General features: G+C 72.8%; 39 protein-coding genes, 1 tRNA gene and 1 rRNA gene. 11 read left to right on the top strand and 30 right to left on the bottom strand.

Annotated features, from left to right (window positions below; translation table 11 throughout):
- Positions 1–83: 83 nt before the first annotated feature.
- A complete protein-coding gene (gene nrdR / locus CRP51_RS19880) occupies positions 84–593 on the bottom strand; it encodes a transcriptional regulator NrdR (RefSeq protein ID WP_097232628.1) in 510 nt (169 codons plus the stop codon).
- 478 nt (positions 594–1071) lie between these two features.
- On the opposite strand from nrdR, the gene lexA reads away from it, so the two are divergent.
- Positions 1072–1815 (top strand): transcriptional repressor LexA, encoded by a 744-nt coding sequence (lexA, locus tag CRP51_RS19875; protein WP_097232627.1) that lies wholly within the window; start codon positions 1072–1074, stop codon positions 1813–1815.
- A gap of 100 nt (positions 1816–1915) precedes the next feature.
- Here lexA and CRP51_RS19870 read toward each other — a convergent pair whose 3' ends face one another.
- From CRP51_RS19870 to CRP51_RS19855, 4 genes are all read right to left on the bottom strand, one after another.
- Positions 1916–3925 carry an ATP-dependent DNA helicase gene (locus CRP51_RS19870; protein ID WP_097232626.1) on the bottom strand — a complete coding sequence of 670 codons (2010 nt, stop codon included), beginning with the start codon at positions 3923–3925 and terminating at the stop codon, positions 1916–1918.
- A 55-nt stretch (positions 3926–3980) separates the two neighbouring features.
- On the bottom strand, positions 3981–5825 hold the full coding sequence (locus CRP51_RS19865; protein WP_439333197.1) for an IucA/IucC family protein: 1845 nt from the start codon (positions 5823–5825) through the stop codon (positions 3981–3983).
- A 121-nt stretch (positions 5826–5946) separates the two neighbouring features.
- Positions 5947–6549, bottom strand: a complete 603-nt coding sequence (locus CRP51_RS19860; RefSeq protein ID WP_245880692.1) for a GNAT family N-acetyltransferase — start codon at positions 6547–6549, stop codon at positions 5947–5949.
- 137 nt (positions 6550–6686) lie between these two features.
- Positions 6687–8684 (bottom strand): IucA/IucC family protein, encoded by a 1998-nt coding sequence (locus tag CRP51_RS19855; RefSeq protein ID WP_097232711.1) that lies wholly within the window; start codon positions 8682–8684, stop codon positions 6687–6689.
- A gap of 310 nt (positions 8685–8994) precedes the next feature.
- On the opposite strand from CRP51_RS19855, the gene CRP51_RS19850 reads away from it, so the two are divergent.
- Complete coding sequence (locus tag CRP51_RS19850) at positions 8995–10209, top strand: trypsin-like serine peptidase (protein ID WP_097232625.1); 1215 nt, start codon at positions 8995–8997, stop codon at positions 10207–10209.
- Between the two features lie 91 nt (positions 10210–10300).
- Here the strand turns inward: CRP51_RS19850 and panD are convergent, their stop codons facing one another.
- The 8 genes from panD to miaB all read right to left on the bottom strand — a co-directional run bounded on the left by panD (position 10301) and on the right by miaB (position 20215).
- A complete protein-coding gene (gene panD, locus CRP51_RS19845) occupies positions 10301–10723 on the bottom strand; it encodes an aspartate 1-decarboxylase (RefSeq protein ID WP_097232624.1) in 423 nt (140 codons plus the stop codon).
- 259 nt (positions 10724–10982) lie between these two features.
- Entirely contained in the window at positions 10983–12461 is a 1479-nt protein-coding gene (gene hflX / locus CRP51_RS19840) for a GTPase HflX (RefSeq protein ID WP_170970616.1), read from the bottom strand.
- 248 nt (positions 12462–12709) lie between these two features.
- Complete coding sequence (locus tag CRP51_RS19835) at positions 12710–14824, bottom strand: RelA/SpoT family protein (protein WP_097232623.1); 2115 nt, start codon at positions 14822–14824, stop codon at positions 12710–12712.
- Between the two features lie 277 nt (positions 14825–15101).
- Positions 15102–15998, bottom strand: coding sequence for a diaminopimelate epimerase (gene dapF, locus CRP51_RS19830; RefSeq protein WP_097232622.1), 897 nt, complete (start codon positions 15996–15998; stop codon positions 15102–15104).
- A 25-nt stretch (positions 15999–16023) separates the two neighbouring features.
- The gene (locus CRP51_RS19825) at positions 16024–16620 is read right to left on the bottom strand and encodes a hypothetical protein (RefSeq protein WP_245880691.1); all 597 of its coding nucleotides are present in this window, start codon (positions 16618–16620) and stop codon (positions 16024–16026) included.
- A gap of 284 nt (positions 16621–16904) precedes the next feature.
- Positions 16905–17852, bottom strand: coding sequence for a tRNA (adenosine(37)-N6)-dimethylallyltransferase MiaA (gene miaA / locus CRP51_RS19820; RefSeq protein ID WP_097232621.1), 948 nt, complete (start codon positions 17850–17852; stop codon positions 16905–16907).
- A 53-nt stretch (positions 17853–17905) separates the two neighbouring features.
- Positions 17906–18613, bottom strand: coding sequence for a class III extradiol dioxygenase subunit B-like domain-containing protein (locus CRP51_RS19815; protein ID WP_097232620.1), 708 nt, complete (start codon positions 18611–18613; stop codon positions 17906–17908).
- 93 nt (positions 18614–18706) lie between these two features.
- Complete coding sequence (gene miaB, locus CRP51_RS19810) at positions 18707–20215, bottom strand: tRNA (N6-isopentenyl adenosine(37)-C2)-methylthiotransferase MiaB (RefSeq protein ID WP_097232619.1); 1509 nt, start codon at positions 20213–20215, stop codon at positions 18707–18709.
- Between the two features lie 80 nt (positions 20216–20295).
- On the opposite strand from miaB, the gene CRP51_RS19805 reads away from it, so the two are divergent.
- Both CRP51_RS19805 and CRP51_RS19800 read left to right on the top strand, forming a co-directional pair.
- On the top strand, positions 20296–21327 hold the full coding sequence (locus tag CRP51_RS19805; protein ID WP_245880690.1) for a TAXI family TRAP transporter solute-binding subunit: 1032 nt from the start codon (positions 20296–20298) through the stop codon (positions 21325–21327).
- 174 nt (positions 21328–21501) lie between these two features.
- Positions 21502–24552: an alpha-mannosidase gene (locus CRP51_RS19800; protein WP_097232617.1), complete on the top strand. Its 3051-nt coding sequence runs from the start codon at positions 21502–21504 to the stop codon at positions 24550–24552.
- Here CRP51_RS19800 and CRP51_RS19795 read toward each other — a convergent pair.
- Both CRP51_RS19795 and CRP51_RS19790 read right to left on the bottom strand, forming a co-directional pair.
- Positions 24524–25975, bottom strand: a complete 1452-nt coding sequence (locus CRP51_RS19795; protein ID WP_097232616.1) for a sensor histidine kinase — start codon at positions 25973–25975, stop codon at positions 24524–24526. The genes CRP51_RS19800 and CRP51_RS19795 overlap by 29 nt on opposite strands.
- Positions 25976–26065: 90 nt before the next feature.
- On the bottom strand, positions 26066–26752 hold the full coding sequence (locus tag CRP51_RS19790; RefSeq protein WP_097232615.1) for a response regulator transcription factor: 687 nt from the start codon (positions 26750–26752) through the stop codon (positions 26066–26068).
- Between the two features lie 300 nt (positions 26753–27052).
- Here CRP51_RS19790 and CRP51_RS19785 point away from each other — a divergent pair, with 300 nt between their 5' ends.
- The 5 genes from CRP51_RS19785 to CRP51_RS19765 all read left to right on the top strand — a co-directional run bounded on the left by CRP51_RS19785 (position 27053) and on the right by CRP51_RS19765 (position 32196).
- On the top strand, positions 27053–27838 hold the full coding sequence (locus CRP51_RS19785) for an amino acid ABC transporter ATP-binding protein (protein ID WP_097232614.1): 786 nt from the start codon (positions 27053–27055) through the stop codon (positions 27836–27838).
- Positions 27839–27907: 69 nt separating this feature from the next.
- On the top strand, positions 27908–28717 hold the full coding sequence (locus CRP51_RS19780; protein ID WP_097232613.1) for a glutamate ABC transporter substrate-binding protein: 810 nt from the start codon (positions 27908–27910) through the stop codon (positions 28715–28717).
- A gap of 83 nt (positions 28718–28800) precedes the next feature.
- A complete protein-coding gene (locus tag CRP51_RS19775) occupies positions 28801–29472 on the top strand; it encodes an amino acid ABC transporter permease (protein WP_097232612.1) in 672 nt (223 codons plus the stop codon).
- Positions 29469–30518 carry an amino acid ABC transporter permease gene (locus CRP51_RS19770; protein WP_097232611.1) on the top strand — a complete coding sequence of 350 codons (1050 nt, stop codon included), beginning with the start codon at positions 29469–29471 and terminating at the stop codon, positions 30516–30518. Before CRP51_RS19775 ends, CRP51_RS19770 begins: the two co-directional genes overlap by 4 nt.
- A 67-nt stretch (positions 30519–30585) precedes the next feature.
- Positions 30586–32196: an FAD-dependent monooxygenase gene (locus tag CRP51_RS19765; RefSeq protein WP_097232610.1), complete on the top strand. Its 1611-nt coding sequence runs from the start codon at positions 30586–30588 to the stop codon at positions 32194–32196.
- 247 nt (positions 32197–32443) lie between these two features.
- On the opposite strand, the gene recX is transcribed toward CRP51_RS19765, so the two are convergent.
- The 5 genes from recX to CRP51_RS19740 form a co-directional block, all read right to left on the bottom strand.
- Positions 32444–33064, bottom strand: a complete 621-nt coding sequence (recX, locus tag CRP51_RS19760) for a recombination regulator RecX (protein ID WP_097232609.1) — start codon at positions 33062–33064, stop codon at positions 32444–32446.
- Positions 33065–33067: 3 nt separating this feature from the next.
- The gene (gene recA, locus CRP51_RS19755) at positions 33068–34222 is read right to left on the bottom strand and encodes a recombinase RecA (RefSeq protein WP_097232608.1); all 1155 of its coding nucleotides are present in this window, start codon (positions 34220–34222) and stop codon (positions 33068–33070) included.
- 195 nt (positions 34223–34417) lie between these two features.
- Positions 34418–34612, bottom strand: coding sequence for a DUF3046 domain-containing protein (locus tag CRP51_RS19750; RefSeq protein WP_097232607.1), 195 nt, complete (start codon positions 34610–34612; stop codon positions 34418–34420).
- A gap of 51 nt (positions 34613–34663) precedes the next feature.
- The gene (locus CRP51_RS19745) at positions 34664–34975 is read right to left on the bottom strand and encodes an AzlD domain-containing protein (protein ID WP_097232606.1); all 312 of its coding nucleotides are present in this window, start codon (positions 34973–34975) and stop codon (positions 34664–34666) included.
- On the bottom strand, positions 34972–35739 hold the full coding sequence (locus CRP51_RS19740; RefSeq protein WP_245880701.1) for an AzlC family ABC transporter permease: 768 nt from the start codon (positions 35737–35739) through the stop codon (positions 34972–34974). Before CRP51_RS19740 ends, CRP51_RS19745 begins: the two co-directional genes overlap by 4 nt.
- Before the next feature lie 162 nt (positions 35740–35901).
- Between CRP51_RS19740 and CRP51_RS19735 the strand changes: the two genes are divergently transcribed.
- The gene (locus CRP51_RS19735) at positions 35902–40608 is read left to right on the top strand and encodes an ATP-dependent helicase (RefSeq protein ID WP_097232604.1); all 4707 of its coding nucleotides are present in this window, start codon (positions 35902–35904) and stop codon (positions 40606–40608) included.
- 101 nt (positions 40609–40709) lie between these two features.
- On the opposite strand, the gene CRP51_RS19730 is transcribed toward CRP51_RS19735, so the two are convergent.
- The 8 genes from CRP51_RS19730 to CRP51_RS19695 all read right to left on the bottom strand — a co-directional run bounded on the left by CRP51_RS19730 (position 40710) and on the right by CRP51_RS19695 (position 54247).
- A complete protein-coding gene (locus CRP51_RS19730; protein ID WP_097232603.1) occupies positions 40710–41087 on the bottom strand; it encodes a helix-turn-helix domain-containing protein in 378 nt (125 codons plus the stop codon).
- Between the two features lie 95 nt (positions 41088–41182).
- Entirely contained in the window at positions 41183–41761 is a 579-nt protein-coding gene (locus CRP51_RS19725) for a CinA family protein (RefSeq protein WP_097232602.1), read from the bottom strand.
- The gene (gene pgsA, locus CRP51_RS19720) at positions 41751–42389 is read right to left on the bottom strand and encodes a CDP-diacylglycerol--glycerol-3-phosphate 3-phosphatidyltransferase (protein ID WP_097232601.1); all 639 of its coding nucleotides are present in this window, start codon (positions 42387–42389) and stop codon (positions 41751–41753) included. The genes CRP51_RS19725 and pgsA overlap by 11 nt, the downstream gene beginning before the upstream one ends.
- On the bottom strand, positions 42386–43897 hold the full coding sequence (gene rimO / locus CRP51_RS19715) for a 30S ribosomal protein S12 methylthiotransferase RimO (protein WP_097232600.1): 1512 nt from the start codon (positions 43895–43897) through the stop codon (positions 42386–42388). The genes pgsA and rimO overlap by 4 nt, the downstream gene beginning before the upstream one ends.
- A gap of 51 nt (positions 43898–43948) precedes the next feature.
- A complete protein-coding gene (locus CRP51_RS19710) occupies positions 43949–44764 on the bottom strand; it encodes a helix-turn-helix domain-containing protein (protein WP_245880689.1) in 816 nt (271 codons plus the stop codon).
- 177 nt (positions 44765–44941) lie between these two features.
- Positions 44942–47641 (bottom strand): DNA translocase FtsK, encoded by a 2700-nt coding sequence (locus CRP51_RS19705; protein WP_097232598.1) that lies wholly within the window; start codon positions 47639–47641, stop codon positions 44942–44944.
- Between the two features lie 101 nt (positions 47642–47742).
- The gene (locus tag CRP51_RS19700; RefSeq protein WP_097232597.1) at positions 47743–48420 is read right to left on the bottom strand and encodes a response regulator; all 678 of its coding nucleotides are present in this window, start codon (positions 48418–48420) and stop codon (positions 47743–47745) included.
- Between the two features lie 385 nt (positions 48421–48805).
- Positions 48806–54247: a hybrid sensor histidine kinase/response regulator gene (locus tag CRP51_RS19695; RefSeq protein ID WP_245880700.1), complete on the bottom strand. Its 5442-nt coding sequence runs from the start codon at positions 54245–54247 to the stop codon at positions 48806–48808.
- 360 nt (positions 54248–54607) lie between these two features.
- On the opposite strand from CRP51_RS19695, the gene CRP51_RS19690 reads away from it, so the two are divergent.
- Positions 54608–57217 carry a SpoIIE family protein phosphatase gene (locus tag CRP51_RS19690; protein ID WP_170970615.1) on the top strand — a complete coding sequence of 870 codons (2610 nt, stop codon included), beginning with the start codon at positions 54608–54610 and terminating at the stop codon, positions 57215–57217.
- A 123-nt stretch (positions 57218–57340) separates the two neighbouring features.
- Here the strand turns inward: CRP51_RS19690 and CRP51_RS19685 are convergent.
- Positions 57341–57413 (bottom strand) — tRNA-Thr (locus tag CRP51_RS19685).
- Between the two features lie 5 nt (positions 57414–57418).
- Positions 57419–57535: ribosomal RNA gene (rrf, locus tag CRP51_RS19680) — 5S ribosomal RNA — on the bottom strand.
- Between the last annotated feature and the right edge of the window lie 136 nt (positions 57536–57671).

The following is a 57671-nucleotide window of genomic DNA, read 5'->3' as shown; positions in this document are numbered from 1 at the left end:
CATGACGCCCTGCTGTGCCCGGCCTGAACCGGAACACCCGTGCTGTTGTGAACTGTTGGCCGACGCGCGGCGATGCGCTCCGGTCAGGTCTTGTCCGCGACGCCGCCCTCGGCGTCCTCGGGTTGCCGCTGGGGCGAGGGCCCTCCGGGGGCCATGTCGCGCAGCTCGGCGATGGCGGACTCGAAGTCCTCCAGCGACTCGAACGCCCGGTAGACGGACGCGAATCGGAGATAGGCGACCAGGTCGAGCTCGCGGAGCGGCCCGAGTATCGCCAGGCCCACGTCGTGGGTGGACAGCTCCGCGCTGCCGGTGGCGCGCACGGCCTCCTCGACCCGCTGGCCGAGCAGCGCCAGCGCGTCCTCGGTGACGGGGCGCCCCTGACACGCCTTGCGCACGCCGGAGATCACCTTGTTCCGACTGAACGGCTCGGTGACGCCGCTGCGCTTGATCACCATCAGTGAGGCGGTCTCGACCGTCGTGAAGCGACGGGAGCAGCTCGGACACTGGCGACGGCGACGGATCAGCGTCCCGTCGTCGGCGGTGCGACTGTCCACGACACGGCTGTCGGAGTGGCGGCAGAAGGGGCAGTGCATGGCCTTCTCCCCTCTCCCTAGTGGTGACTCACAGTAGCCAGGCGCGGTGTCCCGGCATGACGGCAGCACTCGGCCTGACCGCCGGAGCAGGCCCGTCGAGGCACTGCCAAGCATAAGCGATTCCTTCGGACAGCGAAGACTCGGGACCACAATTTGTGGGACGGCGGGACACACTTCACCACTAGATCTGGTGGTGAGCTGTCAACATCATCCGTGCGCGTGTCGCGCCGGGAGCGCCGTCGGGGCACCGCGGCAGAGGACCGCGGGGGCAGGGCGGGGCCGACCGCCGCAGGGGAGGTTATCGCACGACCCGGTTACCGTTCGCACCCGGGACCGGATAGCGTGGGGGATCAATACACCCCGGACATGGCCCCAGGTATTCAATCGCGAAATTTTCACTCGAACGTGTGTTTGGCGCAACCTTTCGATACCAACTACCGTTGTCTGACTAGGGAGTACCACCTGAGAAGGGGCCTGCATGACCACCGCAGCAGACGACGCCATCACCGCCGCTGAGCGCCGCCAGGACCGGATGGGCACCCCGGGTGCCGGCCGGGCGATGCCCGGCCGCCCGCCGGGGATCAGGGCCGACAGCTCGGGGCTGACCGACCGCCAGCGCCGCGTGATCGAGGTGATCCGCGACTCGGTGCAGCGCCGCGGCTACCCGCCGTCGATGCGGGAGATCGGCCAGGCCGTGGGCCTCTCCAGCACCTCCTCCGTGGCCCACCAGCTGATGGCCCTGGAGCGCAAGGGCTTCCTGCGCCGCGACCCGCACCGCCCCCGCGCCTACGAGGTGCGCGGTGCCGAGGCGCCCGCGCCCCCCGCCACGGACACCGCGGGCAAGCCCGCCGCCTCCTATGTGCCCCTCGTCGGCCGCATCGCCGCCGGTGGCCCGATCCTGGCCGAGGAGTCGGTGGAGGACGTCTTCCCCCTCCCCCGCCAACTGGTCGGCGACGGTGAGTTGTTCGTCCTCAAGGTGGTCGGTGACTCCATGATCGAGGCCGCCATCTGCGACGGCGACTGGGTCACGGTCCGCCGCCAGCCGGTCGCGGAGAACGGCGACATCGTCGCCGCCATGCTGGACGGCGAGGCCACGGTCAAACGCTTCAAGCGGGAGGACGGCCAGATCTGGCTGCTTCCGCACAACGCCGCCTACCAGCCGATTCCCGGGGACGAGGCCACCATCCTGGGCAAGGTGGTCGCGGTGATGCGGCGGGTCTGACGCCCCTCGCCCCCACCCGCCCCCTCCCATCGAGGGGGCACTCCGCGGCAGGCTCCCCTGAGCCGGCCGCTCACGCCAGGCTTCCCTGAGAGGCCCACCCTCAGGTGCCGTTCGCCGACGCGGCGGCGTCCCGCGCTGCCGCGTCGATCGCCGCCAGGGAGCGGCGCACCTGGTTCCGGTCCGTCGTGTACCAGAAGTCGGGCATCGAGGCCCGCAGAAAGCTCCCGTACCTGGCCTTCTCCAACCGGGGATCCAGGACGGCGACGACCCCCTTGTCCCCGCTGGAGCGCACCAGCCGCCCGGCCCCCTGCGCCATCAGCAGCGCGGCGTGCGTCGCGGCCACCGCCATGAAGCCGTTCCCCCCCTTCTCCTCCACCGCCTTCTGACGGGCGCTGACCAGCGGATCGTCCGGCCGGGGGAAGGGCACCCTGTCCATCACGACCAACTGACAGCTCGGCCCCGGCACGTCGACGCCCTGCCAGAGCGAGAGCGTCCCGAAAAGACACGTCCGCGGGTCCTCGGCGAAAGCCTTGATCAGCTCGCCCAGGGTCTCCTCCCCCTGGAGCAGAATCGGCAGGTCCAGCCGGCCGCGCAGCTCCTGGGCGGCGGCCTGCGCGCCGCGCATCGAGGAGAAGAGCCCGAGCGTCCTCCCGCCCGCGGCCTCCACCAGCTCGGCCAGCTCGTCGAGCATGTCGCTCCTGCTGCCCTCACGTCCCGGCGGCGAGAGGTGCTTGGCGACGTAGAGGATGCCCTGCTTGCGGTAGTCGAACGGCGAGCCCACGTCGAGGCCCTGCCAGACCGGCAGCTCCTCGCCGCGCTCCCCCTCGGGCGCCAGTCCCAGGGAGGCGCCCACCCCGTTGAAGTCGCCGCCGAGCTTGAGCGTGGCCGAGGTCAGCACCACCGAGCGGTCGGTGAAGAGCTTCTCCCGCAGCAGCCCCGAGACCGACAGCGGCGCCACCCGCAGCGAGGCGCCGAAGCGGTCGTGTCGTTCGCACCAGATGACGTCGAACTCCGAGCCCTGACAGAGCCGTTCGGCGACCGACTGCACGCTCTCCGCCGAGGCGAGCGCCTGCTTGCGCACCGCGTCCTCGTCCGCCACCGAGGAGTCCTTGGTGGCCCCGAGCGCCGTGATCACCGCGCGCGACGCGTCCCGCAGCGCCGCCACCGCGTAGCCCAGGTCCTCGGGCAGCGACTCCAGGCGCCCGGGCAGGGCCAGCTCCATCAGCCGCTCGAAGCTCTCCGCCGCCGTCTGGAGCTGGTCGGCCACCTTCTCGTCCACCAGCTTGGCCGCCCGGCGGACCGCGCGGTTCACCCCGCCGGGGGTCAGCTCTCCGGTGGCGACCCCCGTCACCCGCGAGACCAACTCGTGCGCCTCGTCCACGATCAGCACCTCGTGCCCCGGGAGCACCGGGGCGCCCTCGATCGCGTCGATGGCCAGCAGCGCGTGGTTGGTGACGATCACCTCGGCGACCTTGGCCCGCTCCCTGGCCGCCTCGGCGAAGCACTCCATGCCGTAGACGCACCTGCTCGCACCCAGGCACTCTCGGGAGGAGACCGAGACCTGCGACCAGGCACGGTCCGAGACGCCGGGAGAGAGGTCGTCCCGGTCCCCCGACTCCGTCTCGTCCGCCCAGTCCCGCAGCCTCAGCAGGTCCTTGCCGAGCCGGCTGGTCGGGCCGCCCATCGCCTGGGCGGCCTCCAGCGGGTCGAAGAGGCCCTGCTCGTCGTCGCTGGGCACGCCCTCGTGCAGCCTGTGCAGACACAGGTAGTTGGACCGGCCCTTGAGCGTGGCGTACTCGGGCCGCCGCCGCAGCAGCGGCCGCAGGGCCTCGACCGTGCGCGGCAGGTCCCGCTCGATCAGCTGCCGCTGGAGCGCCAGGGTGGCCGTGGCGACGACCACCCGGTCGCCGCCCGCGATGGCCGGCACCAGGTACCCCAGCGACTTGCCGGTGCCGGTGCCGGCCTGGATCAGCAGGTGCGAACCGTCCTCGACCGCGCCGGCCACGGCCTGGGCCATGGCCACCTGACCAGGCCGTTCTGAGCCGCCCACGGCGACGACGGCGGCGTGCAACAGCTCGGTGAGGGAGGGCTTCCCCGATGTGCCAGTCATAGGGCCCCACACCCTACGCGGGCCCACTGACAACGCGCCGGCCACGGGTCGTCCCTCAGCCAGGATTGAGCGGGTTGGCGACGGTGCCCAGCACGGCGGCGTGCGGCCGGCTCGACCTGTCGCGGTAGCCGTCGAGCTGGAGGCGGTTGCGGTTGAGGCAGAGGCGCTGGATCCTCGGGACCAGCAGGTCGAAGGTCTCGAACCGGTGTTTGAGCTCGGGGAAACGGTGCTGGTAGGCGAGGATCTCGGCCCGCACGAGCGCCCAGAAGTCGACCTCCGGCACCCGCAGCCGCTCCTCGCACAGGGGCGCCAGGAAGCGGAAGACGCCGACGAACAGCCCCGAGTGGATGAACTGGGTGAGGAACGAGGGCTGCTCGGTCAGCAGCACCTCCCGCACCTCGATCGGCATTCCCTCGAACTCGGGCAGCGGCTCCGCGCTCAGGTTGACGTCGTCGACGAAGTCCTTGACCGCCAGCCGCACCGGGATGTCCCGCTCGTCGAAGACCACCAGCGCGTTCTCCCCGTGCGGCGAGAAGACCGTGCCGTAGCGGTACAGGAAGTGCAGCAGCGGCGGGAGCAGCACGGCGAAGAGGCGACGCAGCCACTCCCGCGGCTCGAGGCCGGAGCGGCGCACCAGCTCGGCCGTGAACGAGTGCCCCCGCCCGTCGGTGCTGAGCAGGGAGGCGAGGGTCCGGGCGCGTTCGTGCGGTTCCAGAAAGGAGTCGATCGGCTCCCGCCAGATACAGCCAAGAAGCTCCCGGTACTGATAGGGAACGCCGGCCAGCCGATCGTAGAGCGGATGCTCCACGGTCACCGAGGCGGTCTCCCCCAGCAGGATCACCCGGGTCTCCTCGGCGAGGAACGGGTCCGCGTCCCGCAGCCCGAGCACCCAGGCGGTGACGGCCGGGGCGGCCAGGGTGCGCTCGGTGGGCAGCCCGCGCCACACCAAGGTGTTCAGGATGGACAGCGGCAGCTTGACCGAACGCGCGTGCGGGCGGCTGACGTTGAGGAACGTGCGGATCGACTGCTGCGGCAGCCGCAGGTCGCCGTCGCTCGGCAGCGGGACGAGCAGCCCGGCAGCGATCTGCGGCGCGTAGAGCGTGGCTATGCTCTCGTCCCACTGCCAGGGGTGGATCGGCAGCCACAGGTACTCCTCGGGCCGCAGCCCCCGCTCGGTCAGGACGCGGGCGAAGCTCTCGCGGGTGGTCTCGGAGAGCTCCTGGGCGTAGAGCGCGTCCTCGTCGGCCACCACCCCCGTCCCCCGGTAGGTGGCCAGCGAACGGTGCACGGCCAGCCAGGGCAGGGCGCTCGGGGTACGCGCCTCGGGGGCCCAGCGGCGGGTGTCGCTGGCGGAGAAGCCCAGCCGCCCCTTGTTGGCGACCAGCCAGGGGTGCCCGGTCTGCCGTCCCTCCAGGCCCGCGTGGTCCAGCTCCACCAACCGCTCGACGGGCAGTTGCTCGGCGGCGAGGGCGGCGTCGGCGCCGAGGGTGGCGGTCAGTTCACGGATCAGATGGCCGGTGGTGTCGCCGGAGAGCCCCAGCACCCGGTCGTGCGCCGCGGCGACGAACTCCAGGGGGTCGGCGTCCGGGGTGATCGAGGAAGGATCGATTCGCCAGTGGCCGTAGGCCCCGCGCCGGGCGCGGAACCGGTAGGTCAACTCCTCATTGACGGGCAGCTCGTAGCCGCCCGGCTGTCCGTGCTCGGCGTACGGGGTGATGATGCCCTCGTAGGCGAACTCGGCCAGCATCTTGGCGAACAGCTCGCGCGACGCGCGGCGCCAGCGTCCGCTCTCGGACCGCTCGGGGTCGGAGGGCGGCCCGGCGGGGTCGGCGGCGGAGCCCGGGGGGAATCCGGAACTCGGGCCGGTATCCGGTCCGGGGATCGGGGCTGTGCTCGGTATGGACAACGGTCGCTCCCTTGGTGAGGCCGGCGAGGCCGGTGATCGAGTGGTGCGGTGGTGCGGGCGAGGTGGGGCCGGTCGGGCCCGTGCCGGGGAGGCGACGCGGGCTGCCGACCGGCCCTCAGCGCCGCCTGACCAGCAGGGCGGCACGCTTGTCCGGCAGTCGCAGCTCCGCCGTCTTGCGGAAGCCGGCCGCGCGGAAGGCGGCCAGGGAGGCCACGTTCCGCACGTCGGGCTCGGCGACCACCCGGGGGGCGCGGGGGGCGTGCTCCAGCACCGCGTCCGCCACCGCGCGCAGCAGCACCGAGCCGAGGCCCCGCCCCCGGTCCTCCGGGGGGCCGATCGCGAGATGGACGCCCATGTCGTGGAGCAGGGCCGGATAGTGGGCGGCGAGCGGGTCGAGATCGGCGCGGTAGATCTCCCAGTAGCTCATCGCCCGGCCGTCCAGCAGCCCCAGGCAGGGCAGGCTGTGGCCGCCGGGCACCAACTGCCGGCGCACCTGCTCGGCGGTCCGCTCGGCCGGCCCGGCCAGCTGCCAGAAGGCGTCCACGGCCGGGTCGTTCATCCAGCCGGTGAGCAGCGGGAGATCGCGTTCCGGGTCCACGGGCCGCAGTCGGAAGGAGCCGGCGACCGTCGGGCGCGGTGGCCAGTCGGCGAGCCCCGCCAACGGCTCGACCGGCGCCGTCGGCGACCCCTCGGGGGGCGACGTCGAAGGGGTGGTCACGCTCCGTCTCCTCTCCGTTGCTACGCGGTTCTCGGTCCGCTGTGCTCCGCGTCGGTCGTGCTCGTTCTCGTTCTCGCTCGGTCGTGCTCGGTCGTTCTCGGTCGTTCTCGTTCTCGGTCGCTGCGGCGGTGTGGGGCTCAGCGGGGGGCCAGGGGGTTGGCCAGCGCGACGTAGACCGACTGGCCGTCGACCGGGCCGGTCAGCTCGTCCATGCCGCGCAGGCGGGTCAGCAGGTTGGCCTTGCAGCGCAGGGTGCCGGCCGTCAACAGGTGGGAGACCAGCGGCGAGACCGGGCCGTCCGCACGCCCCGCCTCCTCGGCGAGGAAGGCCCGGACGACCGCGAGCAGCGCCGTCTCCTCGGCGAGCCCCTGCGCGCCCAGGGCGCCGACCAGGCCCAGGATGTTGTTGATCCCCAGGTAGTAGGCGAAGCGCTCGTCGGTCACGGCGTCCGGCACGAAGGTGTCGGAGCGCTCCCCCAGCCCCGGCGACCTCCGCCGGAGCGCGGCCCGGTGGGAGTCACGGAAGTAGTAGCCCTGGTTGTCCCGGTACCGGCCGCCGACCGGCCACCCCTCGGCGTCGAGCAGGACCAGCGTGTTCTGCTGGTGGGCCTCCAGCGCGACGCCGGCGTGCGCGTCGAGCCAGAGCACCGGACGCACCACCGCGCGCAGATACCGCCCCAGCCACTCCTCGGCGACCGCCGCCCGGCCGGCGCCCGTGCTCTCGGCCAACCGACGCACCACCTCGGCGAGGCGCGAGGAGAACGCGCCCGACCGGCCCGGCCAGGGGCGCTGCGCGGTGAGCGCGGCCAGGCAGAGCACGTCGTCCTCGGGGCCGAACGGGCTCTGCCGCAGCAGCGTGTCCATCCCCGGGATCGGCCGCCCCGCCAGGTCGTCGACGGCGAGCCAGGCCGGGTCCCTGACGATGTCGAAGCCGGGACCGCAGGCGGCGCGCAGCTCGGCGGCGAGGCCGCCCTCCAGGAGGCGGTGCGCCTCGACGCCCCGGTGCAGCTCCTTGCGGAGGTTCTCCCGGCGGGAGTTGGTGATCCACAGGCCGAGGGAGAGCTTCAGCATCACCTCTGCGCCGGGGCGCAGCACCGTGCGGACCGAGGAGGTCGGGTGCCACGGGGGGCCGTGCTCGCCCAGATCGTGGAGGAGCCCTTCGGCGAACAGCTCGGCGACGGCGGGGCGGTGCGCCACGTCCCTGGCCTGCCAGGGGTGGAGCGGCAGCGGGACCGTGCCGGGCGGCAGGGGCAGGGGCGCGCCGGCCGCCCTGGCGGCCAGGGTCTCGGCGGGGACCTCGCCTCCCTCCTCGCGCCAGGCGGAGTCGGTGGCGAGCACCGCGCGGTCGACGGCCAGCCAGTGCAGCCGGAAAGAACCGCGCAGCTCGGGCGAGCAACGGGCGGCCTCCCGGCCGGCGATGCCCTCCAGGCTCTTGGGGTTGGGGTGGAGCGGGTGCCCGAGGAGCACCGACTGCTCGGCGTCGAGGAAGGCGTGCCCGTGCCGCGCCGGGCCGGGCTCGGCCCTGCGGTGCGCGAGGAAGAGCGCCGTCCTGCGCTGGGAGTCGGCGACCCGCCCGACGAGCGCCGCGGTCTCCCCGTCCACCCGTCCGCCGGCCGCGCTCGCCGCCTCGCGGCCGAGCAGCGCGGCCAGCGTCACCGCGTCCAGCGGCGGGGCGCCGACCGGAGCCGTCGCCAACTCGGGCACCCCGAAACGGTGCCACCCCGTCGCCGACCAGTGGCGCACCGGGACGCGCAGCGCGGCGCCCGAGGCCGGCAGCGGCAGGGCGAGCACGCCGCCCGCCGGCCGGGCCACCCCCGTCTCCCTGATCCAGCAGCGCAACAGCCCCTCGCACGCGGCGGCGTCGGCCGCGACCTCCGGGTCCGGGTGCGTGAGCGGATCGACGTCGTCCGGCCGTTCGCCCGGCGCTCCGGCGTGCTCGACGGGGAAGCCGTGGGAGGTGGAGGAGCGACGGGGGAGGTCGTCCGGCGCGTGGCGGGTCTGGCGGGGCACGGAGTGCTCGACGAGCCCGGCGGAGGACGCGGGGCCCTGCGGAACGGAGGAGATCGGGGGGACGGGGGAAACCGAGGAGGCCGCCTCCTGCTGTGCGCCATGGTCGGGGCGGGGGCGTGCGTTCATCGGGGTGCGGCGCGGCGACACCCGGGTCAACCGAGCGGACGCGCCTCCCTCCTTCGTGTGAATTCTTGAGCCCCGTCGGGCAGTTGGTCGGAGTGCGGTGACGTACCACCATTCGTAGTAACGACCGAGTGCCTCCCGGATCACGGGCGGTCATCGGATTTCTTGTCCGAAAGTCCCCTGGCGACCGTGGGGAACCGGGGACCCGGTCATCGCCGTCAAGATGGACACCGGCATAGTTGGGGGGCGCCTGACCCGTCAGGCGAGTCTGCCTAGCCCATGCGAAGAACCACTGCTTCAGGGGGATTGACCCATGTCACCGATACGCCGACGGGCATCGCGTCGCCGCATCGCGCTGGCGACGACGGGAATGGCCGTGTGCCTCGCGTTGACCGCCACCGCGTGCAATGACGACGACTCGGGCGACAACGCGCAGCCCAGTGAGGAGACGCCGTCCGAGGGGGGAGACGAGCTCCAGGACGTGCTCGACAACCTGCCCTTCGAGTTCGACGTGGACCGCTGGGTCGAGGGTGGCTGGGAGGACTGGGACCAGGACACCTGGCTGCGCGAGATCGGCGACTTCGTCAACCCGATCATCGAGGGTCTGTGGGACACCGACCGGATGGGCGAGGCGGAGGACCCCGACCAGTCGATCGACGACGGTCAGATCGACGAGGACGCCAACGCGCCCGACGCGGACGACCCGATGGACGACCGCGGCGTCACCGACCTGGAGCCGACGCCCATCGAGGCGGAGGCCGTGCCGACGCCCTACACGGAGAACGGCGCGCCGATAGGCAAGGTCTTCTTCGACAGCCCCGAGGGCCCGATGGTCTGCTCCGGCACCGTGGTCAAGGACCCGGCCCGCCCGGGCCAGTCCAACCTGGTGGCCACCGCCGGCCACTGCGTCCACGCGGGCGTGGGCGGCGGCTGGTACCGGAACCTGAGCTTCGTCCCGGCCTACAACAACGACGGCCTGTCGGCGATGGAGGCGGAGAACGAGGCCAACGCGGGCTCCGTCCACCCGTACGGCATCTACTGGGCCACCTACGTCTCGACCACCCAGTACTGGCTGGAGAACGGCACCACCACCGGCGGCGAGGGCGCGCACGGCGACTTCGCGATCATGTCGGTGGAGCCCGAGGACGGCAGCGGCCGTTCGCTGGAGGAGACGGTCGGCTCCGCCGTCGACATCAACTTCGACGCCCCCGCCGTCTCGGGCCTCGGTGACACCACGCTCTACGGCTTCCCGGCCGCCGAGCCCTACGACGGCGCGCTGATGTACCGGTGCACCGACACCCCGGGCCGGCTGACGATCGACCCGACGATGCCCGTTCTGTACTGGGCGGGCTGCACCATGACCGGTGGCTCGTCCGGCGGCCCGTGGCTGCGCGCGGGCGACGACGGCGAGGCCGAGCTGGTCTCGGTCAACTCGATCGGCCCGCTGGAGAGCACCTGGCTCGCGGGACCGCGCCTCGACGTGGAGGCCCAGGAGGTCTTCGACAGCGTCAGCGGTTACGAGGGCTGATCACGCGGGACACCGCGGGAGGGGCCGGCGACGCGATGGCGCCGCCGGCCCCTCGGCGTTCCGGGTGCGGGGCGACCGCCCCGCACCCGGCTCAGGCGCGGGCGGTGGAGAGCGGGCCGCGGCGGGTGTCACCGCCGGGAACCGGCTCGGAGGGGTCGGCGCCGAGGGCGACCACGCGGTTGTCGGCGTCGACATGGACGACGGAGGGACGCAGCGCGCGGGCCTCGGCGTCGTCGACCTGGGCGTAGCTGATCAGGATCACCAGGTCACCGGGCTTGACCAGGTGCGCGGCCGCGCCGTTGATCCCGATGACGCCGGAGCCGCGACGGCCCTCGATGACATAGGTCTCCAGGCGGTTGCCGTTGTCGATGTCGACGATGTGCACCTGCTCGCCGGGGAGCAGGTCGGCGGCGTCCATCAGGTCGGCGTCTATGGTCACCGAACCCACGTAGTGCAGGTCGGCCTCCGTCACCGTGGCTCGGTGGATCTTCGACTTGAACATGGTTCGCAGCATCGCGGTACTCCAGGAGCTCGGCTCCCTGCCTGCGTTTTCGCAGGTCAAGGGCAGTTTCCATACCATACAACAAGCACTGTGCGCGGAGGTGTTCCCGGACAGGGCCCACCGTTCCGTGGACCACGTCAGCCTACGCGCGGCCTCGCGACGGCCCGCCGGGGGTGTCGGGCCCCGCACGCGCGAAGCCGGAGGGCCCCGACCCGCGAGGCGTCTCGCGGGTCGGGGCCCTCCGGCCGGTCGCGCTGGGAGGTCCCGCTGGTCAGGACCTGGTGGCGAGGGTGAACCGCTCCAGCAGGGCGCCCAGCTCCGGGTGCACCCTCGCCTTCAGCAGGGTGCCCTCGCCGGTGTGCTCCTCGGAGAGCACCTCGCCCTCCTCGTGCACCCGGGAGACCAGGGCGCCCTCGGTGTAGGGCACCAGCGCCTCCAACTCCACCGAGGGATGCGGCAGCCGCTCCTCGATGAGGGCGAGCAGCTCCTCCATCCCCAGGCCGCTGTGGGCGGAGACGGCGATCGCCTGGCGCTCGGTGCGCAGCAGCCGCTGGAGGATCACCTCATCGGCGATGTCCGCCTTGTTGACCACGACGATCTCCGGCACGTCCCGCGCGCCGACATCGTTGATCACCTCTCGGACGGCGGCCAACTGCTCCTCCGGCGCCGGGTGCGAACCGTCCACGACGTGCAGGATCAGGTCCGCGTCGCCGACCTCCTCCATCGTCGACCGGAACGCCTCGACCAGGTGGTGCGGCAGATGGCGCACGAAGCCCACCGTGTCGGCCAGGGTGTAGGAACGCCCGCCCGGCGTCTCGGCCTTGCGGACCGTCGGGTCGAGCGTGGCGAACAGCGCGTTCTCCACCAGGACACCGGCCCCCGTGAGGCGGTTGAGCAGGGAGGACTTCCCCGCGTTGGTGTAGCCGGCGATGGCGACCGAGGGGACCTCGCGGCGGTTGCGCTCGCGCCGCTTGACGTCACGCCCGACCTTCATCTGGGCGATCTCCCGACGCATCTTCGCCATCTTCTCGCGGATGCGCCGCCGGTCCGTCTCGATCTTGGTCTCACCGGGGCCGCGGGTCGCCATCCCGCCGCCACCGCCGCCGCCCATCTGCCGGGAGAGCGACTGACCCCAGCCGCGCAGCCGGGGCAGCATGTACTGCATCTGGGCCAGGGCCACCTGCGCCTTGCCCTCACGGGACTTGGCGTGCTGGGCGAAGATGTCGAGGATCAGGGCGGTGCGGTCGACCACCTTGACCTTGACGACGTCCTCCAGGTGGATCAACTGCCCCGGACTCAGCTCGCCGTCGCAGACCACGGTGTCGGCCGCCGTCTCGACGACCAGGTCGCGCAGCTCCTGGGCCTTGCCCGAGCCGATGTAGGTGGCCGGGTCCGGCCGGTCGCGGCGCTGGATCACGCCGTCGAGCACCATGGCGCCCGCCGTCTCGGCGAGCGCGGCCAGCTCGGCCAGCGAGTTGTCCGCGTCCTGGGCGGTACCCGAGGTCCAGACACCGACCAGCACCACGCGCTCCAGGCGCAGTTGGCGGTACTCGACCTCGGTGACGTCCTCCAGCTCGGTCGAGAGGCCGGCGACCCGCCGCAGCGCGGCGCGCTCCTCCCGCTCGAACTGCTCGCCGTCCCGGTCATCGGAGATTTCGTTCCAGGCGACGTCCTCATCCATCAGGGCGTCGGCCCGGCGGTTCGCCGTGGAGTGGCGCTGGGTGTCCTGAGGAAGGGAAGAGAAGGTCAATGCGATCCTTAGGTTCGACTGGGTCAGCCGCCCGGTGGGGCCGCCACGAGGAGGGCCGCCGCAGGGGCTGGGGAACTGGGCCTGCTCGGGGAACGCCCGGGCCGCCGGGATGATTCCCGGCCGCCGCCCCGGGCGCGCCGGGGCTCCTCCGCCATGGTGGCACGGCGGTGGCCCCGGGGCACCGGATTAACGGCCCGACGCCCGGCCCGCGCCCGGCCAGGGGCCCCGGCCGTGGCCGGAGCCCCGGCTCACGGGTGCAGCCGGACCGCGCGCGAGACGTCATACACGCCGGGTACCCGGCGCATGGCCCGCATCAACCTCGGCAGCCCCGACGCGTCGGGGAGCCGCAGCGTGTAGGTGTGGCGGACCCGCTGCTGTCGCGGCGGCTCCACCTCGGCGTGCACCACGGCCGCGCCGTGCAGCGCCAGGGCCTCGGTGAGGTCGGCCAGCAGCTCGGGCCGCCCCAGCGCCTCCGCCTGGAGGGTGACCCGGCAGCCGCCCGAGGCGGACCGCCAGCGGACCGCCAGCGCCGCGCGCCCGCCGTCGACCATCTCCACGGCCGTCGGGCACTCCTGCCGATGCACGGTCACGGCGCCGCCCCGCACCGCGAAGCCGCAGGCGGCGTCCGGCGGAACGGGCGTGCAGCAGCGCGCCAAGCGCACCTGCGCGCGGGGCGCGCCCGGCACGAGCGCCGCCTCCTCCTCGCCCGCCGGCGCGCCGTCGTGCGCCGGCGGCTCCGGCTCGGGCGCGGGGGGCCTGGCCTCCTCGCCACGCTCGCTCTCCGGTCGCGCGCCCCCGGTCTTCAGCCAGGAACGGATCGCGACCCGGGCCGCGGGGGTCGTCGCGTGCTCCAGCCACTCGGGCGAGGGGCCCGAGCCCCCGTCGCCGGCGAGCAGCAGCTGAACGGTGTCGCCGTCGCGCAGCACGGTGCGCAGGTTCGCCAGCCGGCCGTTGACCCGGGCCCCCATGCAGGAGTGGGCCGCCGCGCCGTGCCGGGCATAGGCCGCGTCCACGCAGGTCGCGCCGACCGGCAGTTGGAGCGGACCGTCCTCGGGGGCGCCGGCGAAGACGGTGATCTCCCGGTCCCTGGCCAGCTCCTCGCGCAGCTCGGTCCAGAAGGTGTCGGAGTCGGTCGCCTGCTCCTGCCACTTCAGCAGCCGGGAGAGCCAGCCGGGGCGCGTCGGGTCGCCCGCGCGCTCCGGCTCCTCGGGGCCCGCCTCCGCCTCGGCGGAGCGGTGCGGGTCGCCGAGGGCGATCACGCCGTTCTCCGCGACGCGGTGCATGGCGTGGGTGCGGACCAGCACCTCGGCGACGTCGCCCGCCGGGGTGGCGAAGGCGGTGTGCAGGGACTGGTACAGGTTGAACTTGGGGGCGGCGACGAAGTCCTTGAACTCGGAGACCACCGGGGTGAGACAGGTGTGCAGCTCCCCGAGGACCGCGTAGCAGTCGGCGTTCTCCCCGACGAGGATCAGCAGCCGCCCGTAGTCCCAGGCGCCCAGCTCCCCGCGTTTGAGCCGGGCGCGGTGCACGGAGAAGAGGTGGCGCGGCCGGATCTGGACCTCGGCGGCGATGCCGGCCTCCCGCAGGACGCCGCGCACCAGCGAGGCGGCCTCGGTCAGCGGGTCCGGCCGCCCGTGGTGGGCGAGCACCAGCTCCCTGGCCTCGCGGTGCTCCTCGGGGTGGAGGACGGCGAAGACCAGGTCCTCCAGCTCCGTCTTGACCGTGTGCACGCCGAGCCGCTCGGCCAGCGGGATCAGCACGTCCCTGGTCACCCGCGCGATCCGCGCCTGCTTCTCGGGCCGCATCACGCCGAGGGTGCGCATGTTGTGCAGCCGGTCGGCGAGCTTGATGGACATCACCCGGACGTCGCTGCCGGTGGCCACCAGCATCTTGCGGAACGTCTCGGACTCGGCGGCGGCGCCGTACTCGACCTTCTCCAGCTTGGTGACCCCGTCCACCAGATGGCCGACCTCGTCCCCGAAGTCGGCCCGCACCTGCTCCAGCGTCACCTCGGTGTCCTCGACGGTGTCGTGCAGCAGGGAGGCCGTCAACGTGGTGGTCTCCGCGCCCAGTTCGGCGAGGATCAGGGTGACGGCCAGGGGGTGGGTGATGTAGGGCTCGCCGCTCTTGCGGGTCTGGCCGCGGTGGGCCTCCTCGGCGATCTGGTAGGCGCGGCGCAGCAGACCGACGTCGGCGCCGGGGTGGTGGCCCCGGTGCGCCTTGGCCAGATGCTCGATGGCGTCGGGGAGCGAGTGGCGGTCCGAGCCGAAGACCGCCGCGCGGCCGAGCTGACGGAGCTTCACGCGGCGGTGACCCCGGCGTGTGGGCGTCGTGCCGCTCGGGGTGGTCGCCTCTGCCGTCATGTGGGGGCACCTCCGCGGTCGGGTGGACCGGACCGCGGCTCATGTCCGGTGGTCCCGTGACCCGGGACAGTCCCGCAGCGGCGCCGGTGCTTGATGCTACCGAGCCCACCACGCGTGGCGGACCGCGGGAGGTCCCGATCGCCGGGGATCACCCATTCAGGTGACGTATGTTCTGGCGAAGCTGTCCGAAAGAGGCCGCTCAGAGGCTGAGGAATGACGTTTCGTCGCCTGGAGGCGCGCCCCGGGGCGCCTCGAACGCGCCCCGGGCAGGCGAACATCAGTCCTCGCTCGTCAACAGCCCCGGGGCAAGCGTGCCCTCGGCCACGATCACGGCTGGCCCGGTCATGCTCACGGTGCCGTCGACGGCCTCCGTGATCTCCAGCCGACCGCCCGGCACGTCCACCGCGTAGGTCACCGGCCGACCGTCCACGGCCGGGTCGCGGCCGTCCCTGCGGGCGGCGGCCACCATCACGGCGCAGGCCCCGGTGCCGCAGGAGCGGGTCTCCCCCGAGCCGCGCTCGTGGACGCGCAGCGCCACATGACGCTCCCCCCGGTCCACCACGAACTCCACGTTGGTGCCCTGCGGGTAGGCCGCGGCCGGGCGCACCACCGGCGCTTCGCGCAGGGGCCCGGCGTGGGCGAGGTCGTCGACGAAGGCGACCGCGTGCGGGTTGCCCATGTCCACGTGGTGGGCCGGCCAGTCGCGGGCCCCGACGGCGACGGTCACCGAGGCCGCCGCACCGTCCGGGAGGTGGGCGGCGCCCATCGTCACGGTGACCGGCCCGCGCTCGGGGTCCCGCTCGTCGAACCGCGCCCGGCGCAGGCCGGCCCGGGTGACGACGGTGACCTCGGGGCCCCGCACCAGCCCGGCGTGGCGCAGATAGCGGGCGAAGACGCGCAGCCCGTTGCCGCACATCTCGGCGACGCTGCCGTCGGCGTTGCGGTAGTCCATGAACCACTGGGCCCCGTCGGCCTCCTGGGCCGCCTCGGGGTGAACGGCCGCGCGCACCGCGCGCAGCACGCCGTCGGCGCCGACGCCCGCGCGGCGGTCGCAGAGCCGGGCGACGTCGCCGGCCGTCAGGTCGAGCCGGCCGTCGTGGTCGGGGATGATGACGAAGTCGTTCTCGGTGCCGTGTCCCTTGAGGAACGGCACGCGCCGCGCTGGGGTACCCACCCGTCGATCGTAGTCGCGGGGCGGATCACCGCAGGCCGGCCACCCGCCAGAAGGCCAGGGCGAGGGCGGCGGAGAGCGCCAGGGCGTAGAGCACCAGCAGCCGCCAGTCCGGGCGGCGGCCCGAACCGCGCGGCGGGACGCCGGGCCAGGTGTAGCCGACGCGGCGGGCGGCCATCATGCCCCAGCCGGCCGCCGAGGAGCCGATCAGCAGACCGAGCATCGCGACCACGGCTCCGGCCTCGTCGAAGGCGAAGGCGAGCGGGAAGGCGAACATCAGCGAGCCGAGCAGGCTCAGCAGCACGATGGGCGCGATCAGCGTGAGGCGCAGCCTGCGCGGCGGCCGCAGCTCGCCGTAGGACTCGGCCCGCTCGGCCTCGTCCTCGGGGCCCAGGGAGTCGTCGTCGTGGGGCAGCGCCTCGTCGGGGAGCGGGGCGTTGCCGCGCAGTCCCTCGTCGTCGTCCGAGCCGTCGAACTCCGGCCCGAGCGCCTCGGCCGGTCGCGGCACCGAGGGGGTGACGGACGGCGCGGAATCGTTTGCCCGTTCGGTGGTGCCGCTGGTCTCGCGAGGGCTGGCCTCCATCGCCACGCGCCCTCCCAACTCCACGGTTCCCGGTCGTAGCATCGCGCTCGATGATGGCACGCTCGACGTCCGCTCCCGGGCCCTGGGAGCGTCCCGATGCCATCACGTGATCAGGATGTGACCGCCCGTTCGACGGGGCGCGGGAGAGGCCGCTCGGGCCCGCATGATCATCGCGTCGCACGGGTGCCGCACACTCCGTCGCACAGGTGCCGCACACCCCGGCCGCCGCCGCGGGGCGCCGTTGCCCGACCACGAACGCACGTGGCGCGGCGGGTCGTCTCCCGAGGTGGCCACGGCCCCTCAGCTCCGGTCGGGCGGAGGGGTCTTCAGCCGGTGACCGTCCGCTCGACCCACTCCCACGCGCGGTCCTCCAGCGTCTCCCCCGCCCCGGCGCCCGCGTCCAGCCAGTGGATCCTGGGGTCCCTGCGGAACCACCGGTCCTGCCTGCGGGCGAAGCGGCGGGTGGCCCGCGTCGTCTCCTCCCGGGCGGTGGTCTCGTCGTAGGTACCGTCGAGGGCGGCCAGCACCTGCTGGTAGCCGAGGGCGCGGGAGGCGGTGCGCCCCGCGCGGAGCCCGACGGCTTCCAGGCGGCACACCTCGTCGACGAGGCCGGCGGCCCACATCCGGTCGACGCGCGTCGCGATCCGCTCGTCCAGCTCGGACCTCGGCACCCTGACCCCGAGGTACAGCGTCGGGTAGTGGGCGCGGTCCTCGTCGGGGGCGGGCAGCTGGGCGGTGAACGGGCGGCCGGTGATCTCGATGATCTCCAGGGCGCGCACGACGCGGCGGCCGTTGCTGGGCAGGATCGCCTCGGCGGCCGGCGGGTCCAGCTCGGCGAGTCTGGCGTGCAGGGCACCGCTGCCGACCCGCGCCAGCTCCTCCTCCAGCACGGCGCGGGCACCGGGGTCGGTGCCGGGGAAGGACAGCTCGTCCAGCGCGCCCCGCACGTAGAGGCCCGAGCCGCCGACCACCACGGGGGTGCGGCCGAGCGGCAGCAGCCGGTCGATCTCCGCCCTGGCCAGGCGCTGGTACTCGGCGACGCTCGCGGTGACCGTGACGTCCCAGACGTCGAGGAGGTGGTGCGGCACGCCGCCGCGCTCGGCCGGGGTGAGCTTGGCCGTTCCGATGTCCATGCCCCGGTAGAGCTGCATGGAGTCGGCGTTGATCACCTCGCCCCCGAGCCGTCCGGCCAGCGCCACGGCGAGGTCGGACTTGCCGGCCGCGGTGGGTCCGACGACGGCGATGACGCGGGGCGAGGGAGGGGTGGCGTGCACGCGCCCAGTCTCCCAGAACGCCGACGGGCGCCCGCCGGGTGGGAGCGGCCCGCTCAGGTCCAGGTGGCGACGAGGTAGGCCACCCCGTAGGGCGCCTCGTCGTGCAGGAGCCGGCCGTCGAGGTCGGCGCCCTCGGCGGCGCCGGCGAGCAGCTGCCAGGCGGGGCGGCCGGCGACGTGCAGTTGGCGGGCCAGGACCGGGTCCAGATCGGCCAGGGCCGCGGTGTCCGCGCGGGCGAGGGCGTCGGCCACGGCGCGGTCGAACGGTTCGGCGCGGTCGTCGAAGGCGCCGGGCGCCTTCGCGGTCCGGCAGGCGCTGCCGTCGCCCAGCACCAGCAGGGCCAACCGCCCCTCTTCCGCGCCCAGTCGGCGGCCGGCCTCCAGGCAGTCGGCGGCCTTGGCGTCCTCGGGCAGGGCGCGGGCGGCGACGGGCGCCGCGTCCCAGCGGGTGCGTTCCAGCAGCCAGGCGCCGACGGTGAGCGAGGGCGGCAGGGGGCGCGCGCCGGGCTCGCCCGCGCCCAGGGTCACGTCGAGCGCGACCCCGAAGCCGCGCAGCGACCCCCGGCTGCCGGCGGCGAACTCCCCGCTCTCAGCGGGGGCGGCCGGCCCGACCACCAGCAACCGGTCGGGGCGCGCGGCGGCCAGCACCGCGACGGCGTCGTAGCAGGCGGCACGGGCGCCGTCCAGCTCCCCGGCGGCGCCGGAGGCGATCTCGGGGACGAGCAGGGGCGGGCAGGGGCAGACCGCGGCGGCGACGAGCATGATCGGAAGCCTACGGCCTGCCGGCGCTTCCCGCCGGTGCGGAGCCGGCCTGGGCGGCGGGCCCGGTGGCCTAGTGGCCGGTGGCCCGGTGGCCTAGTGGCCGATGCCGCAGCCGCCGACCGGCTCCGCCGGCTGGGGCGGCGCTCCGACCGTCGGCAGACCGAGCAGCACGCCGCCGGAACCGGCCGGCTCGGGCTGGGCGTTGCGCCGTTCCCAGGCGTCGCCGGCCCGGCTGCGCCGGACCTGGAGGGCGGCTCCCTCGGCCAGCAGGTGGTGCGGGGCCGCGTAGGTGACCTCGACGGTGACCAGGTCGCCGGGGCGCACGGGCTGTTCCGGGCGGGTGAAGTGGACCAGCCGGTTGTCCGGGGCGCGGCCGGAGAGCCGGTGGGTCGCGCCGTCCTTGCGGCCCTCGCCCTCCGCGACCAGTACCTCGACGGTCCTGCCCACCTGGCGCTTGTTCTCCGCCCAGGAGATCTCCTCCTGGAGGGCGACCAGCCGCTCGTACCGCTCCTGGACGACCTCCTTGGGGATCTGCCCGGGCATCTCGGCGGCCGGGGTGCCGGGCCGCTTCGAGTACTGGAAGGTGAACGCCTGGGCGAAGCGCGCCTCCCGCACCACGTGCAGGGTCTCCTGGAAGTCCTCCTCGGTCTCGCCGGGGAAGCCCACGATGATGTCCGTGGTGAGGGCGGCCTCCGGGATGGACCGCCTGACCTTCTCGACGATGCTCAGGTACCGGTCCTGGCGGTAGGAGCGGCGCATCGCCTTCAGCACCCGGGAGGAGCCGGACTGGAGCGGCATGTGCAGCTGCGGCATCACGTGGGGCGTGGTCGCCATCGCCTCGATCACGTCGTCGGTGAAGTCCCTGGGGTGCGGCGAGGTGAAGCGGACCCGCTCCAGCCCCTCGACCGAGCCACAGGCGCGCAGCAGCTTGGAGAACGCCTGGCGGTCGCCGATGTCGGAGCCGTAGGCGTTGACGTTCTGGCCGAGCAGGGTGATCTCGATGACGCCCTCGGCGACCAGCGCCTCCACCTCGGCGAGGATGTCCCCCGGGCGCCGGTCCTTCTCCTTGCCGCGCAGCGCGGGCACGATGCAGAAGGTGCAGGTGTTGTTGCAGCCGACGGAGATCGCGACCCAGGCCGCGTAGGCGCTGTCCCGGCGGGTGGGGAGGGTGGAGGGGAACGCCTCGAGCGACTCGGCGATCTCCACCTGGGCCTCGCGCTCGACTCTGGCGCGCTCCAGCAGCACGGGCAGGCTGCCGACGTTGTGCGTGCCGAAGACGACGTCGACCCAGGGGGCGCGGCGGGTGATGGTGTCCCGGTCCTTCTGGGCCAGGCAGCCGCCGACGGCGATCTGCATCCCGGGGCGGGCGGCCTTCTTCGGCGCGAGCTGGCCCAGGTTGCCGTAGAGGCGGTTGTCCGCGTTCTCCCGGACGGCGCAGGTGTTGAAGACCACGATGTCGGCGACGTCGTCGTGCTCCCCCGCCGGCACGTAGCCGGCGTCCTCCAGGAGCCCGGCCATGCGTTCCGAGTCATGGACGTTCATCTGGCAACCGAACGTCCGGACCTGGTAGGTGCGCGTCTGGGCCGTGGCGGGAGTTGGCATGGGAAGGACTCAATCCACATCGATCAGAGGGCGGCAAGCTGGCCGCTGCCAAGTCTACGGTCCGCTGATAGTTTGCTCGGGTGGCTTCCGGAGGACCCGTAGGGCGGCGGACGGTGCCGCGCTGGGCGCGCGGCCGGCGGCTGCTGGTCGCGGCGGGTGTGGGCCTGACGCTGGCGCTGCTCGCCGTGTGGGCGGGCCCGCTGGTCGAGGGGGACGGGAAGCCCTCCGGCACGGTGACGTTGAGCACCGGCGTGGCCAAGGGCGTCTACTCGCGGTACGGGGACCTGCTGCACGGTCAGTTGGCGAACGACGTGCCGGGACTCGACGTGGAGCTGCGGAGCAGCGAGGGCTCGGTGGAGAACATCGAACGCCTGCTGGCCGGGGAGGCGGACTTCGCCATCGCCACCGCCGACTCGATCGCGGACTACCAGCAGCGGGGCGGCGAGGGCGCCGAGCGGCTGCGGGCCTGCGCGCGGCTTTACGACGACTACATGCACCTGGTGGTGCCGGAGGACTCCCCGGTGGAGCGGACTTCGGACCTCGCGGGGCTGCGGGTAGGCGTCGGCGAGGACCAGTCGGGCGTGCAGTTGGTGACCAGGGAGCTGCTGGCGGCGGCCGGTCTCGACATGGAGCGCGACCTGACGGCGGTCAGGAAGGGCATCGACAACATGCCGACGATGCTGGAGGCGGGGCGTCTGGACGCCTTCTTCTGGTCGGGCGGGCTGCCGACCTCCGCCGTCGAGCAGTTGTCCGGGCGCACGGCCATCCGGATCGTGCCGCTGGGCGACCTGCTGCCGGAGCTGACCGGGCGCGAGGAGGCGGGCGGCGCGACGGCCCACTACCGGGCGGCGGTGATGCCGCCGGACGCGTACGAGAAGATCCCGGGCTCCGAGGGCATCGACACGTTGGCGGTGGCCAACCTGCTGGTCACCACGGAGGACGCGGACGACCGGCTGGTCGAGGAGATCACCCGCTCGGTGATCAACGGGCGGGACAGCATCGCGGACGTGGTGCACGCGGCGCAGCGCGTGGACCTGCGGACGGCGATCTACACGCAGCCGCTCGACCTCCACCCGGGGGCGCGGGAGTACTACCGTTCCGTCAAGTCCTGAGCTCGTTCCGTCAAGTCCTGGGCTGTCGCCCCGGCTTGCGGTGCGGGGCCGATCGGCGCCGGTTCCGGCCCCTTTCTTTCCGCTCTTTTCCGTTTGATTCTGTTCTTGCTGGTTCAGCACTTACCGGGGAACCGCACTTCAGAACGGCTTCAGAACGGCGAAGGAGTCACCTTCATGCACGACGACCGTGATCTTGTCGAGCAGCGGCTGCGCCGGGTGCTCGACGAGCGGATCAGGCCGGCGGTGTACGGCGCCGCGGTGCCGTTGGAACTGGAACGCTGGGACGCCCCCGGAGAGCCCGTCCCGGTGGCCGAGGCGCTGGCCGCCGCCTACCGGCCGGCGCGGGTCGGCGAGCGGTGGGGGCCGGCGTGGGGCACCAGCTGGTTCCGGCTGACCGGCCGGGTGCCGGCTGAGTGGGCGGGGCTGCGGGTCGAGGCCAGGGTCGACCTGGGATTCGACCGGCAGCTTCCCGGTTTCCAGTGCGAGGGCCTGGTGCATCTCCCGGACGGCACCGCGGTCAAGGGGCTGCACCCGCACAACGACTGGGTGGCGGTGGCGCGCGCGGCGGAGGGTGGCGAGGAGGTCTCGCTGCTGGTCGAGGCCGCGGCCAACCCGATCCTGGTCGAGGCCCGCCCGACCGGGCTGGGCGACCGGCTGACCGTCGACGACGAGCCGCTGTACCGGATCGTCCGCGCCGAGCTGGCCGTCTTCGAGGCCGAGGTGTGGGAGCTGGTGCGGGACCTGGAGGTCATCGGCTCGCTGATGACCGAGCTGGCCGGGGACGACGCCCGCCGTTACGGACTGGTGCGCGCGGTGGAGAACGCGCTGGACGCCGTGGACCTCGCCGATGTCGCGGGCAGCGCGCCGGAGGCGCGCGCCCAGCTCGCGGAGGTGCTCTCCGCGCCGGCGCACGCTTCCGCGCACCGGCTGAGCGCCGTGGGGCACGCGCACATCGACTCCGCCTGGCTGTGGCCGCTGCGCGAGACCGTGCGGAAGGTCTCCCGCACCACCGCCAACGTGGTGGCGCTGCTGGAGGACTCCGACGAGCTGGTCTTCGCGATGTCCCAGGCGCAGCAGCTCGCCTGGGTCAAGGAGCACCGCCCCGAGCTGTTCGAGCGGGTGCGGCGGCGGATCGCCGAGGGCGGCTTCGTGCCGGTCGGCGGCATGTGGGTGGAGTCCGACACCAACATGGTCGGCGGCGAGGCCATGGCGCGGCAGTTCGTCCACGGGAAGCGCTTCTTCCTGGACGAGTTCGGGATCGAGACCGAGGAGGTCTGGCTGCCCGACTCCTTCGGCTACACCGCCGCCCTTCCGCAGCTGGTCAGGCTCTCGGGCTCGAAGTGGTTCCTGACCCAGAAGATCTCCTGGAGCCGGACCAACCCGTTCCCGCACCACACCTTCTGGTGGGAGGGCATCGACGGGACCCGGGTCTTCACCCACTTCCCGCCGGTGGACACCTACAACTCCGACCTCTCGGGCGGCGAGCTCGCGCACGCCGCGCGCAACTACCGGGAGAAGGGGCGCGGCAGCCGTTCCCTGGTGCCGTTCGGCTTCGGCGACGGCGGGGGCGGGCCCACCCGCGAGATGCTGGGCCGGGCGCGGCGGGTGCGCGACCTGGAGGGTTCGCCCCGGGTCGAGATCGAGCCGCCGGCCGCGTTCTTCGCCAAGGCGCGTGAGGAGTACCCGGACGCGCCGGTCTGGGTCGGCGAGCTGTACCTGGAGCTGCACCGGGGCACCTACACCTCGCAGGCCAAGACCAAGCAGGGCAACCGGCACAGCGAGTCGCTGCTGCGGGAGGCCGAGCTGTGGGCGACCACGGCGGCGGTGCGGGTGCCCGGGTACGCCTATCCCTACGAGGAGTTGGACCGGATCTGGAAGACGGTGCTGCTGCACCAGTTCCACGACATCCTGCCGGGTTCCTCGATCGCCTGGGTGCACCGGGAGGCGAGGGAGACCTACGCGCGGCTGCGCGAGGAGCTGCTGGCGCTGGTGGACACGGCCCAGCGGGCGCTTGCCGGCGGGGGCGCGGGGACCGTGGTCTTCAACGCGGCGCCGCACGAGCGCGCCGGGGTGCCGGGCGGCGGCGCGCGCCCGAGGCCGGTGGGCGGCGCCTCGGCCGTCGAGGTCGGGGAGCGGTCCGACGGCGGTTTCACGCTGGACAACGGGCTGCTGCGGGTCGAGGTCGACGGCCGGGGTCTCGTGGTCTCCGCGGTGGACCGGGACAGCGGCCGGGAAGCGGTGGCCCCCGGCCGGGCGGGCAACCTGCTCCAGTTGCACCCCGACTTCCCGAACGCCTGGGACGCCTGGGACCTGGACGAGTTCTACCGCAACCGGGTGCGTGACCTGGTGGAGGTCGAGTCGCTGGAACGCGTCGACGCCGCCGACGGCGCGGACGAGGGGGCGGCGACGGTGCGCGTCACCCGCGCGTTCGGCGCGTCCCGGGTGGTGCAGCTGATCGTGTTGCGCCCCGGCGCGCGCTCGGTGGAGTTCGACACCACCGTGGACTGGCGGGAGAGCGAGAAGGTGTTGAAGGCGGCCTTCCCCCTGGATGTGAAGGCCGACCAGTCGGCGTCCGAGACGCAGTTCGGGCACGTCTTCCGCCCCACCCACACCAACACCTCGTGGGAGGCGGCCAAGTTCGAGATCTGCGCGCACCGCTGGGTGCACGTGGGCGAGCCGGGATACGGGGTCGCCGTGGTCAACGACTCGACCTACGGGCACGACGTGACCAGGGACGTGCGCGAGGACGGCGGGCAGACGACCACGGTGCGGCTGTCGCTGCTGCGCGCCCCGCGCTACCCGGACCCGGAGACCGACCAGGGCGAGCACCGGCTGCGCTTCGGTCTTGTGCCGGGCGCCGGGCTGGGCGACGCGGTGCGCGAGGGCCACCGGATCAACCTGCCGGAGCGCGCGGTGCCGGGCGACGCCGAGGTGGCGCCGCTGGTCGGGATGGTCGAGTCGGCGGGCGCCGGGAGCATCGTGGTCTCGGCGGTGAAGCTGGCCGACGACCGCGGTGGCGACCTGGTGGTGCGGCTCTACGAGTCCGGCGGCCGGCGGGCCGCCGGCGAGCTGCGCGTCGACACCCCGGTGACCGGCGTCGAGATCACCGACCTGCTGGAACGTCCGCTGGCGGACGAGCCGGCACTTGAGGTGAAGGAGGGGCGCGTGCCGATCGCGTTGCGCCCCTTCCAGATCCTCACGCTGCGCCTGGCCCGCCGGGCTTGAGCGAGACATAGGAGGCGGGGAGCGTGGCGGGCTCCGGCTGGTGCCGGGGCACCGTCACGATCACCCGCAGCCCCGTCGGCCGGTTGTGGGCGTAGGCGATCTCCGCCCCGCCGGCCGCCAGCAGGGCACCGACGATGGACAGACCGAGTCCGGAGCCCGAGATGTTCTGGTGACGGTGGCTGCGCCAGAAGCGGGAGCCCACCCGTTCCAGCTCGTCCTCGGCGACCCCGGGGCCGCTGTCCGCGACCTCGATGACGACGCTGTCGCCCTCGGACGTCACGGACAGCTCCACCACCCCGCCCTCGGGCGTGAACTTCAGCGCGTTGTCGACCACCGCGTCCAAGGCGCTGGAGAGCCCGACCGGGTCGGCCCACCCGGTCACCGCCGCGGGGCCGGCCAGCCGCAGCTCCACCCCGCCCCGGTCGGCGACCAGCCGCCAGGCCCCGGCCCGCTCGGCGAGCAGGGCGGCGACGTCGACCACCCGGGGGTCGGCCGTGGTGTGCTCGGCCAGGGCCAGGTCCAGCAGCCCGTCCAGCACCTGGGCGAGCCGCTTGCCCTCGGCTCGCACGGAGGCGAACTCCCTGTTCCCCTCAGGCAGTTCGAGCCCGAGCAGGTCGATGCGGAGCAGCAGCGCGGAGAGCGGGTTGCGCAGTTGGTGGGAGGCGTCGGCAACGAAGGCCCGCTGCTGCTCCAGCACGTCCTCCACGTGATCGGCCATCTCGTTGAACGAGACCGCGAGCCGCCGCAGCTCGGGCGGACCGCCGGCCGGCGCCACCCGCGCCGTGAGCCGCCCGGTGGCGATGTGGTGCGTCGCCCGGTCCAGCACCCGCACCGGGCGCAGCACCCACCGGGTCAGCTGGAACGCCGCCACCACCGCGAGCAGCAGCGCCGCCGCCTCCCCCAGCAGGATCCCCAGCCAACCGGAGAGGATGCGGGAGCGCAGCGGGCCCGTCGGCGACTCGGTCACCACCACGGCGATCACGTCACCGTCCCGGATCACCGGCGAGGCCACCACCAGCGTGCGGTCCTCGTCCCACGGCCACACCTGCGAGGGCCCCTGGCTGCGCCGCCCGGCCAGCGCCTCGGCGAACTCGGGGCCTTCCCTTCCGCCCGGCACCCCCCACCCGCCGGGCGCGGCCGCCACCGCCTCGGCGTCGCGGTCGAAGACGCCGGCGCTGATGCCGTACACCTCCTGGTAACGGCCCAGCTCCTCGGTGAGCGCGTTCAGCGACTCCCGGTGGGTGCCGTCCGGCGGCCCCGAGACGAACTGCGCGAGCGACGCGAAGCGCGCGGTGTCGTCGATGCGGTCGACCACCACCCGCTGCTGCTCACTTCTCGCCTGGCTCGCCGCCAGCGGAACGCCCAGCGCGAGCAGCACCCCCATCAACAACACGATCAAAAGCGGAAGCAGCCGAGCACGCACCGAAGTATCCCTGTCGCAGAACCATCAAACCGTCGCCTTGCCGTCGCACGGCAGCCGCCGGCGAGCAGCCACCCTCCCGGGGCCGCCCGTTCAGAGCCCGGGCAGCGCCAGCCGGTAGCCGACCCCCCTGACCGTCTCCACCAGCCCCGGCCGGCGCAGCTTGGAACGCAGCGAGGCGATGTGCACCTCCAGGGTGCGCCCGGTCCCCTCCCAGCTGGTCTGCCACACGTCGCTGATGATCTGCTCCCGCCGGAAGACCACCCCGGGCCGCTGGGCCAGCAGCGCCAGCAGGTCGAACTCCTTGCGGGTCAGCACCACCCGTTCGCCGTCCACCTCGACCCTGCGGGTCGCCAGCTCCACCACCATCGGCCCCAGCGTCAGCACCTCGGCCGGCTCCTCCTCGGGGGCGGCCGGCTCCTCCACCGTGCGCCGGCTCACCGCGTGGATGCGGGCCAGCAGCTCGCCCGTGTCGTAGGGCTTGACCACGTAGTCGTCCGCGCCCAGATTCAGCCCGTGGATGCGGGACCGCACGTCCGACCTGGCGGTCACCATGATCACCGGGGTCGAGGTGAGGCGGCGGATGCGACCGCAGACCTCGAAGCCGTCCACGTCGGGCAGGCCCAGGTCGAGCAGGACGACGCCGAAGCCCCCGACCCGCAGCTCGGCGAGCGCCTCCTCACCGGTGCGGACGCGCACGGCGGTGAAGCCGTGCCGGTTCAGCACCGCCACCAGGGCGGCGGCGACGTGTTCGTCGTCCTCGACCAACAGCAGGCGCACCCCCGTACTCCCTTCCCCGTTCCGTTCCTCCCGGCCGTCGACCCGGCCGCTCCGCCGCACACCTGCCCCGGGAGGCGATCCCGAAGCGGTGCTACGAGAACGATTGAAGCAGGAGAACGCCCCCCGGGGACGTCTCGGAGAAACAACGTCACCGCACGCGGAGCACAAGTTCACAGGCGGTTACTGCCCGTAGAGGGAAGCAACGCGATCGTTATGCTCAATTTCCGCTCAGATCTGCTGACGCTGCGTTGTACAGCTGGCTAGGGTCCCTGCAACCGACGAGGATGGAGCAACTCCACGATGAGCGATGCGCCGCTGACCAAGGACCCCGCGGAGTCCGCGCCCCTGGCGGAGGACCTGGTCGTCCTGGAGAGCGTGAACAAGCACTTCGGTGCCCTGCACGTGCTCCAGGACATCAACCTGACCATCAAGCGCGGTGAGGTCGTCGTCGTGATCGGCCCCTCGGGCTCCGGCAAGTCCACGCTCTGTCGAGCGATCAACCGCCTGGAGACGATCGACGGCGGCTCCATCACGATCGACGAGAAGCCCCTGCCCGAGGAGGGCCGGGAGCTGGCCCGCCTCCGTGCCGATGTCGGCATGGTCTTCCAGTCCTTCAATCTCTTCGCCCACAAGACCGTGCTCCAGAACGTGACCCTGGGGCCCGTCAAGGTCCGTGGGATCTCGAAGGAGGAGGCGGAGACCAAGGCCAGGGCCCTGCTGGACCGGGTCGGCGTCGGCAACCAGGCCGACAAGTACCCGGCACAGCTCTCCGGCGGCCAGCAGCAGCGCGTGGCCATCGCCCGCGCGCTGGCCATGGAGCCGAAGGTGATGCTCTTCGACGAGCCCACCTCGGCCCTGGACCCGGAGATGATCAACGAGGTGCTGGAGGTCATGCAGCAGCTCGCCCGGGAGGGCATGACCATGGTCGTGGTCACCCACGAGATGGGCTTCGCCCGCTCCGCCGCGAACCGGGTGGTCTTCATGGCCGACGGCCGGATCGTCGAAGAGGCGGAGCCGCACCAGTTCTTCGACAACCCGCGCAGCGACCGCGCCAAGGACTTCCTGTCGAAGATCCTCCAGCACTGAGACCGCCCGAGAGGCGCCCCCACCCCCACTGACATGACGCACCCTCCTCGACCGTAAGGAACACGCACCATGAGACTTCGCAAGGCCAGTGCCCTCGCCGCCGGCGTGCTCGCCCTCTCCCTCGCCGCCACCGCCTGCGGCGGCGGCGGTGACGACGACACGATCAGCGTCGGCATCAAGTACGACCAGCCGGGCCTTGGCCTCAAGACCCCCGACGGCGACTTCGTCGGCTTCGACGTCGACGTGGCGACCTATATCGCCGGCGAGCTGGGGTACGAGCCGGACCAGATCGACTTCGTCGAGTCCCCCAGCGGTGACCGCGAGACGATGCTGGACCGGGGCGACGTCGACTTCATCGTGGCCAGCTACTCGATCACCGACGAGCGCAAGGAGCAGGTGGACTTCGCCGGCCCCTACTTCGTCGCCCACCAGGACCTGCTGATCCGCGACGGCGAGACCGTTCCCAACGAGGAGGGCATCGCCGACCTGACGCTCTGCTCCGTCGGCGGCTCGACCTCGGCCGCCAACCTGGCCGAGCAGTACCCGGGCGCCGGCCTTGAGGAGCTCGGCACCTACTCCGAGTGCCTGACCGGCCTGGAGAACGGCACCGTGGACGCGCTGACCACGGACGACTCCATCCTCGCCGGCTACGCCGCGCAGGAGCAGAACCAGGGCAAGTTCGCCCTGGCCGGCCTCTCGCTGAGCGACGAGTACTACGGCGTGGGCGTCCCCAAGGGTGAGACCGAGCGGCGGGACGACATCAACGCGGCGATCACCAAGATGGTCGAGGACGGGGACTGGCAGGCAGCCGTCGACGAGCACTTCGGTCCCGCCAACTACGAGGTGGAGCCGGCTCCGGAGATCACCGAGACCAGCTGAACCTCCGGTAACGCGGTGGCGTGCCGTCGCTGCGGCGGCACGCCACACCTATTCCCATCCTCTAGGCGAGACTGAGAGATTCCGTGTTCGATTTCCTTGATCTCGAGCAGTACGACCTCTTCGGGGCGTTCTGGACCACGGTGCAGCTCACCGTTTACTCCGCGATCGGATCACTGATCTGGGGCACGTTGTTGGCCGCGATGCGGGTCAGCCCCGTGCCGATCATGCGGGCCTTCGGCACGGCCTACGTGAACCTGCTGCGGAACACGCCCCTTACGCTGGTCATCGTCGCCTGCTCCCAGGGCCTCTATTTCACGATGGGGGTGTCCATGGGGGCGAGCGGCTCCGAGAACATCGCGTTCCGGCTTGCCGTCCTCGGCTTCATCATCTACACCTCCACCTTCGTCTGTGAGGCCCTGCGCTCCGGCATCAACACCGTGCCGGTGGGCCAGGCCGAGGCGGCGAGGGCACTCGGGCTCAGCTTCAGCCAGGTGCTGCGCCTCGTGGTGCTGCCCCAGGCGTTCCGCGCGGTGGTCGCCCCGCTGGCGAACGTGCTGATCGCCCTTACCAAGAACACCACAGTGGCCGCGACCATCGGCGTCGCCGAAGCTGCCCTGCTGATGCGCGACATGATCGAACGAGAAGCCCAACTCATCCCGATCGCCGCCGTGTTCGCCTTTGGATTCATTGTCCTCACCCTCCCGACCGGTCTGCTTCTCGGCTGGGTGAGCAAGCGAGTGGCGGTGAAGCGATGAGCAAGGCAGCATCCGTTCTCTATGACGCGCCGGGACCGCGCGCGAAACAGCGCAACATCCTCATCACCGTCGGCTTCGTCGCCGCGCTGGCCGCACTGGCCTACTGGATCCTGTCGGAGCTGAGCGACAAGAACCAGCTGGCCGCGGAGAAGTGGGACCCGTTCTTCACCGACTCCCGGGTGTGGACCACCTATCTGCTGCCCGGTCTCCAGGAGACCATGACCGCGGCCGCGCTCTCCCTGGTGATCGCGCTGCCGCTGGGTGCCCTGCTCGGCATCGCCCGGATGTCCGACCACTGGTGGATCAGGCGTCCCGCCGACGTGGTGGTCGAGTTCTTCCGGGCCATCCCGGTGCTGATCCTGATGGTGTTCGCCAACCAGGCGTACGCCGAGTGGTCCACCATCGACCGCGAGATGCGGCCGATGTACGCGGTGATCACCGGCCTGGTGCTCTACAACGCGTCCGTGTTGGCCGAGATCGTGCGGGCCGGCGTGCTGTCCCTGCCGCGCGGCCAGACCGACGCGGCGAACGCGATCGGGATGCGCAAGGGCCAGACCATGGTCCATGTGCTCCTGCCGCAGGCGGTCACGGCGATGCTGCCGGCGATCGTCAGCCAGCTGGTGGTCATCGTCAAGGACACCGCGCTGGGCGGCGCCCTGCTCGGCTACGGCGAACTTATCAGCAACACCCGTCTGGTGGCCGGCAACTACAGCAACACCATCGCCGCCTACACCGTGGCCGCCGCGATCTTCATCGCGGTGAACTTCCTGCTCACCTACCTCGCGGGCTGGCTTGAGGCCCGCATCCGCCAGGGACGGCGCGGCACCGGCGCGGTGCTCTCGTCCGACCTGGCCGAGGAGACGCAGGCCGGCGGCGCCGGCATCGCGGCTCCGACGCTCGACAAGGGCGCCGGGCTTCCCGACGGGGCCGACCTCCCGGCGGCGCAGGGCGGCGCGGCGACCGGCGGGGACGGCGAAACCGACCGCACCGGCCGAACCGGCGGGTCCGGTGGGCGAGAACCGGACGATCCGGGCCACGTTTCCTAGTGGTGCGCAACCGGCCCGAACCAGGGCCGACTTGACGGTAGCGACGGCGCTGGGTTCCATACGTGCTGTGCTGCCCGTGATCATCGTCGGCGCGGGCCCTACGGGGCTCGCGCTGGCGCTTGCCCTGGCCGGGCACGACGTGCCGTCCGTCGTGTTGGACGGTTCCGACGGTCCGCCCGCCGCCCGCCCGGCCAGGAGCGTGGTGCTGGCGCCCGACGTGGCGCGGTGGGCGGCGCTGCCGGGGGCCCACCGGGAGAGCGCCGTCTGGAGCGGCTGGCGCACCGTGCGACGGGGGCGCACCGCCGAGCACCTCACCTTCGGGGCGGACCAGGCTCCCCGCCACCTGCCGCAGCACGTGCTGGAGGCGACGCTGCGGGACGCGGTCGCGCGCCACGAACTGGTGCGGCTGGCCCGTGGTCACCGGCTCACCGACTTCGAACAGCGCGGCGCCGACGTGCTGGCGCACAGCGTGCTCCGGCCCACGGACGGGCGCCGCGAGGAGGCCAGGCAGTGGCGCGGCGGCTTCCTCGTCGGCTGCGACGGGGCGCGCTCGACCGTGCGCAAGCTGCTGGGCGTGCCGTTCCCCGGCCGCACCGCGGTGGAACGCTACGCCGTCGCCGCGCTGCGCGCCCCGCTCCCCCGGCCAGGCGAGGCCGCGTTGCACCGGGGCGCCCGGACGGGCGAGGTGACGCTGCGCCCGCTCACCGAGGAACGCTGGCGGCTCGACTGGCCGTTGCCGCCCGACGAGGGGCTGGTGACGCCCGAGGCCCTGCTCAGCCGCGTCGAGGACACACTGGCGGAGCTGGCGGCGGGCGACGCGGGAGGCGAGTCCGCCGCACGAGGCGAGGGCACCCCCGCCTACCAGCTGCTGGACACCGGGGTGCACGTCTGCCACCAACGGCTGGCCCGCGCCTGGCGGGTGGACCGGGCCTTCCTCGCGGGGGACGCCGCGCATCTGCTGGGGGCTCTGGGCACCCAGCAGGTGACGGAGGGGCTGCGGGACGCCGAGAACCTGGCGTGGCGGCTCGCCATAGCCAGCCATCTCGGGGCCAACGACGCGCTGCTTGACGGCTACCAGCAGGAGCGCCGGGGCGCCGTGGGACGCCGGCTGCGGGGCGTCGACCAGGCGCTGCCGCTGGTACGGGGACGCGGCGGACTCGCCGGCCGGCTGCCGGGGCGCGGCCGGGGGCGGCTGGCGCTGCTGAGCGACGGACACCTGGGGCGGGGCACGCTGGGCGAGGCGCCCGTCTACGGCGGCGCGACGACGAGACGGGGCACGGCGGACGGCACCGGGACGCCCCGGGTGGGCGCGCCGGTCGGCGACGTGCCGGTGACCGCGCTGGACGGGGCGCGGGCGCGGCTGCGCGACCGGCTGGGCGGGCCGCTGCTGCTGGTGCTCACCGCGCCGGGCGCCCGGGTCTGGGACGCCAGGCACTGGCTGTCGGCGGGGCTGATGCCCGAGCTGGCGGCGTTCGCCGAAACCCTCGACGTACCGGCCGAGTTGCTGGTCACCGAGGAGTACCCGGGCGCGGGCGCGCACACCGTGCTGCTGGTGCGCCCGGACGGCCATCTCGCCGCCTGGCTGCCCGGCGCCCACACGGGCGCCCTCCGCGAGGCCGTCCGCCACCTGCGCGGAACGACGGCCATCACCCCGGCCGAGCCCACCGGCGGTCGCTGAGCGGAGCAGGTGCGGACCGGAGGAGGCGCGGGAGCGGGACGCCCGACGGGCCCCGGGGGACAACGGCACAGCAGGACACGGCACCGCGGGGCGCCGTGCGCCATGGACCGTCACCGCGTCGCCGGCGACCGCGCCACCGGGCGGCGGCCACGGCGTCGGGCATCGGCCGGCCCGCCCTCAGCCCCGCGAGGCCCGGAACGCTCCGGCTCCCCAAGGCGTTCTGGGCGTCCGCGGTGGGCGGGAAGTCTCAGGGGATATCGGGCACATGGTCCTCCCACTCCTCCGTGGACTGGCCCTCCCGCTCCAGCGCCTCGCGGACCACCCGCAGCGCCAGGCCCTCCGGGTAACCCTTGCGGGCCAGCATCCCCACCAGGCGACGCATCCGCTTGGGCGTCGGCAGGCCGCGCGTGGCGGGGAGGCGCCGGGCGACCAGGGCCCTGGCCGTCTCCTCCTCGTCCTCCGGCTCCAGCCGGGAGACCGCCTCGTCGACCACCGCGGGGGCCACTCCCTTGGTGCGCAGCTCCCGGGCCAGCGCCCGGCGGGCCAGCCCCCGCCCGTGGTGGCGGGACTCCACCCATGCCTCGGCGAAGAGGGCGTCGTCGATCATCCCGACCTCCTCGAAGCGGTCGAGCACCTCCGCGGCGGCCTCCTCCGGGATCTCCCTGCGCCGCAACGCGTCCGCCAACTGCCGCCGGGTGCGCGGCGTCCCGGCCAGCAGCGCCAGGCAGATGCCGCGCGCCCGCGCCACGGGATCGCCGCCGCCCGGGGGCCCGGCCACGCGGCCCTCCCCCGAACGGGGAGGGGCCTCCGCGGCCGGACCTTCCGCGCTCACCGGCGAGGGGTCGGGCCAGTCGCTGCGCCGGGTCATCCGTCAGCCCTTGGCGGCGACGGCCTTGGCGGCCTTGGGCGCCTTGGCCGAGGCGGCCGACTTGGCGGCGGCCGTGGCCTGCGCCGGCGGACCGGCGGCCGGCTCGGCCCCGTCCTTGGCCGCGCCGTCCTTGGCGGGCTCGCCGCCCTCGGGCGTCGGGGGCTTCGGGCCGATGCCCAGCTTCTCCTTGATCTTCTTCTCGACCTCGTTGGCCAGGTCCGGGTTGTCCCGCAGGAAGTTCCGCGCGTTCTCCTTGCCCTGGCCCAGCTGGTCGCCGCCGTAGGTGTACCAGGCGCCGGACTTGCGGATGAAGCCGTGCTCCACGCCCATGTCGATCAGGCCGCCCTCACGGCTGATGCCCGTGCCGTAGAGGATGTCGAACTCGGCCTGCTTGAACGGCGGCGCCACCTTGTTCTTCACGACCTTGACGCGCGTGCGGTTGCCCACCGCGTCGGTGCCGTCCTTGAGGGTCTCGATGCGCCGGATGTCCAACCGCACCGAGGCGTAGAACTTCAGCGCCCGGCCACCCGAGGTCGTCTCGGGGGAGCCGAACATCACGCCGACCTTCTCCCGGAGCTGGTTGATGAAGATCGCCGTGGTCTTGGCCTGGTTGAGCGCGCCCGTGATCTTCCGCAGGGCCTGGCTCATCAGCCGGGCCTGGAGGCCGACGTGGGAGTCGCCCATCTCGCCCTCGATCTCCGCCCTGGGCACCAGGGCGGCCACCGAGTCGATGACGATCAGGTCGAGGGCACCGGAGCGGATCAGCATGTCCGTGATCTCCAGGGCCTGTTCGCCGTTGTCCGGCTGGGAGAGGATCAGCTGGTCCACGTCGACGCCGAGCCGCTTGGCGTACTCGGGATCGAGGGCGTGCTCGGCGTCCACGAAGGCGACGGTGCCGCCGGCCTTCTGCGCGTTCGCCACCGCGTGGAGGGTGAGCGTGGTCTTGCCGGAGGACTCCGGCCCGTAGACCTCGACCACCCGGCCGCGGGGCAACCCGCCGACGCCCAGGGCCACATCCAGCGCCGTGGAGCCGGTGGGGATGATCTCGATCGGCTCCTCGGGCCGCTCGCCCAGCCGCATCACCGCGCCCTTGCCGAACTGCCGCTCAATCTGTGCGAGTGCGGCGTCGAGCGCCTTCTCGCGGTCCGTACCTGCCATGGGTGCCACCCGGTCCGTCTGATTCGATCGCTTCACAACCACGGACGCTAGCGCCCGCCACTGACAATCGACGCGTGCACAGGGCTCGCAGCGACCGGGACGCCGTTTCCGCAACCCTCATAAGAATAGCTGTTCGATTTTTGTGTCAAGCGGCGCCCCTCGTCACCCGGTTGGGAAAATCGCAGGTCAACGCCATCAACGCAGGTGGCGAGGTACCTCGTTCGCCACGCACACCGCACGCCAAACGTCCTTGGCGTCCCAACCCGCCTCCAGCGCCTCGTGGACGGTGCGGCCGCCCAACTCGGCCATCACGTGATCCCTGGCGAAGGAGTCCGCGTAGGTCTCGCCGAAGTGCTCCGCCATCCGTCCCCAGAAGTCCGTCAACCGCATGGGGCCAGTATCCCCGGACCGTTCCCCCGCACACGGGCGGGCGCGGCGCGCTCAGCCGCCCAGCGCCCGGAACCCCGCGGTGACCAGCACGGCGGATCCGACCACCAGCAGGAAGGGCGCGCGCAGCAGCAGCGCGGCCCCGGCCGCCGTCAGCCCCGCCAGCCTGGCGTCGACGACCACCGCGCCGTCTCCCCCGTCGAGCGTCTGGAGCGCGGTCAACGCGGCCAGCAGCGCCACCGGGAGCAGCGCGGCGAGCCGGCGCACGAGGGGACGTTCCATGGGGCCAGGCGGCACCAGGAGGCCGAGCAGCTTGGCCAGGTAGCAGCCGACCGCGGTCAGCCCGATGGCGATCCAGGTGGTCACGGAACCCTCCCCTCCTCGCTCCCGCCGACGTCGGTCGGCTCCGCGACGGTGTCCCGGCCGCGCCGCCCGGCGAACAGCAGCACCAGCGGAGCGGCGAGCGCCGCCACCAGCACCGGGACCCCGGTCGGCAGCAGCGGCAGGCAGGCCAGCCCGAGCAGCACGGCGAGGACGGCGGTGGCCCGCTCCGCGGTGGAGCGGAGCATCGGCGCCAGCAGCGCCAGGAAGACGGCGGGCGAGGCGGCGTCCAGCCCCCAGGCGTCGGGGTCGCCGATCGAGCCGGCGCCCAACGCGCCCAGCAGCGTGGTCAGGTTCCAGCAGACGAAGAGCGTGGTGCCGCTGACCGCGAACCCGAGCCTGGCCAGCGGCGCGTTCGGCTGGGCGAGGGTGACGGCCGTGGTCTCGTCGATCACCCAGTGCGCGACCAGCGGGCGCGTCCGGCGGGACGGGCTCAGCACGGAGGAGAGCCGCAGGCCGTAGAAGCAGTTGCGCACCCCGAGGAAGAACGCGCCGGCGGCGGCCGTGTACGGGTTCCCGCCGCCGGCCAACGCGCCCACCAGCGCGAACTGGGAGGCGCCGGTGAAGACCAGCAGGCTGAGCACGCACGCCTGGGCGACGCTGAGCCCGCCGGAGACGGCCGTGACGCCGAAGGCGAAGCCGGAGAGGCCCACCGCGAACCCGACGCCGAGGGAGTCGCGCAGCGTCGCGGCGCGCGCTTCCCCGGTCGGTCGCTCGCTGAGATCGGTTGACTCGGTTGACTTTTCCATCACGAAGAAACCGTAAGCGGTCAATTGAAGATCAATCTTGTTCATTTCCGGACGCTGACATGCCTCTGCGGGGGCGGACCCGCGTGTCGGTGGGGCGCTTCCCGCTCCCCCCGGCACGGCCGCTACGCGTCACTGTCAGTGGCGGGGTGCACGATGGGGGCCATGAGCGGTAGCAAGCACAACGCCGGCGGCGCACCGGGCGCCGAGTCGGTGCTCGACGGCTTCTCCCCGGCCACCGGGGCCTGGTTCCGGCACGCCTTCCAGGCGCCCACGGCCGCACAGGAGGGTGCCTGGCGGGCGATCGCCGAGGAGTCCGACGCCCTGGTGGTCGCGCCGACCGGCTCGGGGAAGACCCTGGCCGCCTTCCTCGCCTCCCTCGACCGGCTGGCCGCCGAGCCGCCGCCGGCCGAGCCGCTGCGGCGGTGCCGGGTGCTCTACGTCTCCCCGCTCAAGGCCCTCGCCGTCGACGTGGAGCGCAACCTCCGCTCCCCCCTCACCGGCATCCGCCAGGAGTCGGTCCGCCTCGGTCTGCCCGAGCCCGACATCCGCGTCGGCATCCGCACCGGCGACACCCCGGCGGCGGACCGCAGGGCCATGGCCAGGCGCCCGCCGGACATCCTGATCACCACCCCCGAGTCGCTCTTCCTCGTGCTGACCTCCTCGGCCAGAGAGGCACTCGCCGGCGTCGAGACGGTGATCCTCGACGAGGTGCACGCGGTCGCCGGCACCAAGCGCGGCGCCCACCTGGCGCTGACGCTGGAGCGGCTGGACGCCCTGCTGGCCCGCCCGGCGCGGCGGATCGGCCTCTCGGCGACGGTCCGCCCGGTGGACGAGGTGGCACGCTTCCTGTCCCCGCGGCGCAGGGCCACGGTCGTGCAGCCGCCCTCGGGCAAGGAGTTCCAGCTGTCGGTGGTCGTTCCGGTGCCCGACCTCGGTGAGTTGGGCGGCTCCCCGGTGCCCGACGCCGGGGCGGGGGAGGACCGCCCCTCCATCTGGCCCTCGGTCGAGGAGCGGATCGTCGACCTGGTCCAGGCCCACCGCTCGACGATCGTCTTTGTCAACTCCCGCCGCCTCGCCGAGCGCCTGTGCAACCGGATGAACGAGATCGCCCACGAGCGCGCCACCGGGGAGAGCCTGCCGGCCGACCACGGGCCCGCCGAGCTGATGGGCGGCTCGGGCGCCGGCTCCGGCGCGCCCGCGGCGCTGGCGAGGGCGCACCACGGCTCGGTGGCCAAGGAGCAGCGCGCCGGGATCGAGGAGGACCTCAAGGCCGGCCGGCTGCCGGCCGTGGTCGCCACCTCCAGCCTGGAGTTGGGGATCGACATGGGCTCGGTCGACCTCGTCGTCCAGGTCGAGTCGCCCCCGTCGGTCGCCTCCGGGCTCCAGCGGGTGGGCCGCGCCGGCCACCAGGTGGGCGCGGTCTCCGCCGGGGTCGTCTTCCCCAAGTACCGGGGCGACCTGGTGCAGTCGGCGGTGGTCACCGAGCGGATGCGGCAGGGCGCGATCGAGGCGCTGCGGATCCCGGCGAACCCGCTGGACGTGCTGGCCCAGCAGATCGTGGCGATCACCGCCATGGACACCTGGGACGTGGAGGAGCTGCTGGCCCTGGTCCGCCGGGCGGCCCCGTTCGCCGCGCTGCCCGAGTCGGCGTACCAGTCGGTTCTGGACATGCTGGCCGGGCGCTACCCGTCGGACGCCTTCGCCGAGTTGCGGCCCCGTCTGGTGTGGGACCGGGTGGCCGGCACCGTCAGCGGCCGGCCCGGCGCGCAGCGCCTCGCCGTCACCTCCGGCGGCACCATCCCGGACCGGGGGCTCTTCGGGGTCTTCCTCGTCGGCTCCGACCCGCGGCGCGGCGGCGGCCGGGTCGGCGAGCTGGACGAGGAGATGGTCTACGAGTCCCGGGTCGGCGACATCTTCACCCTCGGCACCACCTCCTGGCGGATCGAGGACATCACCAGGGACCGGGTGCTGGTCTCCCCCGCGCCCGGCGTCCCCGGCCGGCTGCCCTTCTGGAAGGGCGACCAGCTGGGCAGACCGCTGGAGCTGGGCCGCGCGCTGGGCGCCTTCCTGCGGGAGATCGGCGCGCTGGACGAGGAGGCGGCGCGGCGGCGTCTGGCGGAGGCCGGGCTGGACGCGTGGGCGGTGGACAACGTCCTCGCCTATCTCACCGAGCAGCGCGAGGCCTGCGGCCACGTCCCCGACGACCGCACCATCGTGGTGGAGCGCTTCCGCGACGAGCTGGGCGACTGGCGCGTGGTGGTGCACTCCCCCTTCGGCGCGCAGGTGCACGCGCCCTGGGCGCTGGCGCTGGGCGCCCGGCTGACCGAGCGGTTCGGCATGGACGCGCAGGTGCTGCACGCCGACGACGGGATCGTGCTGCGACTGCCGGACGCCGACCCGTTCGCCCTGGAGGAGGCGGACGCCCCGGGCCCGCTGGACGCCGCCCTGGACGACGGACAGGCCCCGGTCGGCGCCGGTGACGTGCTCTTCCCGCCGGGCGAGGTGGACGAGGTGGTCACCGAGCAGGTGGGCGGTTCCGCGCTCTTCGCCGCCCGGTTCCGCGAGTGCGCCGCCCGCGCCCTGCTGCTGCCCCGGCGCGACCCGGGCCGCCGCACCCCGCTGTGGCAGCAGCGCCAGCGCGCTTCCCAACTCCTCTCGGTGGCCAGCGAGTTCGGTTCGTTCCCGATCGTGCTTGAGGCGGTCAGGGAGTGCCTCCAGGACGTCTTCGACGTGCCCGGGCTCGCCGAGCTGATGCGGGACATCGAGGGCCGCCGCGTCCGGCTGGTCGAGGTCACCACCAGGGACCCCTCCCCCTTCGCCCGCTCGCTGCTCTTCGGCTACGTCGCCCAGTACCTCTACGAGGGCGACTCCCCGCTGGCCGAACGCCGTGCCGCCGCCCTGTCGTTGGACTCCCGGCTGCTCGCGGAGCTGCTGGGCAGGGCGGAGCTGCGGGAGCTGCTCGACCCCGAGGTGCTGGCGGAGCTGGAGCGGGAGCTGGGCTGGCTGACGGAGGAGCGCCGGGTCAGGGACGCGGAGGGCGTCGCCGACCTGCTGCGGGTGCTGGGCCCGCTGACGGAGGAGGAGTTGGCCGAGCGCGGCGCGCGCCCCGAGTGGGCGGCCGAGCTGGGCGCGGCCCGCAGGGCCCTGTCGGTGCGGATCGCCGGCACCGCGCACTGGGCGGCTGTCGAGGACGCCGGCCGGCTGCGGGACGCCCTGGGCACCGCCCTGCCGGTGGGCGTCCCCGAGGCGTTCACCGAGCCGGTCGCCGACCCGCTGGGCGACCTGCTGGCCCGTCACGCCCGCACCCACGGCCCCTTCACCTCGGCCCGGGTCGCGGCCAGGTTCGGTCTCGGCACCGCCGTGGCGGACGGCGCACTGCACCGGCTGGCGGCCGAGGGACGCCTGGTGCAGGGCGAGTTCCGCCCCGGCGCCAGCGGGCAGGAGTGGTGCGATCCGACGGTGCTGCGGCGGCTGCGCCGACGCTCGCTGGCCGCCCTGCGCCAGGAGGTGGAGCCGGTCGCCCCCCGCGCGCTCGCGGCGTTCCTCCCCCGCTGGCAGCACGTGGGCCCGGCCGTCGGCCGGGGCGAGCTGCGGGGCGTGGACGGTCTCTCGCGCGCCGTCGAGCAGTTGCAGGGCGCCGCGGTGCCGGCCTCGGCGCTGGAGCGCCTGGTGTTGCCGGCCCGCGTCTCGGGCTACGCGCCGCGGCTGCTCGACGAGTTGACGGCCTCCGGGGAGGTGGTGTGGGCCGGCGCCGGCGCACTGCCCGGCAAGGACGGCTGGATTTCGCTGTTCCCCGCCGACGCGGCGCCGCTGCTGCTGCCGCCCCCGCTCCCGCTGGAGCTGGGCGAGACGCACCGCGCCGTGCTGGACGCCCTCGCCGGCGGCTACGGACTGTTCTTCCGGCAGATCGCCGACCAGGTGGCTGCGGCCGGTGTCGAGGCCGGCGAGGGCGCGCTGGCCGAGGCCGTTTGGGAGTTGACCTGGTCGGGCCGGCTGACCAACGACACCCTCGGCCCGTTGCGCGCCCTGCTCGGCTCCGGCCGCACGGCCGGCTCCACGGCGCACCGCGCCCGCCGCACCACCCCGCGCGGCCGCTACGGCGCGCTCGCCGTAGGCTCCGGCGGCGCCGCCCGCCCGGCGGCCTCGCGCAACGGCCCGCCCACGGTCGCCGGCCGCTGGTCCCTGCTGCCCGAGCCGGTGGCCGACCCCACGGTCCGCGCCCACGCGCTGGCCCGCACCCTGCTCGACCGGCACGGCGTGGTCACCAGGGGCGCCGTGATGACGGAGGGCGTCGCCGGCGGATTCTCCGCCGTCTACCGGGTGTTGTCCGTCTTCGAGGAGAACGGCCAGGCAAGACGCGGCTATGTGGTGGAGGGTCTGGGCGCCGCCCAGTTCGCGATGGACGGCGCGGTGGACCGGCTGCGCGCCGTCGGTTCCGCCGCCGAGCGCCCCGCCGACGGTGGCGCCCCCCGCGTGACGCTGCTGGCCGCCGCCGACCCGGCGAACGCCTACGGCGCCGCCCTGCCCTGGCCCGAGGCGCCGGAGGGCGCCCGGCACAAGCCGGGCCGCAAGGCGGGGGCGCTGGTGGTCCTTGTCGACGGCGTCCTCACGCTCTACGTGGAGCGCGGCGGCCGCACCCTGCTGGCCTGGCCGGCCGGCGAGGGCGAGGCGGGCGGCGAGGAGTGGGCCGAGGGGGCGCTGCGCCCGGCGACCGAGGCCCTGGCCCAGGCCGTGCGCGCGGGTGCCCTGGGGACGCTCACCGTGGAGCGGGTCAACGGCCGGCCGGCGCTCACGGATCCCTCGTGGGTGGGCCTGCTGGAGGGCGCGGGCTTCCACGCGACGCCGCGCGGCCTGCGGCTGCGCCCCTGAGGGCGTGGGGGCGTGGGGGCGTGGGGGCGTGCCGCTCAGTCCCTCCACGCGCGAACGGCCGGGCGCGCCAGGCGCACTCCGGCCGGAGGCGTGCCGCCTGATCAGGCGGCGACCACGTCGACGGCCTCGGCCGGAGCCTTGATCGTGACGCGGTCTTCGGGACGGTGGGTGACGGGGGACACACGCACCGGGTTGAGCATCGGACGCATCGGGGGCACCGTGTCACTCGCGGCGGACTGGGCCAGCTCGGCGAGGGACAGCTCGTCGCTGACCTCACGCATCAGCTCCGACATCCGCAGCTCCAGGGCGTCACAGATGGCGGCCAGCAGCTCGGAGGAAGCCTCCTTCTGTCCCCGCTCCACCTCGGAGAGGTACCCGAGGGAGACGCGGGCGGAAGAGGACACTTCGCGCAGGGTGCGGCCCTGATGTTGGCGCTGCCGACGCAGCACGTCACCCAACAGGCGACGGAGCAGGATCATCGGTGGCTCCCTCCTCGGACCGTTGGCCTCGCTAGCTTCATGCCCCACCGTACCGCTTCGGACTCCCCCCGCGCGGGGAGCGATGTCTTGTTCACTCAGGGCTGCAAACATCCATCCTCTCCGTTCTGTTCCGTATCCCGGCCCGGGTCCCGGTCCGCTCGGAAGTCCGCGTGCAGCAGCTCGTTCCGCAGCAACGCGAGCACGGCCCGCGCGCTCTCCGCGCGGATCGCGGCCCGATCACCGCGGAGACTCAACCGCTGAGCCACGACTCCCCCCTTCCCCGGCGCCGAAACCGCGACGTGCACCGTGCCCACCGGCGCCCCGTCCTGCGGCTCGGGCCCCGCGACCCCGGTGGTCGCCACGCCCCAGTCCGCGCCCAGCAGCCGCCGGACGCCCACCGCGAGCTGGCGGGCGACCTCCGCGTCCACCGCGCCCCGCTCGTCGAGCAGCGCGCCGCTGACACCCAGCACCTCACGCTTGACCTCGGAGGCGTAGGCCGTGACCGAACCCCGGAACGCCCGGGAGGCCCCGGGGACGTCGGTCAGCGTGGCCGCCACCAGCCCGCCGGTCAGCGACTCGGCGACGGCGAGCGTCTGGCCGCGTCCCACCAGTATGCCCAGCACCTGTGACACCAGGGGCGCTTCCTCCGCCGCCTTTCCGCCATTACCGCCCATCGGTCCGCTCCCTCGCCAGCCCCCGACGTCGCAGGACCACCGCCTGCCGGACGTAGTCCAGCCCCGTCGCCACCGTCAACACGACCGCCAGCGCCATCACCCACCAGCGCAGGGTGGCCAGCGGGCCGGTCAGCGCCAGTATGTACATCCCGACGGCGATGCCCTGGGTCAGCGTCTTGAGCTTCCCACCCCGGCTGGCCGGAATCACCCCGTGCCGGATCACCCAGAACCGCATCAGGGTGATCCCCAACTCCCGGACCAGTATGGTCGCCGTCACCCACCACGGCAGGTCGCCGAGGAGCGAGAGGCAGACCAACGCGGCCCCCATGATCGCCTTGTCGGCGATCGGGTCCGCGATCTTGCCGAAGTCCGTCACCAGGTTGTGGCGCCTGGCGAGCTCGCCGTCGAACAGGTCGGTGATCATGGCGATCGAGAACGCCGCCCATGCCAGCGAACGCCAGGCCGGGTCGTGCCCGCCGCCGGCGAACATCAGCAGGACGAAGCCCGGGACCAGCAGCAGCCGGACCATGGTCAGGATGTTGGCGATGTTCCACAGACCGGGCGCGGCGGCACGCGCGCGATCAGCCGTCCTGCCGCCCCCGGCGGCCGAGGCCGGCGTGGATGTCACCTTCCCGCCTCCGCGACGCCGGGGTCGGACACCGGCGCGATCTCGGCGAACAGGTCGACTCCCTGCGATCCCACGACCCTGGCGGGGACCAGGTCCCCGACGGCCGGCGACTCGTCGCCCTTGCCGACGAGCAGCACCTGGCCGTCAGTCTCGGGCGCCTGGTGCGCGCCGCGCCCCACGGCCACCACCTCGCCGGGCGCGCCCGTGACATCGGTCTCCTCGTCGACGCCCACCGACTCGACCAGCACGAGCGCCTCCTCGCCCAGCCGCTCCTCGGCGCGCTGCGCGATCAGCTCGTCGGCCAGCCCGGAGACCCTGGCCAGCCGCTCCGCGACCACCTCGGGCGCCAGCTTGTCCTCGTACCCGGCCGCCTCGGTACCGTCCTCGTCCGAGTACCCGAAGACGCCTATGGCGTCCAGCCGCGCGCCGGTGAGGAAGCGTTCCAGCTCGGCGAGGTCGGCCTCGGACTCGCCGGGGAAGCCGACGATGAAGTTGGAGCGCACGCCGGCGTGCGGCGCCTTGTCCCGGATGGTGGCGAGCAGCTCCAGGAAGCGGTCGGTGTCGCCGAACCTGCGCATCGCACGCAGCACCCCGGGCGCCGAGTGCTGGAACGACAGGTCGAAGTAGGGCGCGACCTTCTCCGTCCCGGTCAGCACGTCGATCAGCCCGGGCCGCATCTCGGCCGGCTGGAGGTAGCTCACCCTGATCCGCTCCAGCCCGTCCACCTCGGCCAGCTCGGGCAGCAGCGTCTCCAGCAGCCGGATGTCTCCCAGGTCCTTGCCGTAGGAGGTGTTGTTCTCGGAGACCAGCATGATCTCCCGCACCCCCTCCCCGGCCAGCCAGCGCGCCTCGTTGAGCACGTCGGAGGGGCGGCGGGAGATGAAGGAGCCGCGGAAGGACGGGATGGCGCAGAACGAGCAGCGGCGATCGCAGCCGGAGGCGAGCTTCACGGAGGCCACCGGGCTGGTGTCCAGCCGGCGCCGCAGCGGGGCGCGCGGCCCGGAGGCCGGGGCGAGGCCGTCGGGCAGGTCGCTGATCGCGCCGTGGCCGGGCAGCGCCACCTCGGTGCCCTGCCGCTCGGCCGGGCTGATCGGCAGCAGCTTGCGCCGGTCGCGCGGCACGTGCGGGGCGTGCGTGCCGCCGGAGAGGATCGTGTTGAGCCGTTCGGAGATGTCCGCGTAGTCGTCGAAGCCGAGCACGCCGTCCGCCTCGGGCAGCGCCTCGGCCAGCTCCTTGCCGTAGCGCTCCGCCATGCAGCCGACCGCGACGACGGCCTGGGTGCGGCCGCCGCCGTCCTTCAGCTCGTTGGCCTCCAGCAGGGCGTCGACGGAGTCCTTCTTGGCGGCGTCGACGAAGCCGCAGGTGTTGACCACGGCGACCTCGGCGTCGGCCGCGTCGTCCACCAGGTCCCACCCGTCGGCGGCCAGCCGGCCGGCCAGCTCTTCGGAGTCCACCTCGTTACGGGCGCATCCAAGGGTGACGAGGGCAACGGTGCGGCGTTCGGACATGCCAACAAGCCTACTTCGTTCCCGGCGGCCCGCCCGTCGCGGGCCGCCCGGTCAGCCCTCCTCCGGGTCCCCCACGGTGTAGCTGAGGCGCTGGACCTGCCCTGGCTCGAAAACGTCCTCGATCTCGCTGCCGTTCACGTGCAGCTTGACGGCGCCCGCGTTGCCCAGCACCAGGTCGATCTGCTCGTCGTCGGTGAAGGTCTCGGAGGCGCCGTCCTCCAGGTTGCCCTCGAAGAGGACGCCGCCGCTGCTGTCCTTGACCGAGATCCAGCTGGTGCCCTCCATGGTGACCCGGACCGTCACCTTGTCCGCCGGCACGCCGGCCACGGCGGACTCGGTGGGGGCCTCGGGCTCGGTCGGGTCGGCGCCCTGGCGCTCGGGGCCGTCGCCGCCCGGGGAGTCCGCGCCCGGCGTCTCGGTGCGCTCCGCGACCGATCCGCCGCCGCCCTCCTCGTCGTCGCCCGCGGAGAAGAAGGTGAAGCCCACGAAGCCGATCACGACGACTATGGCCGCGACCATCGCCGCCGTCCAGTTGGGACGGCGCGGCTCGGGACGGATGCGCTCGGCCTCGAAGAGCGGCCCGCTGGGCAGCGACTCGTCGTGGTGGCCGTGCTGCGCGTTGTACAGCTCGATCAGCTCCGCCGGCTCCAGGCCGACCGCCCGCGCCAGGGTCCTGACGTGCCCGCGCGCGTAGACGTCGCCACCGCAGCGCGAGAAGTCGTCCGCCTCGATGGCCCGCACGATCGGAACGCGCACCCGGGTGGCCGAACTGACCTCGTCCACGGTCAGCTTCGCGTCGATGCGCGCCTGCTGGAGGGTACGACCGACGGAAGGCCGGTCCTTGGCTTTCTCGTTGCCGTTGGACACGGGGGCGCCTTTCGAGCGTGAAGCCACGTGCTGTGCTTATCAGTCTAGGGGGGTCCGAAAAGGAACGGGCAACCGGGCGGGCGCATTCTGTCCGCCAACGGGATGGCGTCCCCCGGCCGCTCCCCCACGGGGGGCGGGCCCGGGTGGGTGCCCTCCGTGAAGTCGGCCCCTAAGCTGCTACTCCCCACGAATCAGCGCGAGCACACCATCGAGTTCGTCCGGCTTGATGAGCACGTCCCGCGCCTTCGAACCCTCGCTCGGCCCGACCACGCCGCGCGACTCCATCAGGTCCATCAGCCGGCCGGCCTTGGCGAAACCCACCCGCAGCTTGCGCTGGAGCATGGACGTCGAGCCGAACTGCGTCGAGACCACCAGCTCGGCGGCCTGGCACAGCAGGTCGAGGTCGTCGCCGATCTCCTCGTCGATCTGCTTCTTCTGCTTGGTCCCCGTCGTCACGTCCTCGCGGAAGGTCGGCGCCATCTGCGCCTTGCAGTGCTCGACGACCTGGGCGACCTCCTCCTCCGTGACGAAGGCGCCCTGCATCCGCGTCGGCTTGTTCGCCCCCATCGGCAGGAAGAGCGCGTCGCCCTTGCCGATCAGCTTCTCCGCGCCCTGCTGGTCGAGGATGACCCGGCTGTCCGCCAGCGAGGAGGTCGCGAACGCCAGCCGGGAGGGCACGTTGGCCTTGATCAGACCGGTGACCACGTCCACGCTCGGCCGCTGGGTCGCCAGCACCAGGTGGATGCCCGCGGCCCTGGCGAGCTGGGTGATGCGCACGATGGCGTCCTCGACGTCGCGCGGCGCCACCATCATCAGGTCGGCCAGCTCGTCGACGATCACCAACAGGTACGGGTACGGCGCCAGTTCGCGCTCGCTGCCCTCCGGGACCTTCACCTTCCCGGCGCGCACCGCCGCGTTGAAGTCGTCGATGTGGCGGTACCCGTACGCCGCCAGGTCGTCGTACCGCAGGTCCATCTCGCGCACCACCCACTGGAGCGCCTCGGCGGCCCGCTTCGGGTTGGTGATGATCGGGGTGATCAGGTGCGGGATCCCCTCGTACGCGGTCAGCTCCACCCGCTTGGGGTCGACCAGGACCAGCCGCACCTCCTCCGGCGTCGACCGCATCATGATCGAGGTGATCAGGCAGTTGACGCAGGACGACTTGCCGGAACCGGTGGCGCCGGCGACCAGCATGTGCGGCATCCGTGCCAGGTCGGCCGTCACATAGCCGCCCTCGACGTCCTTGCCGAGCCCGACCAGCAGCGGGCGCCCGTCCCCCATGGCGTCGGTGGTGCGCAGCACGTCCCCGAGGTTGACCATCTCGCGGTCGCTGTTGGGGATCTCGATGCCGACGGCCGACTTCCCCGGGATCGGGCTGATGATGCGCACGTCCGGGCTGGCCACCGCGTACGCGATGTTCTTGGTCAGCGCGGTGATCTTCTCCACCTTGACGGCGGGGCCCAGCGAGACCTCGTAACGGGTGACCGTCGGCCCCCGCGTGAAGCCGGTGACCCGGGCGTCGACCTTGAACTCGGTGAAGACCGTGCTCAACGACTCCACCACCGCGTCGTTGGCCGCGCTGCGGGTCCGGCCGGGGCCGCCCCTGCTCAGCAGCTCGACGGAGGGCAGCGAGTAGCTGATGTCGCCCGCCAGTTGGAGCTGCTCGGCGCGCGGCGGCAGGGGCTCGGCGGGGTCGGGCGCCGGCTTGGTCAGGTCGGGCACCCCGCCCGTCGCCCCGTGCGCGGCCGACTCCCCGGCGTCCGGGGGCGTCGCCCCCGTCGCCTTGCGACGCTCCCCGGCCGAGATCCGGCTGCTGATGTCCGCGACCGAGGGCGAAGGCGGCACCCCGTGCAGCACCGCGCCGTCCAGCGCCGCGGCGGCCTCCGCAGCCACCTCCAGCGGGTCGGAGCCGGAGCGGCGTGCACCCCGGCGCTTGCGGCGCGACTCCAGCGCGCGCTTCTCGGCGTGCGCCCCGCTGAGGCCCGACGCGGGCGCGCCCTGCCCCACCGACCAGTCCGTCTCGTCCGGCTCCGGCGCGTCGTCCCACTCGTCCGGGTCCCCCCGCCGCCGCCCGCGCGGGGCGCGCTCCACCGGCCGGTCGTCGATCCCGTCGTGCGAGGACCGACCCGAGGGCTCCCACACCCCGAGCCTCGTCAGCCCCTGCCCCAGCCTGCGGGGGATCGCGTTGACCGGCGTCGCCGTGACCACCAGCAGCCCGAAGACCGTCAACAGCGTCAACAGGGCCATCGCCAGCGGCTCGCCCATCGCCAGGATCAACGGCCGGGAGGCGGCCCATCCGATGTGGCCTCCCGTGTCCCGCAACGCCTGGGCGCCCTCGCTGCGCCCCGGGGCACCGGTGAAGACGTGGACCAAGCCCAGCACGCCGATGAGCAGCGCCGTCAGGCCGATGACGATCCGGCCGTTGGCCTCCTCCCGCTCGGGGTGGATGAACAGCCGCACGGCGACGAAGCCCAGCAGCACGGGGAAGACCAGGTCGAGCCGGCCGAGCGCCCCGGTGATCAGCATGGTGACCAGGTCGCCGACGGGCCCCTGGAGGTTGGACCAGGTGCCGGCCGCCGCGACCAGCGCCAGGCCCAGCAGCAGCAGCGCCACGCCGTCCTTGCGGTGCGCGGGGTCCAGGCCCTTGGCGCCGCGCCCTATGCCGCGCAGCACACGGCCCAGCGGGCGCGCCAGCCCGAGCCACACACCGCGCACGACGCGCATCGCGAGGTTCCTGGGCGGCGCCGGCTTCGGGGGCGGCTTCTTCGCCGACGCCTTCTTGGCGGCGGACTTCTTCGCCGGCGCCTTCTTGGCGGGCGCCGGCTTCCGGGCACCGCGCGCGCCGGCGGAACCCTTGCCGGAGGTGGATGGGGCCATGGGGGTGAGGCTACCGGGGTCTGGCAGCCGGGGCACGGAACACGTGCCCCGAACGCCCACCGACCCCGGCGGACGGCCGGCCGCGACCGGCCGACAGCCTGTCAACCCTGATGGGACTCCACCGACTTGGGTTCGGCCGACCCCGGCTGCAACGCGTCCAGCGCCCGCCGCAACCCGAACAGCTTGCGCTCCAGATGGGCGGCCGTGGAGACCGCGGCGCCACCGCCCGACTCGGCCAACTCCTTGGACAGCGCCTCCGCCTGCTCCTCGGCGGCCGCCAACCGCGCGGACAGCTCCGGCAGCAGCCCGCCCGCGCCCCGGTCGCCCTCGCCCTGCGCCTGACCGGCGTCCAACTCCCGGCGCAGCAGCACGGCCTGCTCGTGGAGCTGCACGTTCTTCATGTGGAGATCGACGAAGACCGAGACCTTGGCACGCAGCACCCACGGGTCGAACGGCTTCGAGATGTAGTCGACGGCACCCGCCGCGTAGCCCCGGAACGTGTGGTGGGGACCGTGGTTGATCGCCGTGAGAAAGATGATGGGAATGTCGCGGGTGCGCTCACGGCGCTTGATGTGGGCCGCGGTCTCGAAGCCGTCCATCCCCGGCATCTGGACATCCAGCAGGATGACCGCGAAGTCCTCTGTGAGCAGCGCCTTGAGCGCTTCCTCCCCTGACGACGCCCGGACCAGTGTCTGATCGAGCGCTGAAAGGATCGCCTCCAGCGCAAGCAGATTCTCGGGCCGGTCATCGACCAGGAGGATCTTGGCCTTCTGCACCATGGCCCGTCCTCCTCGCCCCTGCGGCGCCCCGGAGGCGCCGCCGTCGTGGACGGCACCCTCACGCCGTCCGGTCCTGTGCCGGACATGTTGACATCACCGCTGGCGCCACTGCCAGCAGACCCCGGTTGTCGCCCCAAACGTGCGACAACGTCGGGAACCCCCGCGACTCACACGAGAGGCTGACAACGCTCCGGCTGCGACCTCGACCGTACCGGCAGTAACTCGTTCGCCCGTCCAGCACTCAACGCTCAGACCAACGGGTGATTGGTGCATCGCGCTGCGTCACGATAGCACGCCCCCGAAAGCCCCTGCGAACTGAACTGCGCGCAACGGGAAAACGGTTGCTCACCCCGGATGGTTCCACATCCGGGATGAGCGTGACAGATCATTCCCCGCCGCCGTTGTCGACCCACTCTGCCATCACCGAGAACAGCTCCGCGACATCCACCGGCTTCGTCACGTGCGCCGAGGCCCCCGCCTGGATGGTCTTCTCCAGGTCGCCCTTCATCGCCTTCGCCGTCAGCGCGATGATCGGCAGCTTGGCGAACTGCGGCATCTTGCGGATCGCCTCGGTCGTGGCGTAGCCGTCCATCTCCGGCATCATGATGTCCATCAGGACCAGCATCACGTCCTCGTTGGACTCCAGGACCTCGATGCCCTCCCGCCCGTTCTCGGCGTAGAGCACCACGATGCCGCTGCCCTCCAGCACGCTGGTCAGCGCGAAGACGTTCCGCACGTCGTCGTCGACGATCAGCACCTTCCGGCCCTGGAACTCCCTGCGGTAGTCCCTCGGTTCCGCCGAGGCCGGCACCACCTCGCCGGTCACCTCCGCCGCCGGCTCCGCCTCGGCCGCCCCACCGGACTCCTGCCGGTCCCGGCCACGGTGGCGCCTGGTCAGCGACTCCGCCGCCTCCTCCGCGGCCGCCGACGCCCGCCGGCGCTGCGCCTCCGCGTCACCGACCGCGCCGGGCACGACGGGAAGCGCGCCTTCCGCCCCGTCCTCCGCCTCCGCCTCCTCCTCGGGCGCCGCCAGCAGCGCCTTGATGCGGTTCTTCGGCCGCGGCGGCAGCGCCCGCGCCCCCTCCGCGCCCCCCTGCCCCGGCGTCAACTGCCCGTAGCCGGGCGGCGGCAGCTCCGCCGGCTGGAGCGGCAGGAAGAGCGTGAACGTCGACCCCCGCCCCGGCTCGCTCGCCGCGTGGATCTCGCCGCCGAGCAGCCGCGCGATCTCCCGGCTGATCGACAGCCCGAGCCCCGTGCCCCCGTACTTGCGGCTCGTCGTGCCGTCCGCCTGCTTGAACGCCTCGAAGATCACCCGCATCTTGCTGGCCGCGATACCGATCCCGGTGTCCGAGACCGCGAACGCGATCAGCTGCGCGTCCGCCGAAAGCACCGAGCCGTTCTCCAGCATCTGCTCCCTGATCGAGTCCGGCACCTCGCCGCCCGCCGGCCTGATCACCAGCTCCACCGCACCGGTCTCGGTGAACTTCACCGCGTTCGACAGCAGGTTCCGCAGCACCTGGAGCAGCCGCTGCTCGTCCGTGTTCAGCGTGGACGGCAGCTCGGGCGAGACCCGCACCGAGAACTCCAGGCTCTTCTCCGCCGTCAGCGGCCGGAACGACGCCTCGATGTAGTCCACCAGCTGCACCAGCGCGATCCTGGTCGGGCTGACGTCCATCTTGCCCGCCTCGACCTTCGACAGGTCCAGGATGTCGTTGATCAGCTGCAACAGATCAGAGCCCGCGCCGTGGATCGTCTCGGCGAACTCCACCTGCTTCGGCGACAGGTTGCCCTCCGCGTTGTCCGCCAGCAGCTTGGCCAGGATCAGCAGCGAGTTCAGCGGGGTGCGCAGCTCGTGCGACATGTTCGCCAGGAACTCCGACTTGTACCGCATCGAGACGGCCAACTGCTCGGCACGCTCCTGGAGCCCGCGCCTGGCCTCCTCGATCTCCGAGTTCTTCACCTCGATGTTGCGGTTGGTCTCCGCGAGCAGGTCCGCCTTGTGCTTCAGCTCCGCGTTGGACTCCTGAAGCGCCTTCCGCTGCCGTTCCAGCTCGCCCGAGCGCTCCTGGAGCTGCTCCGCCAGCTCCTGCGACTGCTCCAGCAGCATCTCGGTCCTGGTGTTGACGCTGATCGTGTTGACGCTCGTCGCGATCATCTCGGCCATCTGGCTCAGGAAGTCGCGCTCGATCTGCGTGAACGGCTTGAACGACGCCAGCTCCAGCACGCCCAGCACCCGGCTCTCGAAGAGCACCGGCAGCACGATCCCGTTCACCGGCGGCGCCTCGCCCAGCCCCGAAGAGATCTTCAGATAACCGGGCGGGGTCGGCCCGACCTCGATGGGACGACGCTCCTCCGCCGCCGTCCCGATCAGCGACTCCCCCGGCCGGAAGGACATCGCCTGGCTGCCCGCCGCGTACCCGTAGGACCCGATCATCCGCAGCTCGTAGTCGCCGCCCTCGCCCGGACCCGCGACCACGTCCCGGTCCCCGTCGGCGGGAACGGCCAGGAAGAACGCCCCGTGCTGCGCCGTGACCGCCGGCGCCAGCTCGCTCATGATCAGCCGCGCCACGTCCTTCAGATCCCGCCGGCCCTGCATCAGCGCCGAGATCCGGGCCAGGTTGCTCTTCAGCCAGTCCTGCTCCTTGTTGGCCAGCGTGGCCTCGCGCAGGTTGCTGATCATCGTGTTGACGTTCTCCTGGACCACCAGGATCTCGCCGGCCGCGTCGGTGTCGATCCGCACGCTGTGATCGCCCCTGGTCACGAACGTCGCGACCCGGGCGATACCGCGCACCTGACGGGTCAGATTGCCCGCCATCTCGTTCACCGAGTCGGTCAGGTCCTTCCAGGTACCGGCCACCCCCGGCACCCGCGCCTGACCACCCAGCTGGCCCTCGGTACCCACCTCGCGGGCCACCTTGGTCACCTGGTCGGCGAAGACCGACAGCTGCTCCACCATCGTGTTGAGGGTGTCCTTCAACTCCAGGATCTCGCCCCGGGCGTCGATGTCGATCTTCCTGGTCAGGTCTCCCTTGGCGATCGCCGTGGTGACCTGCGTGATGTTGCGCACCTGACCGGTCAGGTTGGACGCCATCGAGTTGACCGACTCCGTCAGGTCCTTCCACGTGCCGGAGACCCCGGGCACCTTCGCCTGCCCGCCGAGCCGGCCGTCCGTGCCCACCTCGCGTGCCACCCTGGTCACCTCGGCGGCGAACGACGACAGCGTCGTCACCATCCGGTTGACCGTGTCGGCGAGCTGCGCGACCTCGCCGCTCGCCTGCACGGTGACCTTCTTGGACAGGTCGCCGTTGGCCACCGCCGTCGCGACCTCGGAGATGTTCCGCACCTGACTGGTCAGGTTGCGGGCCATCAGGTTCACGTTGTTGGTCAGGTCCTTCCACGTCCCCGACACCCCGCGCACCTGCGCCTGGCCGCCCAACTGCCCCTCGGTGCCCACCTCGCGAGCCACCCGCGAGACCTGCTCCGCGAACGAGGACAACTGGTCCACCATGGTGTTGACGGTGGTTACCAGCTCCAGGATCTCGCCCCTGGCGTCCACCGTGATCTTCTTCGTCAGGTCACCCCGCGCGACCGCGGTGGTCACCTCCGCGATGTTCCGGACCTGCGACGTCAGGTTGTTGGCCATGCTGTTGACGGACTGCGTCAGGTCCTTCCAGGCGCCCGCGACGCCGTCCACCCGCGCCTGGCCGCCCAGCCGGCCCTCGGTGCCGACCTCGACGGCCACCCGCGTGACCTGCTCGGCGAAGGACGACAACTGATCGACCATCGTGTTCAGCGTGTCCTTGAGCTCCAGGATCTCCCCCTGGGCGTCCACGGTGATCTTCTGCGACAGGTCACCGCGGGCGACCGCCGTCGCGACCCCGGCGATGTTCCGCACCTGGTCGGTCAGGTTCGACGCCATCCCGTTGACGGAGTCGGTCAGGTCGCGCCACACACCGGCCACGCCCGGCACCTGGGCCTGGCCGCCGAGCCTGCCCTCCGTGCCCACGTCCCGCGAGACCCTGGTGACCTGGTCGGCGAAGAGCGACAACTGGTCCACCATGCGGTTGACCGTGTTCTTCAGTTCGAGGATCTCGCCCCTGGCGTCCACCTCGATCTTCTGCGACAGGTCACCCCGCGCCACGGCGGTGGTCACCTGCGCGATGTTCCGCACCTGGTCCGTCAGGTTGTCGGCCATCTGGTTGACCGAGTTCGTCAGGTCCTTCCACGTCCCCGACACCCCGTCCACCTGGGCCTGACCACCCAGCCTGCCCTCGATACCCACCTCGGTGGAGACCCGTGTCACCTGCTCGGCGAACGAGGAGAGCTGGTCCACCATCCGGTTCACGGTGTTCTTCAGCTCCAGCATCTCGCCGGAGACATCCACCGTCACCTTCTGCGACAGATCACCGTTCGCCACCGCCGTCGTCACCTGAGCGATGTTGCGGACCTGACCGGTGAGATTCCGGAACGCCGTGTTGACGGAGTCCGTCAGGTCCTTCCAGGCCCCCGCCACCCCCAGCACCGACGCCTGCCCGCCCAGGGCGCCCTCGTCGCCGATCTCCCGCGCCACCCGCGTGACCTGCGACTGGAACGACGACAGCTGGTCGACCATCGTGTTCACGGTGTTCTTCAGCTCCAGCATCTCGCCGGAGACATCCACCGTCACCTTCTGCGACAGATCACCGTTCGCCACCGCCGTCGTCACCTGAGCGATGTCCCGCACCTGATCCGTGAGGTTGCGGAACGCCATGTTGACCGAGTCGGTCAGGTCCTTCCAACGCCCCGAGACACCCGGCACCTTCGCCTGGCTGCCCAGCGTGCCCTGCGTGCCGATCTGCACGGCCGCCGCCGTCACCTCGTCGGCGAAGCCGCGCAGCGTCTCCGTCATCCCGTTGATGGTCTCCGCGAGCTGGGCCACCTCGCCCCGCGCGTTCACCATCACCCGCTGCGCCAGGTCGCCGTCGGCCACCGCGGTCGTCACCCGGGCGATCTCCCGGACCTGGTCGGTGAGGTTCCCCGCCATCAGGTTCACCGAGTCCGTCAGGTCCTTCCAGACCCCCGAGACCCCGTCCACCCGCGCCTGGCCGCCCAGCTGCCCCTCGGTGCCCACCTCGCGGGCCACCCGCGTCACCTCGGACTGGAACGAGGACAGCTGGTCGACCATCGTGTTGACGGTGTTCTTCAACTCCAGCATCTCGCCGGCCACATGGACCGTGACCTTGCGCCCCAGGTCACCGTCGGCCACCGCCTTGGTCACCACCGAGATGTCCCGCACCTGCGCGGTCAGCCGCGACGCCATCGTGTTGACGGACTCGGTCAGGTCCTTCCACGTGCCGGAGACCCCCGGCACCCGGGCCTGGCCCCCCAGCTTGCCCTCGGTGCCCACCTCGCTGGCGACCCGCGTCACCTCGTCGGTGAACTCCGACAGCTGGTCGACCAGCCCGTTGACCGTCCGCCCCACCTTCAGGAACTCGCCCCGCAGCGGGCGGCCGACCCCCGAGTCCGACTGGGCGCGCAGATCCATCCGCTGTCCCAGGTCGCCCTCGGCCACCGCCGTCAACACCCGGCCCACCTCGGAGACCGGCCGCCCCAGGTCCTCGACCAGGTCGTTGGCGTCGTCGATCGCCTTGGCCCAGGCGCCCTCGCACAGCCCCGTCTCCATCCGCTCCGAGAGCTTCCCCTCCCGGCCGACCACCCGACGCACCCGCGTCAGCTGCCCGGTGAGCTGGAGCCCGCGGTCGGCGACCTCGTTGTAGACGGCGGCGATCTCGGCCATCGGGCCCTCGCCGGCGACCGTCAGGCGCTTGCGCAGATGACCGTCCCGCATCGACTCCAGAGCCGAGAGCAGTCGGTTCAGCGCCGCGGCATCCACCTCGACGGTGGCACCCGGCCGGGGCTTCACCGCCCGGCCTCGCCGCTGGCCTCGCGACACTGCTCCGTCAGACACCACTGTGTCCCTCCCACGGGGGTCGATCATCTCGCCCTGCACTGCACATCGGGCCCTCCCAGTGTTTCACTCCGGAAGGACCGGGCGATAACAGTTCGGCAGCATCGCATACCACCGATTTGCCGGTCAGGGGGAATTCGGTGGACGCACCGTCCGCCGAGCCGCCGGACGTCAGTAACCTGGGCACCCGAGCAGCCCACGGCACCCGAGTGTGCCGAGAACGACCATTGGGGGAGTGACGTGATCACCGCGCGCGCTGCGGCCACCTTCGAGCCGGTAGGACGCTCGGTCGCGACCGCGCGGGGCTTCGTCCGCGACACCCTCCAGGGTTGGGGCCTCGCCGAGCTCATCGAGGACGCCGTCGTCCTCACCAGCGAACTGGTCACCAACGCGGTGGTGCACGCCGGCACCTCCGCCGAGGTCCGCTGCCTGCGGGACGAGCAGGGCGTCCGCGTCGAGGTCGTCGACCGCCATCCGGAGCGCGAGCTGCCGCTCGCCGAGGTTTCCCGGGGCCGCGTCGACCTCAACAGCGAGGGCGGCCGCGGCCTGATGCTCTGCGCCGCGCTGGCCGACCGCTGGGGCGTCGACTACACGACCACCGACAAGTGCGTGTGGTTCCGCCTCGCCCAGCAGACCGTCGCCGTCGGCACCCGCACCGCCGGCCCCATCCTCCCCGCCGACCTGCTGCCGGAGACCGACGCCAGGGTCCGCGTCGCCGTCGTCGAGGTCGACCGCGTCGACGCCATCACCAGCTGGAACGACGACGCTCAGCAGCTCTTCGGCTACACGGCCGAGCAGGTCGTCGGCAAGCCGCTCGCCGACCTCGCCGCCTGGCCGCAGACCCCCGGCACCGGCACCGGCATCGCCGAGGCCCTGCTGCTCTCCCGCTGGGAGGGCAGCTACGGCGTCCGCGACTCCCAGGGCCGCACCGTCCCCGTCTACGCCTGCCACCTGCGCATCCGCGACGCCCACGGCGAGCCCTCCACGGTCTGCCTGATCGTCCGCGACCACGAGCGCGCCATCCTCCAGAGCCCGGTGCGGCTGCCGTCGCACGGCGGCAACGGAGGCGAGTCGCGCGACCGCACCGGCGACTCGCTCGACGCCCTCATCGGCTCTCCCCCGCCGGACGACCTGGACGGCCTGCTCCAGCGGACCGTGGAACGCGCCCGGGACATGCTCGACGGCGACGCCGCGTTCCTGCTGCTCGCCACGGACGACGAGACCGAGCTGGAGGTCCGCGCGACCACCGGGCTGCCCTCGGCACGCCAGCGCTTCGCCCGCGTGCCCGTGGAGACCGGCAGCGGGCGATACGGCTCCGCCAGGATGCCCTCGGTCCACCCGGACCTGGCGCACACCCCGGGTGCCGTGCCGCTGCTGTCCGGCACGGGGATGCACGCGGTGGTGACCGTCCCGCTGAAGGTCGAGGGCCGGCTCACCGGCTCCCTGGGCGTCGCCTCCGAGACCCCCGAGCGGTTCAGCAACGAGGAGGCGCTCCGTCTCCAGTTCGCCGCCGACCGCATCGCCCTGGCCGTCGAGTCCGCCAGGCTCACCGAGCTGGAACGGCTGCGCAGGGGCTCGCTCGCCTTCCTCGTCGAGGCGTCCGAGCTGCTCGCCGGCACGCTGGACCGCAACCAGACGCTGGCGCTGATGGCCCAGATGACCGTCCCCACTCTGGCCACCTGGTGCGCCGTCTACACGATCCCCGAGCCGGGCTCGGAGCCCGTGCTCTCCTACGTGCTGCACGAGGACGAGGAGCGGATCGACGGCATCAAGGCCCTGTTGGAGCGCGTCGAGGCGCCCGCGCCGGATCTCGCGCTGGGCGTGCGCCCCTGGAACGCGCCCTCCGACGCAGCGCGCAACACCGCCCTGCGCACCTCGCTGCGCAGCCTCGCGCTCGGTGGGCGCTCTCCCTCGGAGACACCGGGCACCAGCCTCACGACGGCGCAGGCCGTCGGCGGTGAGACGGTGGTGCTGCCGCTGGTCGCGCGGAACCGGGTGATCGGGCTGCTGGCCCTCGGCAAGCCGACGGACGAGCGGTTCCGTCAGGACATCCTGGAGCTGGCCGAGGACCTCTCGCGCCGGGCCGCCCTGGCGCTGGACAACGCCAGGCTCTACAGCGAGCGGACGGCGATCAGCCAGTCCCTGCAACGCAGCCTGCTGCCCCCGGAGTTGCCGGCGATCGACAACGTCGAGGTGGAGGTCATCTACCGCGCCGCCGGGGAGGGCAACGAGGTGGGCGGCGACTTCTACGACCTGTTCCCGATCCGCGAGGGCGTCTACGGCTTCGCCATCGGCGACGTGTGCGGAACGGGCCCGGAGGCCGCGGCCGTGACGGGGCTGGCGCGGCACGCGCTGCGGCTGCTGGCTCGCGAGGGCCTCGGCGGCCCCGCGGTGCTGGAGCGGCTCAACGCGGCGATCCTGGAGGAGGGCCCGCGGGCGCGCTTTCTCACGCTGCTGTACGGGGAGTTGTGGCCGCAGCCCTCGGGCGGCGCGCTGCTGAAGATGGTCTGTGCCGGCCACCCGTTGCCGATGCGGCTGTCTCCCGACGGCACGGTGGAGTCGGCCGCGAGCCCCCAGCCGCTGCTCGGCGTGATGGACGACCTGGAGCTCTTCGAGCAGACGGCGACGCTGGACCCGGGCGACGTGCTGCTCTGCGTCACGGACGGCGTCACCGAACGGCGGGAGGGCACCCGGATGTTGGGCGACGACGGCCTGGCCGACGTGCTGAGCAACTGCACCGGGCTCACCGCCGGCGCCGTCGCCGCGCGGGTGCTGCGCGCGGTGGAACGCTTCGCCTCGGACGCCCCGTCGGACGACATGGCCATTCTGACGCTGCGTATCCCCGAGTAGTCCGAAAACAGGAAAGGGCCGAACCACGTATGGTTCGGCCCTTTCGTATGTGAGGTGCCGTGGGTCTCCATGGCCCACGCGAAAACCCCCGCCGAATGGCGAGGGTTTTCTCTGAACGCTATGAGCCCCAAAACGGAATCGAACCGTTGACCTTCTCCTTACCATGGAGACGCTCTGCCGACTGAGCTATTGGGGCGATATGTCCGGCGGCGTCCTACTCTCCCACACGGTCCCCCATGCAGTACCATCGGCGCTGAAGAGCTTAGCTTCCGGGTTCGGAATGTAACCGGGCGTTTCCTCTCCGCCATGACCACCGGAACACCCTGAGGGACATTCCTTCGGCAGCCAGCCAGAAAAAACACAGTGGACGCGAGCATCTATGGACAAGCCCTCGGCCTATTAGTACCGGTCAACTCCACCTATCACTAGGCTTCCATCTCCGGCCTATCAACCC

Source organism: Streptomyces zhaozhouensis, assembly GCF_900230195.1.
Lineage (GTDB): Bacteria > Actinomycetota > Actinomycetes > Streptomycetales > Streptomycetaceae > Streptomyces > Streptomyces zhaozhouensis.
The sequence above is the reverse complement of the archived record's forward strand: the minus strand, read 5'-3'. Positions and strand labels throughout refer to the sequence as shown.

Excerpts from the sequence above, each read along its gene's own strand:
- nrdR (WP_097232628.1), bottom strand. The coding sequence starts at position 593 with ATGCACTGCCCCTTCTGCCGCCACTCCGACAGCCGTGTCGTGGACAGT.
- lexA (WP_097232627.1), top strand. The coding sequence starts at position 1,072 with ATGACCACCGCAGCAGACGACGCCATCACCGCCGCTGAGCGCCGCCAG.
- CRP51_RS19870 (WP_097232626.1), bottom strand. The coding sequence starts at position 3,925 with ATGACTGGCACATCGGGGAAGCCCTCCCTCACCGAGCTGTTGCACGCC.
- CRP51_RS19855 (WP_097232711.1), bottom strand. The coding sequence starts at position 8,684 with ATGAACGCACGCCCCCGCCCCGACCATGGCGCACAGCAGGAGGCGGCC.
- CRP51_RS19850 (WP_097232625.1), top strand. The coding sequence starts at position 8,995 with ATGTCACCGATACGCCGACGGGCATCGCGTCGCCGCATCGCGCTGGCG.
- panD (WP_097232624.1), bottom strand. The coding sequence starts at position 10,723 with ATGCTGCGAACCATGTTCAAGTCGAAGATCCACCGAGCCACGGTGACG.
- CRP51_RS19835 (WP_097232623.1), bottom strand. The coding sequence starts at position 14,824 with ATGACGGCAGAGGCGACCACCCCGAGCGGCACGACGCCCACACGCCGG.
- CRP51_RS19825 (WP_245880691.1), bottom strand. The coding sequence starts at position 16,620 with ATGCTACGACCGGGAACCGTGGAGTTGGGAGGGCGCGTGGCGATGGAG.
- CRP51_RS19815 (WP_097232620.1), bottom strand. The coding sequence starts at position 18,613 with ATGCTCGTCGCCGCCGCGGTCTGCCCCTGCCCGCCCCTGCTCGTCCCC.
- miaB (WP_097232619.1), bottom strand. The coding sequence starts at position 20,215 with ATGCCAACTCCCGCCACGGCCCAGACGCGCACCTACCAGGTCCGGACG.
- CRP51_RS19800 (WP_097232617.1), top strand. The coding sequence starts at position 21,502 with ATGCACGACGACCGTGATCTTGTCGAGCAGCGGCTGCGCCGGGTGCTC.
- CRP51_RS19785 (WP_097232614.1), top strand. The coding sequence starts at position 27,053 with ATGAGCGATGCGCCGCTGACCAAGGACCCCGCGGAGTCCGCGCCCCTG.
- CRP51_RS19780 (WP_097232613.1), top strand. The coding sequence starts at position 27,908 with ATGAGACTTCGCAAGGCCAGTGCCCTCGCCGCCGGCGTGCTCGCCCTC.
- CRP51_RS19770 (WP_097232611.1), top strand. The coding sequence starts at position 29,469 with ATGAGCAAGGCAGCATCCGTTCTCTATGACGCGCCGGGACCGCGCGCG.
- recX (WP_097232609.1), bottom strand. The coding sequence starts at position 33,064 with ATGACCCGGCGCAGCGACTGGCCCGACCCCTCGCCGGTGAGCGCGGAA.
- recA (WP_097232608.1), bottom strand. The coding sequence starts at position 34,222 with ATGGCAGGTACGGACCGCGAGAAGGCGCTCGACGCCGCACTCGCACAG.
- CRP51_RS19750 (WP_097232607.1), bottom strand. The coding sequence starts at position 34,612 with ATGCGGTTGACGGACTTCTGGGGACGGATGGCGGAGCACTTCGGCGAG.
- CRP51_RS19740 (WP_245880701.1), bottom strand. The coding sequence starts at position 35,739 with ATGGAAAAGTCAACCGAGTCAACCGATCTCAGCGAGCGACCGACCGGG.
- CRP51_RS19735 (WP_097232604.1), top strand. The coding sequence starts at position 35,902 with ATGAGCGGTAGCAAGCACAACGCCGGCGGCGCACCGGGCGCCGAGTCG.
- CRP51_RS19730 (WP_097232603.1), bottom strand. The coding sequence starts at position 41,087 with ATGATCCTGCTCCGTCGCCTGTTGGGTGACGTGCTGCGTCGGCAGCGC.
- CRP51_RS19725 (WP_097232602.1), bottom strand. The coding sequence starts at position 41,761 with ATGGGCGGTAATGGCGGAAAGGCGGCGGAGGAAGCGCCCCTGGTGTCA.
- rimO (WP_097232600.1), bottom strand. The coding sequence starts at position 43,897 with ATGTCCGAACGCCGCACCGTTGCCCTCGTCACCCTTGGATGCGCCCGT.
- CRP51_RS19705 (WP_097232598.1), bottom strand. The coding sequence starts at position 47,641 with ATGGCCCCATCCACCTCCGGCAAGGGTTCCGCCGGCGCGCGCGGTGCC.
- CRP51_RS19700 (WP_097232597.1), bottom strand. The coding sequence starts at position 48,420 with ATGGTGCAGAAGGCCAAGATCCTCCTGGTCGATGACCGGCCCGAGAAT.
- CRP51_RS19695 (WP_245880700.1), bottom strand. The coding sequence starts at position 54,247 with ATGCGGGACGGTCATCTGCGCAAGCGCCTGACGGTCGCCGGCGAGGGC.